The organism is Streptomyces candidus (assembly GCF_014207445.1).
Lineage (GTDB): Bacteria > Actinomycetota > Actinomycetes > Streptomycetales > Streptomycetaceae > Streptomyces > Streptomyces candidus.
The window spans coordinates 228,072-277,665 of sequence record NZ_JACHEM010000013.1; the positions used below are offsets into that span (position 1 = coordinate 228,072).

Below are 49,594 nucleotides of genomic sequence, written 5' to 3' on the forward strand. Positions count from 1 at the left end.
CGCAAGGACAAGAACGAAGACGTGAACGACGAGAAGGAAGAGGAGGCGTAGCCGTGGACATCGACATGAGCGCCCTGCGGGGTTTGGTACGGGAGAAGGAGATCTCCTTCGAGGTACTGGTCGAGGCGATCGAGCAGGCCCTCCTCATCGCGTACCACCGCACCGACGGCAGCTTCCGCCGCGCCCGGGTGAAGCTCGACCGTGAGAGCGGCAAGATCACGGTGTGGGCGAAGGAGGACCCGGCGGACCTCGAAGAGGGCCAGGAGCCCAAGGAGTTCGACGACACCCCGGACGACTTCGGCCGCATCGCCGCCAGCACCGCCAAGCAGGTCATCCTCCAGCGGCTGCGCGACGCCGAGGACGACCAGACCTTCGGCGAGTACGCCGGCATCGAGGGCGAGGTCGTCGTCGGCCTCGTGCAGCAGGGCAAGGACCCCAAGAACGTCCTGGTCGACATCGGCAAGCTGGAGGCCATCCTGCCGGTGCAGGAACAGGTCCCCGGCGAGGAGTACACGCACGGCCTGCGCCTGCGCGCCTTCGTCGTCCGGGTCGCCAAGGGCGTCCGCGGTCCGTCCGTGACGCTCTCGCGCACCCACCCCAACCTGGTGAAGAAGCTGTTCGCGCTGGAGGTTCCGGAGATCGCCGACGGTTCGGTGGTCATCGAGGCCATCGCCCGCGAGGCCGGCCACCGCACCAAGATCGCGGTCCGCTCGACGCGCTCCGGCATCAACCCCAAGGGCGCCTGCATCGGCCCGATGGGCAGCCGTGTGCGCAATGTCATGGCCGAACTGCACGGCGAGAAGATCGACATCGTCGACTGGTCCGACGACCCGGCCGAGATGGTCGCCAACGCGCTGTCCCCGGCCCGTGTCTCCAAGGTCGAGGTGGTCGACATGTCGACCCGTTCGGCCCGGGTGACCGTGCCGGACTACCAGCTCTCGCTGGCGATCGGCAAGGAGGGCCAGAACGCCCGTCTGGCCGCCCGCCTCACGGGATGGCGCATCGACATCCGCCCGGACACCGAGGAACTCGCCGAAGGTGAGGAGCCCGGTGAGTACCGCCGTGACAACGGTGACGGCCGTGACCGCCGGGACGACCGGGGCTGAGAGGCACGGACGTCGCGATGTGGGCCCGGGTGAGACCCGGGCCACATCTTTTTTGACGAACAGCTTGTCGATCCTTGCCCCCAAGGGGTGAGGTCGGTGCGGGGAGGTAGACTTAGTCGTGTCTGGCCAAACGCAGACCGGCGCATGCCCTGAGCGAACCTGTGTGGGTTGCCGGGAGCGAGCGGCCAAGAGCGATTTGCTGCGCATCGTGGTGATCGAGGGTGAGTGTGTCCCCGATCCTCGCGGTACGCTGCCCGGCCGGGGTGCTTACGTACACCCCGCCTCCGCCTGTTACGACCTGGCGGTCCGCCGCCGGGCGTTCCCCCGGGCCTTTCGGGGCCAGGGACCGCTCGACACCGCGCCACTGGAGAAATACGTGGCGCGCGACGTCGGGCAGGCGACACCGTAAGACGCAACAAACGAACGGCACGGGTCCCCGTGCGGTCAGGTACCTCGCGAGTTGGAAGTAGGTCGAGATTGCGATGAGCACTCGATGAGTACGCGATGAGTACGCCCATGAAGTAGCGACGGTCCGGCGTTCAACCCGGACCTAAAAGGAGCGAAGTGGCTAAGGTCCGGGTATACGAACTCGCCAAGGAGTTCGGTGTGGAGAGCAAGGTCGTCATGGCCAAACTCCAAGAACTTGGTGAATTCGTACGTTCGGCGTCCTCGACGATCGAGGCGCCAGTGGTACGCAAGTTGACTGACGCACTGCAGGGCCCCGGCGGCAACGCCGGCAAGTCCGCAGCGAAGCCCGGCGCGCCCCGCAAGGCGACGCCTGCCAAGCCCGCGGCACCGTCCGCGGACACCCCGGCACCGGCGGCTCCCCGCCCCGGTGCCCCCAAGCCCGGCGCACCGGCCCCCAAGCCGGCCGCCGCCGAGGCCCCCAAGAGCGAGCCCACGGCCCCCGCCGCGTCCCCGGCCAGCGCCGGTCCGCGTCCGGGTCCCAAGCCCGCCGCGGCCAAGCCGGCCCCGGTCACCCCGGTGCCGCAGGCCGAGTTCTCCGCGCCCGCACCGGCCCAGAACGCGCCGGCCCAGAACGCTGCCCCGGCAGCGCCGCAGGCCCCGCGTCCCGCCGGTGCCACCCCCGGACCGCGTCCGGCCCGTCCGGCCCCGGCCCAGCGTGACAGCGCCCCCCGTGAGGGCGGCCAGCGCGACAACCGCGGCGGCGAGCGCGGCGGAGACCGTCCCGCACGTCCGGCCGGTCAGGGCGCCCCGCGCCCCGGCGGCGCCCGTCCCTCGGGTCCCCGCCCCGGCAACAACCCCTTCACCTCCGGCGGTTCCACCGGCATGGCGCGCCCCCAGGCGCCCCGTCCCGGTGGCGCGCCCCGTCCCGGCGGTGCCGGTGCGCCCGGTGGCGCTCCGCGCCCGCAGGGCGGCCCCGGCGGCGCCCCGCGTCCGCAGGGTCAGGGCGGCGCAGGCCGTCCGAGCCCCGGTGGCATGCCCCGCCCGCAGGGCGGCGCACCGCGTCCCGGTGGCGGCGGTGGCGCTCCCTCCGGCAACCGCCCGAACCCGGGCATGATGCCGCAGCGTCCGGCTGCCGGTCCCCGTCCTGGTGGCGGTCCCGGTGGCGGCGGTCGCGGTCCCGGCACCGGCGGCGCGGGCCGTCCCGGTGGCGGCGGCGGTCGTCCCGGTGGCGGCGGCGGCTTCGCCGGTCGCCCGGGTGGCGGTGGCGGCGGCTTCGCAGGCCGTCCGGCCGGTCCCGGTGGCGGTGGCGGCGGCTTCGCCGGTCGTCCCGGTGGCGGCGGCGGTGGACGTCCCGGCTTCGCCGGCCGTCCCGGTGGTCCCAACGCACGTGGTGGTACGCAGGGCGCCTTCGGCCGTCCCGGCGGTCCCGCGCGCCGCGGTCGCAAGTCGAAGCGTCAGAGGCGCCAGGAGTACGAGGCCATGCAGGCCCCGTCCGTGGGCGGCGTGATGCTGCCTCGCGGCAACGGACAGACCGTCCGCCTGTCGCGCGGTGCCTCACTCACCGACTTCGCCGAGAAGATCAACGCCAACCCGGCGTCGCTCGTCGGCGTGATGATGAACCTCGGCGAGATGGTCACTGCCACGCAGTCCGTCTCCGACGAGACCCTCAGGCTGCTCGCGGACGAGATGAACTTCGTCCTGGAGATCGTCAGCCCGGAGGAGGAGGACCGCGAGCTGCTCGAGTCCTTCGACATCGAGTTCGGCGAGGACGAGGGCGGCGAGGACATGCTCGTCTCCCGTCCGCCGGTCGTCACCGTCATGGGTCACGTCGACCACGGCAAGACCCGCCTCCTCGACGCGATCCGCAAGACGAACGTCGTCGCGGGCGAGGCCGGTGGCATCACGCAGCACATCGGTGCGTACCAGGTCGCCACCGAGGTCAACGGTGAAGAGCGCGCCATCACCTTCATCGACACCCCCGGTCACGAGGCGTTCACCGCCATGCGTGCCCGTGGTGCGAAGTCCACCGACATCGCGATCCTCGTGGTCGCGGCCAACGACGGTGTGATGCCGCAGACGATCGAGGCGCTGAACCACGCCAAGGCGGCCGACGTGCCGATCGTGGTCGCGGTCAACAAGATCGACGTCGAGGGCGCCGACCCGACCAAGGTGCGCGGTCAGCTCACCGAGTTCGGTCTGGTGGCCGAGGAGTACGGCGGCGACACGATGTTCGTCGACATCTCCGCCAAGCAGGAGCTCAACATCGACTCCCTGCTGGAGGCCGTGGTCCTGACCGCGGACGCGTCGCTCGACCTTCGGGCGAACGCGGAGATGGACGCACAGGGCATCGCGATCGAGGCCCACCTCGACAAGGGCCGCGGCGCCGTCGCCACCGTCCTCGTCCAGCGCGGTACCCTCCGCGTCGGCGACACGATGGTCGCCGGCGACGCCTACGGCCGCGTGCGCGCCATGCTCGACGACCGTGGCAACAACGTGCAGGAAGCGGGTCCCTCGACCCCCGTCCTGGTGCTGGGTCTCACCAACGTCCCCGGTGCCGGCGACAACTTCCTCGTCGTCGAGGAGGACCGCACGGCCCGTCAGATCGCCGAGAAGCGTGCCGCTCGTGAGCGCAACGCGGCGTTCGCCCGCCGTGGCGTCCGGTTCTCCCTGGAGAACCTGGACGAGGCCCTCAAGGCCGGTCTGGTGCAGGACCTCAACATCATCATCAAGGGTGACGCGTCCGGTTCGGTGGAGGCCCTCGAGTCCTCGCTGCTCCAGCTCGACGTCTCCGACGAGGTCGACATCCGCGTCCTGCACCGTGGTGTGGGTGCGGTCACCGAGTCCGACATCGACCTGGCGACGGGTTCCGACGCCATCGTCATCGGATTCAACGTCCGTGCGGCCGGCCGTGCTCAGCAGATGGCCGAGCGCGAGGGCGTCGACGTCCGCTACTACTCGGTGATCTACCAGGCCATCGAGGAGATCGAAGCAGCGCTCAAGGGCATGCTCAAGCCGGAGTACGAGGAGGTCGAGCTCGGTACCGCGGAGATCCGCGAGATCTTCCGCTCGTCCAAGCTCGGCAACATCGCGGGTGTTCTCATCCGCTCCGGCGAGGTCAAGCGCAACACCAAGGCGCGCCTCATCCGCGACGGCAAGGTCGTCGCCGAGGACCTCAACATCCAGGGTCTGCGCCGCTTCAAGGACGACGTCACCGAGATCCGCGAAGGGTTCGAGGGCGGTATCAACCTCGGCAACTTCAACGACATCAAGATCGACGACGTCATCGCGACGTACGAGATGCGGGAGAAGCCGCGCGGCTGACAGCCACGCAGCGAGAACCGTGACCCGGGGCACAGCCCCTGATGTCAGCAGTGGTCGGGGCCGCTCGGCGGAGATTATTTCCGTCGAGCGGCCCCGGCCGTTGCGTGTACGGTTCTGGTGTCCCTGCCAAGCAGAGGCAGGGGTACACGACCCCGAACCGGCGGGACATCCGGACACACATGTATGTGGGGACTCTGTCCTTCGACCTCCTGCTCGGCGACGTACGGTCGCTGAAGGAGAAACGCTCCGTCGTCCGTCCGATCGTCGCCGAGCTGCACCGCAAGTTCGCGGTCAGCGTGGCGGAGGTCGGTGACCAGGACCTCCACCGCAGGGCCGAGATCGGCGTGGCGGTGGTGTCCGGCGACACGGGGCACCTCGCAGACGTACTGGACCGGTGCGAGCGCATGGTCGCCGCCCGGCCCGAGGTGGAGTTGCTGTCGGTACGACGGCGGCTGCACAGTGACGAAGACTGAGCACGTAATCAACAAGGAGAAGGACCAGTGGCCGACAACGCTCGGGCGAAGAAGCTGGCGGACCTCATTCAGGAGGTGGTCGCCCAGAAGCTGCTGCGCGGCATCAAGGACCCGCGGCTGGGAACGCACGTGACCATCACGGACACCCGCGTCACCGGTGACCTGCGGGAGGCCACGGTCTTCTACACGGTGTACGGCGACGACGAGGACCGCGCCAGCGCGGCCGCCGGCCTGCAGAGCGCCAAGGGCATCCTGCGCTCGGCGGTCGGGGCGGCGGCGGGCACGAAGTTCACGCCCACCCTCACGTTCGTCGCGGACGCCCTCCCGGAGAACGCCAAGACGATCGAGAGCCTGCTCGACAAGGCGCGGGCCAACGACGCCAAGGTGCGCGAGGTGTCCTCGGGCGCCATGTTCGCCGGCGACGCGGACCCGTACAAGAAGCCCGGTGACGACGACGAGGACGACGCCACCGCATGAGCGACACAGCAGTGAGCAGGACGCCGGACGGACTTGTCATCGTCGACAAGCCGTCCGGCTTCACTTCGCACGACGTCGTCGCCAAGATGCGCGGGATCGCCAGAACCCGCCGCGTCGGCCACGCCGGCACGCTCGACCCCATGGCCACCGGCGTCCTCGTCCTGGGCGTGGAGAAGGCCACCAAGCTGCTCGGCCACCTCGCGCTCACCGAGAAGGAGTACCTCGGCACCATCCGGCTCGGCCAGAACACCCTCACGGACGACGCCGAGGGCGACATCATCACCTCCACCGACGCCTCCGCGGTGACCCGTGAGGGCATCGACGCGGGCGTCGCCGAGCTGTCCGGCGACATCATGCAGGTGCCGTCCAAGGTCAGCGCCATCAAGATCGACGGCAAGCGGTCGTACAAGCGGGCCCGCGAGGGCGAGGACTTCGAGATCCCCGCCCGTCCGGTCACCGTCTCCTCCTTCCAGGTGTACGACGTGCGCCCGGCGGTCGCGGAGGACGGCACGCCCGTCGTGGACCTGGTCGTCTCCGTCGTCTGCTCGTCGGGCACGTACATCCGTGCCCTGGCCCGCGACCTCGGCGCCGGTCTCGGCGTCGGCGGGCACCTCACGGCGCTGCGCCGCACCCGGGTCGGCCCGTACGGTCTGGACGCGGCCCGCACCCTGGAGCAGCACCAGGAGGAGCTGGCCGTCATGCCGATCGCGGACGCCGCGGCGGCGGCGTTCCCACGCTGGGACGTGGACGAGAAGCGCGCCGGACTGATCATGAACGGTGTGCGCATCGACATGACCGCGCACCCGCGCAACCCGGTCGCCGTCTACGGGCCCGACGGGCGCCTGCTCGCCCTCGTCGAGGACCAGCGGGGCAAGGCCAAGAGCCTGGCGGTCTTCGGCTGACCCGCCCGCCGCGCGCGGGTCGGGCGAAACCGTGGAGCGGGCAGACGACGTGCTGCCCGCTCCACGATCCCCTCCCGCTCCCTCCCCCTGCTCCAGGGTCTGTCCGTTCCCGGCGTTTGATTCACCCCTTCGGGCGGGCGCTCGGAGTGAATGCGGGGAGTGACCGGGGGCGCTTTCGCCAGGCGTCCTTCTTTCGCTGATCATCCCCTGCCTACGGTCGTGGGCAGGGGGTGCTTCTTTATGGCGTCGGTTCCACCGGCCGGGCCCGCAGGACCGGCCGCACAGGCAGCGCCGGTCGCCCAGGCCGTGCTCGTACGGATCTGTGACCCGGCCGGACGTCCGCGCGGCACCGGCTTCGTCGCCGACCACCTGGGAACCGTCGTCACCAGCCACGAGGTCGTCGACGGCCTGAGCGGACTGCTGCTGCACGCCCCCGGCGACCGGACCTGCCGGGTCGGGGCGGACGCCCTCGTGCCGCTGCCGGAGGCGGGGCTCGCCCTGGTACGGACCGAGGGGCTCGGAGTGCGGCCGTTGCCGGTGACGGTGCGGGCCTCGGCGCCCCTCGGGTCGTACGTGCGGGTGGCCGCCGGGGGGTGGCGGCAAGCGCGGGTACTGGGGGCCGCGCCCGTCAGGCACACCGCCGCGGACCGCGTCCACCTCCTCGACCGGGCGATGGAACTGGCGATGGGCACGGCGGGCAGCGACGCGCTGCGGCCGGGCGGGGCGGCGGCCGGGGGGCCGGTGCTGGACGCGGAGACCGGGACGGTGCTGGCGGTGCTCGCGACGTCCCTGCTTCCGCACGCCCCCGGTTCCATGCGGGACGGGGAGGTCCCCGCCGTCCACCGCGCGGCGGGCTTCGCCGTACCGCTGACCGGCGGGCAGGGGCGGGGCGGTCCGCTCGGCGAACTGCTGCGGCGGAACGCGGCGACCGTGCCCGCGTACGGGAGGGACCTCAACCTGGCCGGGGCGCTCCAGCTCACCGCCACCTCGGTGGGATCGGCGGGTCCGGACACATGGCGGGAACCGGTGGAACGGTCCTGGCTCGTCGCGGAGTTCGAACGGTTCGAGGCGGCCCAGGCGTCTGTCCTCGGCCTGGTGGGGGTGCCCGGGACCGGGCGGACCACCGAACTGGCGGCGCTGGCCGGGCGGCGGGCGTGCGGGCCCGCGCCCGCCCCCACCGTATGGCTGCGCGGGGCCGACCTGCGCGACGGGGACGCGTCCGTCGCGGACGCGGTGGGGCGGGCCCTGGCGCAGGCCGGCCGGATCCTCGCCGCTTCCGGAACGCCGGGGGACATGGGGGTGGCCACACCGGAGCGGGTGGCCCGGCTGGCGCGGGACGCCGGGCGGCCGCTGCTCGTCCTCCTGGACGGGCCGGAGGAGATGCCGCCCGTGCTGGCGCACCGCACGGCCGAGTGGACGGCGGGGACGGCGGGCTGGCTGCGGGAGTGCGGGGCCCGGCTGGTGGTCGCCTGCCGTCCCGAGCACTGGGAGCAGGCGGGGGCCCTGTACCCGGCGGAGACGCTGCACCCGGGGGTGGCGGAGCGGTTGCCGCCTGCGGTGGCGCTGGGCGACCTGACCGAGCACGAGGCGGCGTGCGCGCGGGAGCGCTACGCGGTGCGGGAGGGGGCGTTGGGGGAGGCCGACGCACGGCATCCGCTGACGTTGCGGCTGCTCGCGGAGGTGCGGGCCGCGGTGCCCGGGGGAGCGGTCGAAGGGTGCCCGACGCGCGAGGAGGTGTTCGAGGCGCGCCTGGGCCTGATGTGTCTGCGGGTGGCGGTACGGGTGGCCGCCGCGCACCGCCCCGCCCTGCGAGGTACGGCGGTGCGCAGGCTGGCAGCGGAGGTCTCCGGGCGGGTGCACGAGGCGGCGCGGCGGTGCCTGGGACCGGGGCAGGGAGAGTTGGCACGGGAGGCGTTCGAGGAGATCTTCCCGTGGCGGACCGGGTGGGCGTCGGCGGTGCTGACGGAGGGCGTGCTGGTCCCGGCGGGCGGCGGTTACCGGTTCGCGCACGAGGAGGTGGCGGACTGGGTGCAGGGGGCGCACCTGGATCTGGGGGAGGCGGTGGAGCGGCTGGTGGGCGTCGGAGCCGGGGCGGCCGCGGGCCCGGGGCGGGTGCCCGCGCAGGCGGCGGAGCGGGGAGCGGCGGGAGGAGCGGATCCCGCCGCGCGCGGAGCCCCTGCACCCTCGCCTTCCTCCACGTGTGCGCCGCAGAACGGCCGGACGGCCGGCGCCGGGCGGGTGCTGCCCGTGCCCCGGCACCGGATCGGGCCCGTCGTCGAAGCGATGCTCCTGCTGGAACGCCACCACGGCGCCGGACAACTCGCGGCCCGGATGAGCGAGTTGATCCGCCGTCTCGAAGTGCTGGACTCGCCGGAGAGCGCCGACGCCCAGTGGTGGGCCGCCCACCTGATCAGCGACACCCTGGCCCGGGTGCCCGCCCTCGGCCCGTACAGCGGCGTCCTGCGGGAACTGGCGGAAGCGGTGACCGCCCGGTCGCTGCGGGCGGGCGGGCCGCAGGGGCTGGGCGACGGGCTGGGCACGTTCGGCCCCTGGTTCTGGGAGCGGCTCGGGGTCGACCAGGCCGAGCGGGTCGACCTGCTGCGGGTACTGGTGCTCGCCGACGGCGCGCCGGAGAGCGCGGCGGGGCGCAACGGGCGGCCCCCCGACCGGTACCTCGACGCCGTCGCACGGCTGCTGCGGGGGGACCTGCGACGGGTGCAGATACTGCTGTGCGGGTGGTTCGACGACGAGCGCGTCCTGCCCGGCGGGGCCGGAGCGACGGTCGCCGAAGTGGCGCAGGCCCTGCTGCACACGCATCGTCGGCCGGCCCTCGACGACCTCGTGGAGGCGCTGGTGGAAGCAGGACGTCCACGGGCCGACGAACTGTTGCGCGCGCTGGCGGCGGACGAACCCTCCGCGCTGTGCCGTGCCGTCGTCCGGTGGGCGCACGACGACCGGGTGGAACGGCGTGTGGCGGCTGCGTCGTACGGGCTGGTGGCCGCGCCGCACGCGACGGCGGAGGCGGACCGGGAACAGCTGCGGTGCGCGGCGCTGGCACTGCTGGGGCGGGGCGCGGACGTGAGCCTGCACGGGGCGGCGCTCGCCCTGCTCGTACGGGACCCCAGGACCCGGTCGCGGTACCTGCCGCGCGCGATGGCCGCCTTCGTGGTCGGCGAGCCCCGGGTCCCCGCCGCCGCACTGGTCACCGCGCTGGCCACCCACCCGGAGCCGGTGCTGGCGACGCTGCGGGCCGGGCTGTACGGCGTGGACGCACGGGCCCGGGAGGTGCTGCGGGCGCTCGCCACGGTGACCACGCCCGCCCTCGCGCGGCGGTCGGCCGCCCTGGTCGCCGAGTACGTGGCACGGCGCCCCGAGGGCGCGGTGCACGCCGCGGAGTTCGTCCAGGCCCGGCTGGAGAGCGGCCCGGCGGCGCGCGGGGTGCTGCTGCCGCTGGTGCGCGGGCTGCTGCGGGGGAGTCCCGCGGACACGCGCAGCGCGTTCGCGACCGTACTCGCCACGCCCGGCAGTCCGTCCTCCGCGCCGCTGCGGGCGGAGCTGCTCGACGTACTTGTCGAGTACGAGGAGTACGCGCGCCACGACGACGCCTCGGCCCGGGGCGCGGCCGTCCTGGACGCCGTGCTGCGGGCGGCGGCGCTTGGCTCAGGGCAGCGGCCGGACGCCCGGACCCGGGACCTGGTGCGGCGGACCGGCACGCTCCTCGTACGGACACCCGAGGGCGCGGCCCGCTTCGACCGGCGACTGGTGGCCCTGGCACGCGAGGTACCGGGCTTCGCGCGGCGCGTCGTGTGCTGGTCGGTGGAGGCGCCGCAGGACTGGGCGGCGCTTATCGGCCCGAGCGCCCGACGCGCGGTCGAAGCGCTGGCGGAGATTGAAGCGGGGCAGGAGAGGGCCGGCGGGCGGGGAGGGCCGGGCGACGGGCCGACCGGGCCGGCGGACGGGCCGCCCGGAAGCGGGGCGGCCGAGGCGGTGGCCGACCCGGAGAGCACGCGGGAGGGCGGCCGGCTCCGCGGCCGCTGGGCCGGGAGCGGGTCGGCAGCGCCCCCGTGAGCCGCGGGAGGCACCGGGGGACGGGACGGCCGGCGGGACGGGCGTGCCGACGGTCGGCGGGCGGCGCGGAGGCGGCCCGGTGAGGGGCACCGATGCGGGGGGCCGGGCGTGGGCATGGCAGTCTTAGACCTGCGTAAGAGCAGGCTTCGGGGTCCGTCCGGACCCGTGGGGCAGCCAACATCACGTACCAGAGACGTACAAGGAGCGGTCACAGTGCAGCGCTGGCGCGGCTTGGAGGAAATCCCCCAGGACTGGGGACGCAGCGTCGTCACCATCGGCTCCTACGACGGCGTGCACCGTGGGCACCAGCTCATCATCGGGCGGACGGTGGACCTCGCCCGCGAACTGGGCGTGCGGTCCGTCGTGGTGACCTTCGACCCGCACCCGAGCGAGGTCGTCCGCCCCGGCAGCCACCCGCCGCTGCTCGCCCCGCACCACCGGCGTGCGGAGCTGATGGAGGGCCTCGGCGTCGACGCCCTGCTGATCCTCCCCTTCACGAGCGAGTTCTCGAAGCTGTCACCGGCCGAGTTCGTGGTGAAGGTGCTGGTCGACAAGTTGCACGCACGCCTGGTGGTGGAGGGACCGAACTTCAGGTTCGGGCACAGGGCCGCCGGGAACGTGCAGTTCCTCGCGGAGCTGGGCCCCACGTACGACTACGACGTCGAGGTCATCGACCTGTTCGTGAGCGGCGAGGCGGGCGGCGGCGAACCGTTCTCCTCGACGCTGACGCGGCGGCTCGTCGCCGAGGGCGACGTGGCGGGCGCGGCCGAGATCCTGGGCCGTCCGCACCGCGTCGAGGGCGTGGTCGTACGCGGCGAACAGCGCGGCCGTGAGCTGGGCTACCCGACTGCGAACGTGGAGACCCTGCCGCACACCGCCATCCCCGCCGACGGGGTGTACGCGGGCTGGCTGACCGCCGACGGCGAGCGGATGCCCGCCGCGATCTCGGTCGGCACGAACCCCCAGTTCGAGGGCAAGAAGCGGACGGTCGAGGCGTACGCCATCGACCGGGTGGGACTCGATCTGTACGGGCTGCACGTCGCCGTCGAATTCCTGGCGTACGTACGCGGCATGGCCAAGTTCGAGTCGATCGACGCACTGCTCGAAGCGATCGCCGACGACGTGAAGCAGGCCCGGGTCCTCACGGCCGACGCCGAAACGGCCGACGCCGAAGCGGAATAGCAGTCGACCGGCCCGCCCCAACGTGCGGAACGATCCGAGCTGCGGCAACGTAGTCCCGGAACGCGTACCCCGGCGAAAGGCGGAACCCCGTGTCCGACAGCGAGAGCACGTTCGACAAGCTCAAGGGCAAGGCGAAGGAATTCGGCGGCAAGGCCACCGGTGACGATCGCATGGAGACCGAGGGCCAAACCGACCAGCTGAAGGCGAAGGCCGAGGGGCTGGGCGAGAAGGCCAAGGACAAGCTGGGCGGCGTCAAGGACTCCTTCTCCGGCAAGAAGGACGACAACGCCTGAGGCGGTTCTGCGCAGGCACAACGGTGGAGGGCCCCGGCGCGCCGGGGCCCTCCACCGTTGTGGTCACCGGCCCTCTCACCGCTGCCCCCGCTCCTCCCGTGTCCGCCGGGTGGCCCAGTGGCAGGCGACCCGGGGTTCCTCGCTACCCGCCGGGAGGACGGGCAGCTCGTCCGTACGGCACCTCTGGGCGACGCCCGCCGCTTCCGCCTCGCCCGAGGCGAGGATGTGGCAGCGGGCGTGGAAGCGGCAGCCGGACGGGATGCGGGAGGGGTCCGGGGGCTCGCCGCCGAGGACGACCGGCTCCCGGCCCGCGTCCGGGAGGACGGACAACAGGGCCTGGGTGTAAGGGTGCTGAGGCTTCGTCAGCACGTCTTCGACCGGCCCCGACTCGACGATGCGGCCCAGGTACATGACCGCGACGCGGTCGGCGATGTTCCACGCCAGGCCGAGGTCGTGGGTGACCACGAGTGCGGAGAGGCCCAACTCGTCGCGCAGACGCAGCAACAGCGCCAGGATCTCGCCGCGCACCGAGGCGTCGAGGGAGGCGACGGGCTCGTCCGCGACGACGAGTTCCGGGCCGAGAACCAGGGCGCCCGCGATGACGACGCGCTGGCGCTGGCCCCCGGAGAGCTCGTGCGGATAGCGCAGGAAGAAGCGCTCCGGCGGCCGCAGCCCGGCCCGCGAGAGGGCCTCGGCGACGGCGGCGCGCTCGTCCCCGTCGTACCGGTGGATGCGAAGCCCCTCGGCGACGGCGTCGTACACGGTGTGCCGGGGGTTCAGTGAGCCGCTCGGGTCCTGGAGGATCAGCTGGACGCGTCTGCGGTACGCCTTCAGGGCGCGCGAGCTGTAATCCAACGGGACGTCGGCGAAGGCCACTTCGCCGGAGGTGGGCCGGACCAGACCGAGCAGGGCGCGGGCGAGCGTCGTCTTCCCGCAGCCCGATTCGCCGACGAGGGCGAGGATCTCGCCCGGCGCGAGAGCGAGGTCGACTCCGTCCACGGCACGGGCCGGCGGAGCGTGGTGGCGCCCGGGGAACGTGATGTGCAGTGAGCTCGCCGTGAGCAGCGGGGCGGCGGGGGCGGGCCGTGCGGCGGCCGCCGGTGCGGTGGTCATGGGCGGGGCTCCCTTACGGGGTCGGACGGATGTCGAGCGGGCCGGGCCGGGTGTGTGGGGGCCGGACGGTGGGCGAGCGGCCCGAGCGACGGGGGGCAAGCGGGCCGGCGGTGAGAGGCGGTCGCGGGCCGGACGGTACCCGGGCGGGCAGGTCGCCGGGGCGTCGGGCGGAGCCGGGTGCGGCGCGCCGGGCGCGGCGAGCGGGCCGGCCCCGGGACCGGCGCGTCAGCCCGGTCCGGCGTGCGCGGACGTGCCCCGTGCCCCCACGTGCACGCAGGCGGCCCAGTGCCCCCGCCCCGCCTCCCTCAGCGCCTGGTCCTCCGTCGCGCACGCGTTCAGCGCCACCGGACACCGGGGGTGGAAGGTGCACCCGGACGGAAGCAGCGCCGGGTCCGGCGGATCGCCCGGCAGGCCTCGCGGCGCCCGCCGGGAAGCCGGGTCGCCGATGCGCGGGAACGCGGCGGAGAGGGCGAGCCCGTACGGATGCTGGGCCGCCGTGTGGACGGTGGACGCCGGCCCCTCCTCGACCACCCGCCCTGCATACATCACCGCGAGACGGTCGCAGGTGTCCGCGAGCACCGCGAGGTCGTGGCTGATCATGAGCAGCGAGATGCCCTTCTCGGCGACCAACTGTTCGATGAGCCGCAGGATCTGCGCCTGGATCATCACGTCCAGGGCCGTCGTCGGCTCGTCGGCGACGATCAGTTGCGGGTCGCAGGCCAGCGCCATCGCGATCATGACGCGCTGACGCTGGCCGCCGGAGAGCTCGTGCGGGTAGGCGTCGGCGCGCGCGGCGGGCAGACCGACCTGTTCGAGGAGGTCGGCGGTGCGCCGCCTGGCCGCGTCCGGGGTGGCCAGGCCGTGCACGAGGAGGGGTTCGGCGATCTGGTCGCCGACGCGGTGCACCGCGTTGAGGGAGTGCATCGCGCCCTGGAAGACCAGGGAGGCACCCGCCCAGCGGACGGCCCGGAGCCGGCCCCACTTCATGGTCAGGACATCCTCGCCGTCCAGCAGGATCTCCCCGGACAGCCGGGCGCTCGCGGGCAGCAGCCGCAGCAGGGCCAGCGCCAGGGTGGACTTGCCGCACCCGGACTCGCCGGCGACGCCGAGCTTCTGCCCGGCCGGGAGGGTGAGGCTGACCCCCCGTACGGCATGCACGTCCGTGCCGTACGTCACGTGCAGGTCCCGCAGTTCCAGGAGGGGCGGGGCGCCGGTGTTCGTCGCGGTGCTCAACGGGCCACTCCCAGCTTCGGGTTGAGCACGGACTCGATCGCCCGCCCGCACAGCGTGAACGCGAGGGCGACGACCGCGATGGCGATGCCGGGCGGCGCCAGGTACCACCAGTGCCCGGACGACACCGCACCCGTCTCGCGCGCGTCCTGCAGCATGCCGCCCCAGGAGACGACGTCGGGGTCGCCCAGCCCCAGGAAGGCGAGGGTGGCCTCGGTGAGGATGGCGCTGGAGATGCCGAGGGTCGTCTGGGCGAGGACCAGCGGCATCACGTTGGGCAGGACGTGCCGGGTCATGAGGTGCGCGTGGCCGCCGCCGAGGGCACGGGCGCGTTCGATGTACGGGCGGGACTCCACGGCGAGGGTCTGGGCCCGGACGAGACGGGCGGTGGTCGGCCAGGAGGCGACGCCGATGGCGAGGACGACCGTCCAGATGCTGTGGGACAGGACCGTGGCCAGGACGATCGCCAGGACCAGCGAGGGCATCACCAGGAACCAGTCGGTGACCCGCATCGAGACCGTGGCGAACCAGCCGCCGAAGTGCCCGGCCAGGATGCCGACGAGGGTGCCGATCGCCACCGACAGAGCCGCCGCCATCAGTCCGACGGCGAGCGAGACCCTCGTCCCCCAGAGCAGCAGCCCCAGCAGGTCGCGCCCGAACTGATCGGTTCCCAGGGGGAATCGGCCGCTCGGTGATTCGAGCGCCCCGCCGGGAGCGTCGGTGACGTTCTGCACGTCGTCGCCCACCAGAAGGGGTGCCGCCAGTGCCAGTGCGGCGATCAGCGCGAGCGCGGCGAGCCCGAACAGGCCCGACCGGTGCGCCCGGTACTGCTTCCAGAAGCGGGCGGCGGACCTGCGGCGGCGGGCCCGCGCGAGGGCCTTCGCGCTCCCCGGGGCCGGGAGGGGCGGGTCGGGAGCGTCCTGCGGGGGAGGCTTCGGCGCGGATTCGGTCGTCATCGGGCCACCCTGGGGTCGAGCAGCGGATAAAGGAGGTCCGCGAGCAGGTTCATCAGGATCATCGCGCCCGCGAACACCACGAACAGGCCCTGTACGAGCGGCAGATCGGGCACGCTGAGCGCCGCGTAGAAGAGTCCGCCGAGCCCCGGCCAGGAGAACACCGTCTCGACGAGGATCGAGCCGGCCGCCACGTGGCCCAGATTGATGAAGATCATGGTGACGGTGGGCAGCAGCGCGTTCGGTACGGCGTGCCTGCGCCGTACGAGGGCGTCCCGCAGCCCCTTCGCGCGTGCCGTCGTCAGGTAGTCGCTGCCCATCTCGTCCAGCAGCGAGGAGCGCATCACCAGGAGCGTCTGCGCGTAACCGACCGCGACGAGGGTGGTGACCGGCAGGACCATGTGGTGGGCGACGTCCAGCACGTGCGCGAGGCCCGTCTCGTTGCCCGATTCCATGCCGCCGGTCGGGAACAGGCCCGGAAGGGGGCCGATGCCCACCGAGAAGACAATGATCAGCAGCAGTCCGAGCCAGAAGGCCGGGATCGACCAGAGGGTCAGGGCCACCCCGGTGTTGACCCGGTCGCCGAGGCTGCCGTGCCGCCATGCCGAGCGGGTGCCCAGCCACAGACCGAGCGTCGAGTAGACCAGCACGGCGACGCCGGTGAGCAGCAGCGTCGCCGGGAACTTCGCGGCGATCAGCTCGCCCACCGGGGCGTGGAACTGGTACGAGGTGCCCAGGTCGCCGCCGAGCGCCTTGGCGCAGTACTCGGTGAACTGCTGCCACACCGGCAGGTCGAGCCCGAACTGCCGTCTCAGCGCCATGAGTTGCTCTGACGAGACCTGGCGGCCGTGCGTCATCGCGCGCACCGGGTCGCCCGGGATGATCCGGAACAGGAAGAAGCTGGTGACGAGCACGGCGAAGAGCGAGACGGCCGCACCGCCCAGCTTTCCCGCCCCGTAACGCAGATAGGCGGCCCGGGGCCCGGAGCCGCGGGAGCCGGTGGGCGACGGCGGGCCGGACCGCACGACGCCGCCGTCCGGCCCCCGCCCCTCGGCGGGAGAACGGGTGGTGCTCATGGACGTGGAGCCCATCGACACGGAGTCCATCGACTACTCGCGGTCCTCTGCGGTGGTGCGGCGGCGCATCGCGACGACGACGCCGACCGCGGCGAGCAGCAGTACGCCGATGCCGACGATGATCCAGAGGGTGGGGCCGGAGCCGCCGCCCTTGCCGCCGTCGTCCCCGGCGTCGCCGACGGCGGGTTCGGCGGACCACCAGCTCCAGTAGCCGTCCTGCCCCCAGATGTTGCCCGCCGCCTCCGGCATGGTCTTGATCGACTTGATCTGGTCGGTGCGGTACGCCTCCACCGCGTTCGGGTACACCATCACGTTCATGAAACCGGTGTCGTACAGCCGCGACTGCATCCGCTTGACGAGGCCGACGCGCTTCGCCTTGTCGTACTCGACGATCTGCCGCGCGTACAGGTCGTCGAACTGCTTGTCGCAGATGAAGTTGTCGGTCTGCCCGGTGGCACCGGGGCCGGAGGGCAGCGCCGCGCAGGTGTGGATGGACAGGACGTAGTCCGGGTCGGGGTTGACCGAGTAGCCGTCGAAGGCGAGGTCGTACTCGCCCGCCTGCCAGGGATCGGTGACGTTGTCCAGGCACTGCACCTTCAAGCCGATGCCCAGCGCGCCCCACCACTCCTGGAGGTACTTGCCGATCGCTTTGTCGTTCGGGTCGGTGGCGTGGCACAGGATGCGGAATTCGAGCGGCTTGCCGTCCTTGCCGACGCGCCTGCCCTCCGCGTTCTTCTTGTACCCGGCGCTGAGGAGGAGCTTTTCGGCGGCGGTCGGGTCGTAAACGATCTTCTGGGCGGCGGACGGCTGCCAGTGGTAGTCGGCGAAGCGCGGCGGGATGTAGCCCTGCCCCTCCACCGCGTGCCCCTGGTAGACCTTGTCCACGATCGCCTTGCGGTCGACGGCCGCGAACAGCGCCCTGCGGACGCGCGGGTCGAGGAGCGCCGGATGCCCGTCGCCGAACTTCCGGCCCGTCCTGTCCTGCGCGCCGGGGTTGACGGCGAGCGCGAAGAAGCGGCGGCCGGGCGCGTCGTTGACCTTGATGTCCGGCGCCGAGCTGAGGGACTTCGCCTGGGCGGGCGTCAGGTTCTGGACGAAGCCGACCTCGCCGGTACGGAGGGCGGCGACCGCCGCGTCGTTGTCCTTGTAGTACTTCAGGATCAGCTCGTCGAACTTGGGGGCGCCGCGCCAGAACGTCTCGTTGGCCCTGAGTTTCACGTACTGGTCGGGCTTGTACTCGGTGACGATGTACGGCCCGTTACCGACGATCGGGAACGCTTTGTCGTTGTTGAACTTCGAGAAGTCGCCGACCTTCTCCCACACGTGCTTGGGCACGATGGGCACGTCCAGCGCCGTCATCGTCGCCTGCGGCTTCTTCAGTTCGACGACGAGGGTCTCGGCGTCGGTGGCCGTGACCTTCTTGAAGTTGGCGGTGAAGCTCCCGTTGGCCGTGGCGGCGCCCTCGTCCGTCATCATCTTGTTGAACGTGAAGGCGGCGTCCTCCGCGGTGGCCTGCTTGCCGTCGGACCACGTCGAGTTCTTGCGGATCTTGTACGTCCACGTGAGTTTGTCCGGCGACGAGGTCCACTCGGTGGCGAGGGCGGGGACGGTGCGCGCGTCCTTGACGTCGTAGTTCGTCAGGTACTCGTAGACCAGGCGGTGGATCGTCGTACTGACGAGACGGCCGGCGAGGAACGGAGAGAGCGAGTCGACGCTCTGGGAGACGGCGACGGTGAGGGACCGGCTGCGGTCGGCAGCCGTGACCGGGGAACCGGCGGCTGCGGCCCGCCCCTCCTGCGATGCCTGCGCACCCTGCGGAGCTGCGGCCGTCGCCAGCAGGGCGAAGGCGCTGGCGCCGGTCGCCAGGAGGCGGCGCAACCGGGCGCGGGCGGGGCGGGGTGGGGCGGGCGGTGGAGCGTCGGTGGTGGTGCCCTTTGTGTCCATGGTCGGAGACCTCGCGTCGTCACTGGCTCGTCTGCCGGCTCGTCTGTCTGCTCGTACATGCCCATCAGGCGGGTGGATCATGGGTGGCCGATGTGATGTGGCGCAGGTCTACCAGCGGTCTTCCGAACGTGTCAACGGTCCGTCAACTCCCTTGCCGTGTACGGGAGAGGGTCGTTGGCAAGCGGTTTGGGGGGGAGGGCCGGGGCGCCATGGCGCATGCGTTCGGGAGTTCGCCGGTTCATTCGTTCGTGCGCACGTCCGGACATGCGGAAGCCCGCGTCACGGCCGTGGTGCGCCGTGCTGCGGGCCTCCAGTGGTCTGAACCCCTGACGCCTTACTGCTGAGGGGCTGGCGGCGGCTGCGGAGGCTGCTGCTGCGACCAGTCGCCCGGCGGCGGCACGGAGCCCTCCGGAGCGGCGGGATACGGGTCGCCGGGCTGCGCGGGAGGCATCGGCTGACCGTGCTGTCCTGACTGGGCGGGCTGCCCCGGCTGCCCCGGCCGGCCGGGATGTCCGGGTTGTGCAGGGAGCGGCTGACCGCCGGACTGCGGCTGAACGGGCGGGAGTTGACCCGGCGTGCCGGCGCGAGGCTGCGCTCCTGGTGCGGGCTGCCCCTGGGGAGAGGGATGGGCGTGGACCGCGGGCTGTCCCTGCGGTGCGGCTGCGCTCTGCGTGGCGAACTGTCCCTGGAGCGCGGGCTGCCCTTGCGGTGCCGGGCCCTGCTGCCAGCCACCGGGGGACTGAGGTTGCTGCGGGTGCGGGTGCGGGTGCTGGTCCGGGTAGGGCTGGGGGCTGCTGCCGGGGAACTGCTGCCCCGGCTGACCGGGCGTTCCCTGCGGCGCGGACTGTCCGGGGAGCACCTGTCCGGGCTGCTGCGGCCATGCCTGACCGGGCTGTACCTGCTGACCGGAGCGCCCCGGCTGCCCGGGGTGGGCGTGCTGCCCCGGCTGTACGTTCTGCCCCGGTTGTGCGTGCTGCGGCTGTCCCGGCTGTACGTGCTGCTGGGCGGCGTAAGGCTGCTGGACGGCGTACGGCTGCTGGTACTGGCCCGGGAGCTGTCCCTGGGCCTGCCCCTGTCCCGGCAACGGCGGTGCCAGGTGCGGGGGCGGGTTGCCGTCCGCCGTCCACAGGCCCTGCGCCTGCTGCGCCCGTACGAAGTCCTCCGCGACCAGCGCCGACAGGTGGAAGTACGCCTCGCGCGTCCTGGGCCGCATCATGTCGAGGTCCACCTCTGCGCCCGCGGACAGGTGCTCGTCGAACGGCACGACCACCACGCCACGGCAGCGCGTCTCGAAGTGCTGCACGATGTCGTCGACCTTGACCATCTTGCCGGTTTCGCGCACCCCGGAGATGACCGTCAGGGAACGCTGGACCAGCTCCCCGTACCCGTGCGCCGACAGCCAGTCCAGCGTCGTCGACGCACTGCTCGCGCCGTCCACGGACGGCGTCGAGACGATGATCAACTGGTCCGCGAGGTCCAGCACTCCGCGCATCGCGCTGTACAGCAGGCCGGTGCCCGAGTCCGTCAGGATGATCGGGTACTGCTTGCCGAGCACGTCGATCGCACGCCGGTAGTCCTCGTCGTTGAAGGCCGTCGAGACGGCCGGATCGACGTCGTTGGCGATGATCTCCAGACCGGACGGCGCCTGCGAGGTGAACCGCCGGATGTCCATGTAGGAGTTGAGGTACGGGATCGCCTGCACGAGGTCACGGATGGTGGCCCCGGTCTCGCGCCGTACGCGACGGCCCAGCGTGCCCGCGTCCGGATTGGCGTCGATCGCCAGGATCTTGTCCTGCCGCTCGGTGGCGAGGGTCGCGCCGAGCGCGGTCGTCGTGGTGGTCTTGCCGACGCCGCCCTTGAGGGAGATGACCGCGATGCGGTAGCAGGACAGCACCGGGGTGCGGATGAGTTCGAGCTTGCGCAGCCGCTCGGCCTCCTCCTTCTTCCCGCCGAACTTGAAGCGGGAGGCACCTGAGGGGTTCCGGCTGGACTTCGGCTTCTGCTTGTTGTTGCGCAGCAACCGCTCGGAGGACAGCTCGACTGCGGCGGTGTAGCCGAGTGGCGCGCCGGGGTGCGACTGCTGCCGCTCGTCGTGCGCGACGGGAGACGGCCAGGCGGCCCCGGTACGGGGGTCGACGGGGGCGCCCGGTGCTCCGGTGGCCCCCGGCTGCTGTGCGGGCAGGGGTTGCTGTTGCTGCGGGGGCATGGGCTGCTGGGTTACGGGGGCCGGCTGCGCGTCCGGCGCCTGGGCCGGCTTCTCCGCGGGCAGACCGCCGGGGGCCGCGGGATGCGGGAACCCGTAGCCGCCCTGCTGGTGGGCTTCGCCTGTCGTGCCGTACGCGGGGGCTTGGGGCTCTCCCGATCCGGCGGCGGAGGGGGCGTCCGGTACGAAGGACTGCTGGGGGAACCCGTACCCGCCCTGGGGTGCGCCGGGAACCGGCGGCTGCGGGAAGCCGCCAGGCGCCTCGTGGGGCGGGGCCCCGAACGACGGCTGCGGGACGCCTGGTTGGGCGCTGTGCGGGACGGCGGGCGCGCCCGCCGTGCCGGGCTGCGGCGGCTGTACGGGCCCGGGTGCACCGGCGGCCGCGTGCGGCCACCCGCCCTGCCCGGGGGGAACGGGGCCGGCCTGCTGCGGGAACCCGTACGCTCCCGGCTGACCGACGTCGGGCGCGGGCGGTTGTGGAGCGCCGGTCTGGGGAGCACCGGGCTGAGGTGCCGCGGCCTGAGCGGCGCTGGGCTCGGGGGCAGCGGGCTGGGCAGCCGCCTGGTCTGCTGCGGGCTGCTGCGGGAATCCGTAACCGTCCCGAGGCGCGCCGGGAGCCTGGGGCTGCGGGAGCCCGCCCTGCGGTACCGGGGGCTGCGGTGCGACGTGACCACCCTGCTGGGCGGGCGACCCAGGGGTGTGCGGGACCCCGGGCTGCTGCGGGTATCCGTAAGCGCCCGGCTGTTCCGCTGCGGGACTCTGCGGGAACCCGGGGGACCCCTGTGCCTGCTGTCCGGACGTCTCGCTCGACGGTGCGGGCACGGACCAGGACTGCGGAGCGGCGGGGGCGGGCCACTGCGGTGCGGTGGCGGGTGCCGCCGGCGGGAAGGACGGGGGGAGCGGCGGGAGGCTGCCCTGCGCCGGAGCAGGGGGAGTCCAGGACTGGCCGACGGGGGCCACGGGCGCGCCGGACGGCGGCGTGTCCCTCGGCTCGTCCTGGGGTTCGGCCGCGCCCTGGGGGATGGCGTCGCTTATCCCGTCGTACGGAAGGGCGTCTGCCGGGTCGGACGCCTGCGGGCCCGATGTGCCCGTGCCGGATGTGCCCGTGCCGGGCGTGCCCGTGTCCGCCGTATCCGGGACCGGCGTGCCCGTGTCCGGCGTGCCCGTGAGGACGTCGCGGGGCACGGAGTCGTTCGGCGCGAAGTCCTCGTCCGTCGACGTGCCGTCCGCCGGGCAGTAGCTCGGAACGGAGTCGCTCGGCTCGTCCTCGCTGCGCACGCCGTCGGTGCCGCGACCGGCTTCCGCTTCTTCGTCCGTGACGGAGTTCCGGGCGTCGCCGTCCGTGCTGCCGAGGCCACTTGTCCGGGCTGCGCTCACGTCGGGGCCGGTCTCGGGTCCCGGCGGCGACCAGCTGTCCTCGGCGGAGGCGTAGCCGTGACGTTCGGCAGGAACGGCGGCGTCTGCGGGGGTCTCGGCATAGTCGTCCGAGGCGGTCGCGGGCGTGCTGTCCGCGTCGTGGCCGAGTTCCGGAAGGGCGGCGGACCCGGCGTCGGAGCGGCGGTCGGCGTCCTGGACCACGAGCCCGGAGCCGTCGCCGGTACGGACCCTCTCGTCGGCTGCCGTCCCGGCGTCGGCCGGTTCGTTTGAGGTGGCGAAGCCGCCGGCAGAGGCCGCGGGGCTGTCCTCGTTGCCGCTGTGGCTTCGGCGGACGTCAGCCCCGGGGGCCGCGCCGGAAGCGTCCGCGTCCTCCGCGCCGGTCGGCCTTCCCGAGCCTGCGCCGGCAACTGCTCCGGTCTCTGCGACGTCCGCCAGATTCTCGAACTCCCGTCGCAGAGCGGCGGGCGAGAACCGCATGGTCGCCCCGCTCTCCAGGTCGCCGTTCCGGGCCGGTTCCGGCGCGGCGTCGGCAGCTTCCGGCGAGGGCGCCGGAACCGCGCCCGCGACGGCGTCGCCACCCGCCGGCCCCGACGGATCGGCCGCACTCGCACTGCCCGAGGGGCTCGCGTTCTGCGTGTACCAAGCGGGCGGCGTGTAGTCGATGGTGAACTCGCCCGTGCGGTCGGCCTCCGCGTCGGGCGTCTCGTCGACGGGCACGTTCCAGTCCTCGCGGATCTCGTCCCGCTCGCCGTTCACATTGCCTCCTGCTGTGGTCGAGCACCCTGGTGCCGTGCGTGGTGGGTGGGGTGACCGCTTCCGTCGTCCGATCCGCTCGGCACTTCCCCGTACTTCCCCGTCTCCTGCGTGCAACTACGGGGCGCAGGCCCGCTCGGCGGCTTGCGTGTGCCGCAGGTCTGCCGGAGTGCACCTGTCGCGCCCGGGCGTCAGCCTAGTCGTCAGCACCACCGGTACGGCAGGCCCGATCGTCCGGCGAACCGCGCATCCGCCGTCACCTGACGCCCACAAGCGGTCCTCCCGCGCCGCTTGTTGATGTACAAAACGGTCTTCACCTGACATCTCCGCACGGAATAACGGTCGTTCTCTTACCGAGGCGGGCCCACACACTCCGGCACTCAAGCACCACCGCCTGTGGCGAGCGTCATGAGGTCCCGCACTCCGGTCACGCGCGCACGACGGAGCGGCCCGCCCCTGTTGCACCGTCCCGGGGCGGGCCGCTCCGTCACCTGCGTACCGCCGCTTTGGAGCGGCCGTCAGCGGCCGGTCACGTGAGGTCGAACTCGCCGTCACGCGCGCCCAGCACGAAGGCCGTCCACTCCGCCTCGGTGTACCGGAGCACCGTTCCGGGGTCCGCCGACGACCGCATCGCCACCGCACCCTCCGGCAGGTACGCGATCTCCACCCGCTCCTCGGCATCCTCGGTGCCCGGCGCACCGAGCCACTCCACGTCCGAGATGTCGAGGGCGTACAGGGCGTCCTTCTCCTGCTGCGTTCCCATTCCGGTGTCCCTTCGCGTCCACTTGGTCCAGCTCTCCGACCATGGTGCCCGATGCGCCGGAGGGGGGTTGCGCGATCGCGTCGATCGTGGTGAGGGAGGAGTGCCCACCGCGCGGGTCCGGGAGGTGCCTGCCCCTGGCGTGGGCACTCGTCCTCGGGCGGTGTACCGGACCACGGGTTGGCGCCTGGAAGTGAGGGGGCGTCCGCGCCGCTTCGTGCTCCTGACGGCCTCGCGAGGGTGCTCCGTGCTTCCGGCCGCCTTGAGGGAGGAGTCCGTGCTCCCGGCGCCCCGGGAGGGTGCCCAATCCCCCACTCGCCCAGCGAAGGCACCCGTGCCTCCAGACCGGTCCAGCCGCCACCGTGCCGGTCCGGCGCTCCTCCGTCGCGTGCGCATCGGACGGGCTCGGCGCTGAGGTGATGCGGAATCCCCCGGCGCCCGTCGAGTCCGTGCCGAGCAGGCCATCGCTGCCGCTGCCGCTGCCGCTGACGCGTCGGTGTCCGGGCCGGCTCACGGCCGGGTGGCCGGCTCCATCCTGCGGGGCGGCCCCAGCAGCGCTTCCTCGTCCCCGACAGGTGCGGTCGCGGCCCACTGCCGGTCCCGTCCCGCGCACCACAGCGTCACCCCGTCGTCCAGCCCCGGCAGGGCCCCGGTCTCCTCGGCCGAGAGCCCCAGCAGCCGCCCGAGCCGGGCCGCCTCCTCCGGGGACACCTGCTGTACGCCGACAAGCGCCGACTCCCGGATCAACCGGGGCGCCACCGGGCTCAGGTACGGCAGCAGCGTCACCACCGTCTGCCACGGCGCCGGCCGTACCCGGCCCCTCGGCGGACGCATCCCGCAGTCCCGTACGACCAGTACGGGCCGTCCCTCGACGGCCCCCAGTACCGGCACCCGCCCGACCTCGAACAGTTCCACCCGGCCTGTCCCACCGCCCCCGCCCCAGCGGGCGTCCGCCGTACTCCCCGCCTGCGCGACCCCTGCCCAAGCCGGAGCCCTCGCGGTCTCCACCGCGACCCGAACTCCCGCACCCGCCCGTGCCGTACGCAGCGCCAGCACCTGCGCGGTCCACAACCCGCCGATCAGCAGCACGTCGTACGGAGCAGGCCGGTGCACCCCCAGAGAGAGCTGCTGTCCCTCCGCGTCGCTCCCGACGAAAATCCCGTCACCTCCTACGGGCAGACCGGCGGGGGAGGAACCGACGTCCGCTCCCGTCCCGGTGGACGCATCCGGAACATCCGCCCGGAACGCGCCCACAGTGCCGGCCTCCGAGCCCGGCCCGGCCGCCCCCGCCGAACCGTCCCGCGCGTCCGCATCACCCGGCCCGGTCGACACCCCCGAATCCCCCACCCTTCGCCCCGCCTCACGAACCCTCCGCATCCCCCTCACCGCGCCACGTCTCCCTGCGACAGCAGCCCCTGCCTCGGAATCCGAACCCACTCCACGTATCGCTCCCGGCCCGGCCCCTGCCCCAGCGGCAGCGTGGCGAGCATCCCCGGCAACTGTTCCCGGTCCAGCCGTACGAGGTCTACCCGCGACGCACGTGCCCGATGCTCCAACTCGTCACTGGTACACGTCAGTTGGCCTGCGCTCGACTCCGTGACACGAACGTGTGCGGCCATCTCCACCGTCCCCCGCTGTGCGCCGCGCCGCACGGTGAGCCCGACGGTGGCCGCCCGGCCGGGAAGTGCCCCGAGCAGGGCGTCGGCTCCGTCCCGCCACCCGTGCACCGCGTAGACGGTGTGCAGTCGGCTCCCGTAACGCCAGGTCCGCACGGACTCCACGCCGCAGTCCCCGTCAGCCCCCAACGCGCCCCGTGGCCCACTCGCGCCACCTGCTCCGTCCGCATCGCCCGCCCTGTCCGACCCGCCCGCACCGTCCGTCCCGTTCGCTCTGCTTGTCCCATCCCTACCGCCCGTCCCGCCCGCGTCGACTGCCCCACTCACACCGCCCATACCAGCCGTCCCCACCGCGGCCCCCTCCGGCTCCGCGCAAACAGCCGCGCGCAGCGCCGAGTTCACCCCCTCCTGGTCGAGCACCTCCGCCCGCAGCCCCGAGCCCGCGATCCGGCTCGCCACGTGATCGGCCACCCGCACCAGACAGCGCTGCGCCCCGCCCAAGCCGCCCCCGCGCGCCGCCACCGCCTCCGGACACATTTCCGGTTCCAGCCGCAACGCGACCCACGTCAGACGCACCGCAGGCGCAGCAACGCGGCCGGGAGGCCGGACCGGGCCACCGGACCGCCCCAGAGCCAGCCCGCCACCAGCAAGCCTGCCGCCGCACCCCCAACGAGCCCGCCCCGCGCCTCGGCCACCAAGCCAACCGCCGGACCGCCCCCCACCCCGACCGCCGGACCGGCCCCCGCGTCGCCCCTCACCCGGCCCTTCACCCGACCCCGCAACCCGCCCGTCACCACGCCCGCCCACCCCGTCGCCGACAGCCCCGTAGCCGCCCCGCACCTGCTGCACCCACTGCACCGAGGCCAAGGCGATGCCGTCCACCTCCAACGCGTCCGCCAGCAACGGCAACGGCAACTGCCGCGCCCCTCCCACTGCTTGCAGCCCTCCGCCGCCGCCGGCCCCGACGCGCACCACCGCCGTCAGGAACGTCCCGTCGCCGACCATCCCGACGACCCGCCGGTCCCGGCCCTCGTACGGGTACGGCCGAAGCCCCGGCATCCCGTAGAGCCCGTGTTCCACGCAGCCGCCGTAAGCGGAATGCGCCCGCCCCCCTGGGACCCGGCTCCGGCGCCGCACTCTCACCCGGTATCCGACCGTCACGGCCAGCCACTCCCACGCGGCTCTGCCCCGCCTGCGCGGCAGGGCGAGCGCCAGACCGGCAGCCGCGCACCCGAACGCCGGCGCGCGCCACGGCGAGCCACCCGCAACGCCCGCCACCGCCACCGCGACCGACACCTGACAGATGACCAACTCCCGCAAGCCGTAAGGGAAGTCGAACCCCCGTGTGCGCGTCCCCATCGCCGCCCCGCCTCCCGCGACCGTAACCCCCGCCCACCTGCGGAAGTTGACCGAGAGTGCACCCTATCCGAGCTGAGAGTGACGACTCGCACGGCCGGACCCGGACCGGCGAGGGTGGGAGAACGGGTGCCGGCAGCGGCGACAGGGGAGAGTGGCGGCGGTCCGATGGCCTCACGACGGGACGAACTCAATGCGTACACCTTCGCCAAGCGGAGGCTGGTCGCACAGTTCCTCCGGCCCAGCCCGAACGGCTCGGAGGAAGGCGCACCGCGACCGCTGCGCGCGGTGCTGCCGGGAGTGCTCGTCGGCGCGGTGACGCTCGCCGGTGCCGCGACGTGGGGACTGTGGCAACCGGCCGCACCGGAAGGCTGGGAGAAGCCGCGCCAGAACGTCATCGTCGCGAGCCGGTCCACCGCCCGCTACGTGGTGCTGGACCTCGACGGAACCACGCGGCTCCACCCCGTCCTGAACATGTCCTCGGCACGCCTGCTGCTGGAGGACGACGCGAAAGGCTTCGTCAAGGTCGACGACAGGGTCCTCGACGAGAGCGGCCTGGACCGCGGCCCCGCCGTCGGCATCCCGTACGCCCCCGACCGGCTGCCGGACCCGGGGGAGGCCGTCGGGAACAAGAGCTGGGCGGTGTGCGAGAGGCCCGGACCTCGCGCCGGGCGCTCCGTCCAGCGAGTGGTCTTCGTCCTCGCGGGGAACGAGCGCCGCGCCCTCGCCGACCAGGGGATGCTCAAGGACGGTGAACTTCTGTACGTCAGGGTCCCGGACGGGTCGCAGCATGTGGTCGACGTGACGGGCACCGCGTACCGCCTCGCGCCGGCCCGAGCCCCGGGGCGGGTCCGAGCCCCCGGCAACGCGACGCCGGCGGACCCGCAGGCCCCCGACCCCGGCCTCCTCAGTCAGGTCGTCGGTCCCCGCCGCGCACCGCAGCAGGTGTCCGCGCGCTGGCTGGAAACGCTGCCCAGGGGCGGCACGATCGGCTTCCCCGCGATCGGAGCGAAACCCGGCGTCCCCACCCGTGCCCCGCGCGTGCCTCCCCCTCACAACGAGGTCGGCAAGGTCGTCGTGGCCGGGGTCGCCGGCGGACGGCAGCAGCACTACCTCGTACTGCCCGACCGCATCGCCCCGGTCTCCGACCTCATGGCGAGGCTCCTGGTGACGAGCCCGGAACTGTCGCGGCTCCACCCCGGCGGCGCTCCGTTCCCCGCGAACGGCGGCTTCGCGCCCGGCGCCCCGTTCGAACCTCCCCGCGGCGCCAAGTGGCCTCAGCACACCCGTGCGTCCGTCAACTCGCCGAGCCCCGTGCCCGGGAGCCGCAACACCGTGTGCAGCGTCCTGCGGGGCGTCGACGGCACAGGGGCCGCGAGGCTCGGCGTGTGGGCCGGCGCGCACTTCCCCCAGGCACTGCCGGCCGGCGACGCCACCGTCTACGTCACCCCCGGATCCGGCCAGTACTTCCGCCAGTTCAAGGGCAAGCAGACCCGGGCCGGCACGGACTACCTGCTCACCGACACCGGCCTGCGCCACGCGCTGCAGAACAACGCGGACACGACGACGGGCCCGCCACGCCCGCCACGCAAGGACGCCGCCGCACCGTCCGGCCCTCCCATGACTGCCGCACAGCTTCTCGGGTACGGGGAGAAGCGTCCCGTACCGATCCCGGCCGCCTGGTCGGAACTGCTGCCGACGGGGCCGCGACTGTCCACAGGTGCGGCGCAGCAGCCGCAGGGTTCATGAGGAGCGGGGGACGGGTGTTCCGTACGAGGCGGGCGATCGGGCCCGGTGCGCGCCGTGGCCTCGCCCGCTGCATGGCGACCGTGGCCCTGGTCACCCTTTGCGCACCCGCCGCACAGGCCGAGGGCGAACCGACCGTGGACAGCGGCCCCTGCACCTTCCCGAACAAGCCGTACGCGGGCCGCCCCTGGCCCCTGCAACGTGTCCTGCTGGACGAACTCTGGGCGCAGGCCACCGGGAAAGGCGTCACGGTGGCCGTCATCGACTCCGGCGTCGACGTCACCCACCCGCAGCTCAGGACGGCGGTGAGCACCACGGGCGGACACAACTTCCTCGGCGCGGTCGGCAAGCGGAAGAACCCGACCCGCAACGGCACCGCCGACCCGGTCGGCCACGGCACCAAGGTCGCCGGCATCATCGCCGCCCGCCCGCACCCGGGTACCGGCTTCACCGGCCTCGCCCCTGGGGCCACCATCCTCCCCCTCGTCCAGAACGACGACGACAACAACGGCGACGCGGACACGCTCGCGAAGGCGATCAAGTACGCGGTCGACAGAAGAGCGCAGGTCATCAACATCTCGCAGAACGTGACGGCGTCCCAGCAGCCCACCCCCGAGCTGCGTCGGGCGCTCGACCTGGCCCTCGGCCGGAACGTGGTGGTCGTCGCCTCCGCCGGAAACGACGGAGCGGACGGGGCACCGAAGCCGGGCTACCCCGCCTCCCACCCCGGAGTCCTCGCCGTCGCCTCCTCCGACCGCAACAACGAGCGGGCGTACTTCTCCCAGTCCGGCGGCTTCGTCGGCATCGCCGCCCCCGGCACGGACATCGTCTCCACCGTCCCGCGCGGCGGCCACTGCACCGACAGCGGGACGAGCTTCTCCGCGCCGTACGTCGCCGCCGTCGCCGCCCTCCTCAAGGAGAAACACGGAGGGTGGAGCGGCAAGCAGATCGTCACCCACCTCCAGCAGACCGCCGAGCGTTCCGGCCCCGGCCCCGACCCGCTGACCGGCTGGGGAGTGATCGACCCGGTGCGCGCCCTGACGCAGGACGAACCGGAACCCGGCACCCGCCCGGTGCCCGACAGCGGCCCGCCGAAGCGGCGGGCCGCCCTCCTGACCCCCGCCCGGCAGGGCGAGACCCCGCAGGAACACGCCGCGCGCCTGGCCACCTACACCCTCCTCGGTACCGGAGCTGCGGTCGCGGCGCTGGTGGCCGGCGCGGTCGCCCTGCGCGACGCGAGGCGACGCGGACGACGTACGCCGGGGGACCGCCCGGCCTGACACCACCCGCCGAACGGGTGTCGGAAGGATGCCCCGTACACGCGGAAATCCCGGGCCATCACCGTCCCTGACCAGCCATTTGACCGGACCCGCCGGGCGGGGCCGATGGGACGCTCAGGTGATCCCACGGCGTACGGCCCTGTGTCGGCCGCGTACTTCGCACACCCGGCCACCCACGCGGGACGCACCGCCATGGCGGCACCGTGCGCGGCCGCTCGGCAGAACGACCCTCGGCAGAACGACCCACTCGGCAGGACACCCCCGCAGCAGGACGACCCGCACAAGGACGAAAGGAGCAGCACCGTGCCCGACGCAGGCGGCCCGCCCGGCGGCACCGGCGACCTCGAACGGGGCGTGGGCGCACTGAAGAAGTTCCGCTCCCGTGTGCACGCGATACTCGCCACCTTCGAGGACGGCGACGCCGGTACGAGGAAGGCCGCGACGCACACGCTCTCCCGCGCCCACTTCGGCGCGCCCGGCATCCCCTTCCCGGAAGCGGACGACCTGCACGCCCAGTACCGACGCGTGCACACCGGCCTCGTGCAGCTCTCCCGCTCCCTCACCGAGCAGATCGAGTGCCTGAGCATCGCCGTGCACGGCGCGGAGGTCGGCTTCGACAACCTGGAGGAAGACCTCCGGCGCCGCTTCTGGGCCATCCGCACCCGCACGGAAGCCGCGCGCACCCGCGCGGAGCACGAGCGCGACACGGACGAGAGCCGGAGGGCCCCAGGATGACCCGCTTCGAATCGTACGAACTCCCCACCATGGTCGACCTGGTGGCGGCCGGGAACCCGCAGGCCCTGGCACGGGCGGGCCGTGGCCTCACCGACATGAGGGCCGCGTTCCTCGACGCGTCCCGGGAACTGCGGGGTCACCTGGACGCGGTGGAGTGGCGGGGCGAGGCGGGCACCGAGTTCCGCAGGTTCGGCGGCCGCCTCGCGCTCCACGCGGAGGACCTCGGCACGTACGCGCACGTCGTCGGCGTGCAGCTCACGGAAGCGGCGACGGGACTGGCTTCGGTACGCAACTCCATGCCCCCGAAGAGCGCGGCCGGGACCGCCGACCCGGAGCCCGACCGGCAGGAGGCCATCAACCAGCTCAACCGCCTGGCCTCCTACTACACGACCACGGCGGCGGTCCTGAGGGAGCAGGACCCCCCGGCCTTCGACGCCGACCTGAAGGCCGCGGTGCCCCGCCCGACGACCCCCACGCCGACGGGAACCACTCCGGGGACACCCGACGCGCCGGGACCGCGCCCCGGCGCACCCAACTGGTCGGAGACCGCCCCCGCCCGCCCGACGGAAAGTCCCGCCACGCCCCCGGCGGCCGTCGACATCCCGGCAAGTACCACGCACAGGTGGGCGCCCCCGGGAGCGGACGAGCTGGGCCAGGGGCGGCTTCCGGCCGCGCCCCCGCCCTCCTCCCCGCAGCCCATGGCAGCCCCTCCCGCCATGGAACTCAGCAGCCTCAGCACCCCCTCCGCCACCACGCCTCTCCCCAGCACCCCGCCCGCACCCACCGCCGCCCCCGCCTCACTCTCCGCGTCGCTCCCGCCCCCGCTCCCCGGGATCGTCGGCGGTATCCCGGCCGGCCCGGCACCCCTGTCCAGGGCCCCGCTCACCTCTCCGTACGCTTCCCCGCCCAGCGCTGGGGGTGGCCGCCCGAGCCCCACGGCGACCGCACGCACCTACGGAGTGATCGGCGGCACCCCCACCTCCCTCAGCCCCCCGGCGCCCGCCCGAACAGCCCCCCTCGGCCCCGTCACCCCGGCCTCGACCCCTGCCTCCACCCGCGTCTTCACCCCGGGCGGCACAGGCCTGGTACGCCCGGGACCCCCGCCCCTGCACCAGCCCCCCACCACCCGCAGACCCACACGTGCTCAGCGCGGACAGCAGCACCCCAGGACCAACCGCCCGACGGAGGACGAGGAAACCTGGGCCACCACCCCCGGGCAGGCTCCGACGCCGCCCGTCATCACCCCGCCCCCGACGCCCGCCCCACCACTCCACTGAGGAGACCCACCCATGGCAATCCAGAAGGTCAACGGAGTAGCGCTCGCCCAGCTCCAGACCGAGCTCACCCACAACTTCCTCAGCGTCAAAGGCCAACTGACCCGGCTCCACGCCACGATCGACAACCTCGAAGGCCAGTGGCGGGGCATCGGAGCCGGCGCCTTCAACGCGAAGCAGACGCAGATCAACAACAACATGGTCGGCATCGGAAAGCTCCTGCTGAAGTTCCAGGAAGCGATCGAAGCGGCCCGCACGATCTCCGGGAACACGGAGGACGCGGTCAGCGCCGCCATGCGAGGAATCGACGTCGTCGACGGGTACGCGGGATCGTCCCCGCCGCCCCCCGCGGCCGCCCCCGCCTCCAAGCTCAGCAGCTACTAACAAGGAGTTCCGCCATGTCCCAGAACGACGGCACCATGCTGGTCACGTACGCCGCACTCGACGAGGCCGCCCGCACGATCCGGAGCCAGGCGAACGCGCTCGACGAAAGTCTGCGCGCGATCAAGACCAAGATCAGCTCGGTGTCCGAGCTGTGGTCGGGCGACGCCCGGGAGGCCTACAACATGGCGCAGGCGGACTGGGACCGCCAGGCCAAGGCCATCCACACGTCGCTCACGCAGATCGCCCGCGCGGTCCAGGAAGCGGCCCCGGCCTACCGCGCGGGAGACAAGAAGGCGGCCCAGGGCTTCATGTGACGGCCGAACGCAACGAGCGGGTGCGGTCCGCGGCCGGACGGCCGGGGACCGCACCGGATACCGACGCACCGCCCTCGCCTTCCTTGTCTTCGCCGCGCGGCGGTGCGGTCGGCGTCCGTCGGCCCGGAGGCCCGAGCCGCCGGATCTGCCGAGGTCCAGAAACTCCCGGGAGAGACGTCAGGCCTGGGGAGTCCGACGGGGCTGCGGAGGCCCGGGAGGCGTCAAGTGGGGGAGTCCGCAGGGGCTGCGGGGGCCGGGGATGCCACCGTCCCCGTCCGCCCGACCAGCCCCGTCTGCACCAACGTGGCCCCCCGCCTCCGCGACACCACCACGCCCCGTCCTGGCGGCATCGGACGCGGACGCACGCCGCCGAAGACGTCCCCCTCGTGCGGGTCGCCGGACAGCACCACGCCCTGCGCCCCCAGCTCCACCATTCGTTGCACGAAGGGTTCGTACGCGGCCCTGCCGGCTCCCGCCGTGTTGCGCGCCACCACGAACCGCACCCCCACGTCCCGGGCGAACGGCAGCAGTTCCGTCAGCGGGGCCAGCGGATTGCCGCTCGACGTCGACACCAGGTCGTAGTCGTCGACCACCACGAACACCGTCGGCCCCTGCCACCAACTCCGCTCCCGCAGCTCGCGTGCCGTCACGTCCGCCGGCGGGGTGCGCCGCCGCATGAGCTCGGCCAGCGCGGCCACGTGGTGCTCCATCGCGTGCGACATCGGCACGTACTCCGCCAGGTGCGTCGCCGGCGTCACGTCCAGCAGCCCGCGCCGGTTGTCGATGACGAAGAACTTGCACTCCTCACCCGCGTACCGTTCGCTCAACTGGGCGATCAATAGCCCCAACAAATTGGTCTTGCCGGACTCGCCCTCCCCGAACACGAGGAAGAACGGATCCCGCTCGAAGTCCACGAACACCGGCTCCAACCGGTCCTCGTCGAGCGCGAGCGCCACTCCCTCCGCGGGCCGCGACCCACCGGAGGGCAGCTCCTCGGCCAGCAACCGCCTCGGAAGCAGGCGCACTTGAGGCGCCGCATGCGGCCACCGTCCCGCGACCTCCCGTACCAGTGCCGCCGTCCCCTCCGACAGTCCGTCGCCCGATTCCACGCCGTCGGCCCTCGGCACCGCACCCATGAAGTGGAGCTTCTCGGGCGTCAGCCCCCGCCCCGGCACCCCGGCCGGTACCTGAGCGGCCGCCTTCCGGTCCAGTTCCGAGTCCATGACGTCGCCGAGCCGCAGCTCCAGCCGGTTCATCAGCAGGTCCTTGAGCTGCGCCCGCACCTCCATCGACCGCGAAGCCGTCAGCACGACGTGGATGCCGTAGCCGAGCCCCCGCGCCGCGAGGTCGGCCACCACCGACTCCAACGCCTCGTACTCCGTACGGAAGTTGCCCCACCCGTCGACCAGCAGGAAGACGTCCCCCCACGGCTGATCGGCCGCGGAGATCGCACCGCTCGCCCGCATCGCCCGGTACGTCGCCACCGAGTCGACGCCCGCCGCACGGAAGTACTCCTCGCGTTCCGCCAGCACGCCGTACACCTCGGCGACGGTACGGCGCACCTTCTCCGGGTCGAGCCGGGACGCCACTCCGCCCACGTGCGGCAGCCCGGCCACCGCGGACAGCCCGCCGCCCCCGAAGTCCAGCGCGTAGAACTGCACCTCCTGCGGGGAGTGCGTCAGCGCGAAGGCCGCCACCAGCGTCCGCAGCAGCGTCGACTTGCCGGACTGCGGACCGCCGACGATCTGCATGTGCCCGGCCGCTCCGGAGAAGTCCCGCCACAGGGTGTCCCGCCGCTGCTCGAACGGCCTGTCCACCAGCCCCAGCGGCACCGAGAGCCGTGCCGCGGGTCCGGCGGACGTCAGCAGGTCCAGCGACGGCGGGCTCTCCAGGGGCGGCAGCCACACGCGGTGCGCCTGCGGCCCCTGCCCCTCCAGCCGCCGCACGATGACGTCCAGTACGGAATCGGACAGCGCGGATTCCCCCGGTACGCACCCCACCGGTGCGGCGACCGCCCACGCGTCCTCCGCCGGTGCCGAAGCCGACGTCACGCTGTCGGCGGGCGCGGAAGAAGCGGACGTCCCCTCCCCGGCGTCCCGCGCCCCCGGCACGAAGGGCGACACCGGTGCCGGCACGTCCGGCTCCGCCCGTCGCACCTCCACCGGCGCCGCCGTGAACAGCACCGGCCGCCGCTCTGCCGCCGCCGTCCCCGCCGTGGCGCCGGCGGCCTCCCGTACCTCCGCGTCCCGGTACGGTCCCGACACGTACGCCGCCTTGAAACGCACCAACTCGTCGGTGCCGTGCTTCAGATAGCCCGAGCCCGGCACGTTCGGGAGCTGGTAGGCGTCCGGCACCCCCAGCGCCGCCCGCGACTCCGCCGCCGAGAAGGTCCGCAGCCCCACCCGGTAGGACAGGTACGTCTCCAGTCCGCGCAGCCGTCCCTCCTCCAACCGCTGCGAGGCCAGCAGCAGATGCACCCCCAACGACCGGCCGATCCGCCCGATCTGTACGAACATCTCGATGAAGTCCGGCATGGCGCTCAGCAGTTCACTGAACTCGTCGATCACCAGGACGAGTGACGGAACGGGGCGCAGCGCCACGCCATTCGCCCCCTTCGCCCCCGCCGCCCGCGCCCGCTCGTAGTCGTGCACGTTCGCGTAGTTCCCGGCGTCCCGCAGCAGCTCCTGCCGCCGGTTCAGCTCCCCCCGGATCGAGTCACCCATCCGGTCCACCAGCGACAGATCGTCGGCCAGGTTGGTGATCACCGCCGCCACGTGCGGCAACTGCGCCATCCCCGCGAACGTCGCCCCGCCCTTGAAGTCCGCCAGCACGAAGTTCAACGTCTCCGACGAATGCGTCACCGCCAGCCCCAGTACCAGCGTCCGCAGCAGCTCCGACTTCCCCGAGCCCGTCGCCCCCACGCACAGCCCATGCGGCCCCATCCCCTCCTGCGCGGCCTCCTTCAGATCCAGCAGTACGGGAGTGCCGTCCTCGCCCACCCCGATCGGCACCCGGAGCCGGTCCGCCCGCGCCCGGGGCCGCCAGGTCCGCGCGACCTCCACGCCGTCCGCGTCACCCAGCTCCAGCAGGTCCGTGAACTCCAGCTCGGCCAGCAGCGGTTCGCCCTCGTCCAATCCCGTGGCCGCCCGCAACGGCGCCAACTGCCGGGCCAGCGCCTCCGCCCCCGTCCGGCCCAGAGCGTCCGCCACCCCCTCGTACGCGATGCCGTCCCCCGTCTCCAGCAGCAGCACCCCGCCCTCCCGTACGACCACGCCCAGACCGCCGCGTACCTCCCCCTCACCCAGCTCACCCGGCACGACCTCGACGACCGTCACCCCCTGCACCCCCTCGGCAGCGGCCAGCGCCGCCCCCGCGGGGACGGTCACCCCGTCGAGCACCACCACCACGTGCGGCCGGTCGAGCACCGGGGGCCCGTCCGCCCGAAAGCGCGGCCGTCCCTCCAGCAACCCCCCGAGCAGACCTTCCAGCTCCCGCACCCCGCCCGCGAACAACCGCGGAGTCCCCGCCGCGTCCGGCAGGCCCGCCCCCTGCGCATGCGGCAGCCACTTCACCCAGTCCCACTCCGCCGCACTCCGCTCACCTGCGGCGACCGCGACCACCAGATCGGCCGGGGAGTGGAGCGCAGCCAACGACGCCACCATCGCCCGCGCCTCACCCCGTACACGGTCCGCGTCCCCGCTCACCACCACGTGGTAGAAGGCCCGCAGCGACACGGCGATCGGCAGCGCGGCCACCGTGCTGTGCGTCTCCAGGAACTGCCGCAGCGCCCCCGCCGCCAACGGCTCCAGCTCGTCCACCGGCGCGGTCTCCGGAGCCACCAGGGGAGTGGCGAGCCCCTGGCTCCCCAGCCCCACCCGCACCTGCCCGAAGTCCGCGTCCCCGGGCCGCCGCTCCCACACCCGGCTCCCCTCGGCGACCAACGCCCACAACTGCTCGGGCGCCGGATGCAGCCAGTACTGCACGTCCCGCTGCTGCCGGGCGGTCCGCAGCACCTTCCTCCGCACCGAGGCCAGATGTCTCAGGTAGTCCCGCCGCAGATCCGCCAACTGCCCCTGTGTACCCCGCCGGTGCCGGACGAACATCGCCACTGCCATGGCCACGGTCGACACGATCATCAACCCGCCCATGAACTTCATGAGCGGGTTGTTCCCCATGAACAGAAAGACGACCGAGCCACCCATCCCGAGCATCGGCAGGAGCTGCATCAGCACCCCCTCCTGCTGCTCCCGGGGCAGCTCCGGAGGCGGCGGCAACTGCACCGGCTCCCCTCCGTAAGCCGGCGGCACGACACGAGGCGGACGCTTTACGACGATCTGGCCCACGATCCCCAATTCCCCAACCGAACGGCCGTGTTACCCCCAAATCCCAACGATCCGGGCCCCGGCCGCCGCCGGATCCTACTGCCCCACCCGACCCTTCCCACCCGCGCGTCAACCCACGACCCCCACGCCACCCCCTGGACCCCCGCGGCCGCCTGCCTCCCACCCAGGGCTGCACCGGCCCCCTCGCACGGCGGACCGCACGCCCCCATCCGCTCCACCTCAGTCCCCACGCCCACCGCCGCACCCGCCACCTTCCCGTCCACCCCGCGTTTGACGAACAGCAACGGTTCGCGCCAACCACTCGAAGGAGTGCCCCACTTGACCCCCTGTCCAGCCACCCCACCCCTGGCCGCCCCACCCCCGGCCACCTCACTCTCCGCGCCCGCCCCCCTCACTTCCCACCCCACCGGCTTCCGCCGCCTCACCATCACCACCCCCCACTCCCGCATCGACGTAGCCCTCCCCGACGACCTGCCTCTCGCCGACCTCCATCCCGAAATCCTCCGCCTCTCCCGGCAGCACCCCGTCCGGCACGCCCCCGTCGGCCATCACCTCGTCCGCCGCGACGGCTCCGTCCTCGACAGTTCGCGCACCCTCGCCGCCCAGCGCGTCCTCGACGGCGAGATCCTGGCGATGCGTCCCTTCTCCGAGTCACTCGCCCCACCGGTCTTCGACGACGTCACGGATGCCGTCGCCTCCGCCGTGGTCCGCGACCGCTCCCTGTGGAGCGACCGACTCACCCGCAGCGCGGGCCTGTTCGCCGGGTCCGCACTCCTCGTGCTGCTCGCCTTCATCCTCTGGAGCGCCTCCGGCCACGGCACCCGCGGACTCCCCGGCGCGCTCGCCGCAACGGCCGCCCTTCTCCTCCTCGCGCTCGCCGCCGTCCGCACCCGCGTGTACGACGACCAGGGCTCCGCCGTCGCCCTCGGTGCCGCGGCCCTCGCGCACGCGGCCGTCGCCGGCACCGCGCTCGCGGCGACGTCACACGGAACAGGAGCGAGGCGGCTCCATCTGCTCTTCGCCTGCGCCGCCGTCCTCCTCTCCTCCGTCCTCCTCCTCATCACCTCCCGCCGAGGCGACACCGCCACCACCGCCTCGCACAGCAACCACCACAGCCCCTACAACCCCGCGGGCCCCGCCAACCCCCCAAGTCACTCGGTTCTCGACACCCCCATCAGCACCCCCACCGACGCCCCCTTCGTCGCCACCACCGTCGCCTCCGCCACCGGACTGCTCGTCACCTTCCTCGCGGCCGTCGCCGACCTCACGCCCTCCCGCGCCGCCGCCCTCTGCGCCCCGCTCGTGGCCGGGGCGCTCGCCTTCCTCCCCGGGCTGTCCGCCCGCTTCGCTCGGCTCCCGGTCGGCTTCGCCCCGCCACCCGCCCCGGCCGCCACCAGCTACGCGGTACACCCCGGCCCGGACCTCGACGCCGTAAACCCGCACCGCGACCCCATCGACCCGGTGCGCATCGCCGCCCGCACCCGCCGCGGTCACGAACTCCTCACCGGCCTCATCGGCGGATGCTCCCTCGTCGCCGTCGTGTCCGCTGCCGTACTCGGCTTCTCCGGCGGAGTCCGTGCCCAGCTGCTCGCCCTCGCCCTCGGCGTCGCCCTCCTGCTGCGCGCGCACCTCTTCCGCTACACGGCCCAGGCAGGCTGCGTACTCGCCGCCGGACTCGCGGCCCTCCTGCTGGCCGGTCTGGGCCCGGCCCTGCGCCCGCCGGCCGCCCCGATCGCCGGAGCCCTCACGTCCGGCCATCAGGACCTCCGTACGATCACGCTCACCGTGGCTGCCGTCCTCGCCGCCACCGTACTGACGGTCATCGGCCTGATCGTTCCGAACAAAGGGGTCACCCCCTTCTGGGGCCGCTTGCTGGAGCTCGCCGAGGCGTGCGTCCTGCTCACCCTCGTCCCGCTCTGCCTGGCCGTCTTCGACGTGTACCGTCTGGTCCGCACCGGCTTCCGGTAGTCCGCGCCGCATTCCCGCGCACGTCGCCCTCGCGCTCACCCTGCGAGGACCGAACCTCCGGCCTGGTACTCTGACCTACGGCCGTTTGTGTACGCGCCCATCGGAGACTCCCCGGAGCTCTGCGGGCTGCGCCCATCGGATCCCCGCCTCCCGAGTAACGGAAGCTCCCCTGAGAACGAGACCAGGGGCACTCGGTGGCAATCACTTCATTACGAGGAGCACGCATGGCGCTCGACGCCGCTGTCAAGAAGCAGATCATGTCCGAGTTCGGCCAGAAGGAGGGCGACACCGGCTCTCCCGAGGTCCAGGTCGCCATGCTTTCCCGTCGCATCTCGGACCTGACCGAGCACCTGAAGACGCACAAGCACGACCACCACTCCCGCCGGGGTCTGCTGATCCTGGTCGGCCAGCGTCGTCGCCTGCTCCAGTACCTGGCCAAGAAGGACATCCAGCGCTTCCGTGCGCTGGTCGACCGCCTCGGCATCCGCCGCGGTGCGGCCGGCGGCGCCAAGTAAGACGCCACGAAGGGAGCGGTTCCCGCCTACTGGGACCGCTCCCTTTGCCGTACGTGCAGAACTTGTACGTGCGGGACGTACCGGACCGCATTTAGTCTGGGACGCGTAGGACCCCGCTGCACGGGAAAGACGCAGCACCAGCTCGACGCTGCACGCACGACGTGACGCGCAGCGTGTACGGCGTACGGGACACCCCGCACGCCGTACGACAAGCACGACGCAGGAAACAAAACGAAGAGCGAGAAGCGGCGCGCCGCCCAGCCCGCCGGTCCTCGGTAGTGGCCCCCGGAGAAACACGACCCCGGGTGCTTCGATCGAAGACCGGCCCGCACCAAGTCGCAGCGCACGCTTCTCCGCCACCGTCCCACCGCCACACGGGCGGCTGGGGACGAAGACGAGGAGAAAACGCTAGTGGAGAACGAGACCCACTACGCCGAGGCCGTCATTGACAACGGCACTTTCGGCACCCGCACCATCCGCTTCGAGACGGGCCGTCTGGCCAAGCAGGCCGCCGGCTCCGCCGTCGCGTACCTGGACGACGACACCATGGTGATGTCGGCCACGACCGCGTCGAAGAAGCCCAAGGACCAGCTCGACTTCTTCCCCCTCACGGTGGACGTCGAAGAGCGCATGTACGCCGCCGGCAAGATCCCCGGCAGCTTCTTCCGCCGCGAGGGCCGGCCCTCCGAGGACGCGATCCTCACCTGCCGCCTGATCGACCGGCCGCTGCGCCCCTCCTTCAAGAAGGGCCTGCGCAACGAGATCCAGATCGTCGAGACGATCATGGCGCTCAACCCCGACCACCTGTACGACGTGGTCGCGATCAACGCCGCGTCCTGCTCCACGATCCTGGCGGGCCTGCCCTTCTCCGGCCCCATCGGCGCCACCCGCGTCGCCCTGATCAAGGGCCAGTGGGTCGCGTTCCCGACGCACACCGAGCTCGAGGACGCCGTCTTCGACATGGTCGTCGCCGGTCGCGTCCTGGAGGACGGCGACGTCGCGATCATGATGGTCGAGGCCGAGGCCACCGAGAAGACGATCCAGCTCGTCAAGGACGGCGCCGAGGCGCCGACCGAAGAGGTCGTCGCCGCCGGTCTCGAAGCGTCGAAGCCCTTCATCAAGAACCTCTGCAAGGCCCAGTCGGACCTCGCCGCCAAGGCCGCCAAGCCCACCGGCGAGTTCCCGGTCTTCCTCGACTACCAGGACGACGTCCTGGAAGCCCTCACCAAGGCCGTCAAGTCGGAGCTCTCCCAGGCCCTCACCATCGCGGGCAAGCAGGAGCGCGAGACCGAGCTGGACCGCATCAAGGAGATCGCCGCCGAGAAGCTCCTCCCGGCCTTCGAGGGCCGCGAGAAGGAGATCTCCGGTGCCTACCGCGCCCTGACGAAGAAGCTCGTCCGCGAGCGCGTCATCAAGGACAAGGTCCGCATCGACGGCCGCGGCGTCACGGACATCCGTACGCTGGCCGCCGAGGTCGAGGCCATCCCGCGCGTGCACGGCTCCGCCCTGTTCGAGCGTGGCGAGACCCAGATCCTGGGCGTCACCACCCTCAACATGCTGCGCATGGAGCAGATGCTGGACACCCTCTCCCCGGTGACCCGCAAGCGCTACATGCACAACTACAACTTCCCGCCGTACTCCGTCGGCGAGACGGGCCGCGTCGGCTCCCCCAAGCGCCGCGAGATCGGCCACGGCGCGCTCGCCGAGCGCGCGATCGTGCCGGTCCTGCCGACGCGCGAGGAGTTTCCCTACGCGATCCGCCAGGTCTCCGAGGCGCTGGGCTCCAACGGCTCCACCTCGATGGGCTCGGTCTGCGCCTCCACCATGTCGCTGCTGAACGCCGGTGTGCCGCTCAAGGCCCCCGTCGCCGGTATCGCCATGGGCCTCATCTCCGAGGAGATCGACGGCAAGACGCACTACGTCGCGCTCACCGACATCCTCGGCGCCGAGGACGCGTTCGGCGACATGGACTTCAAGGTCGCCGGTACGAAGACCTTCGTCACCGCGCTCCAGCTCGACACCAAGCTCGACGGCATCCCCGCCTCGGTCCTGGCCGCCGCGCTGAAGCAGGCCCGCGACGCACGCCTCCACATCCTCGACGTGATGAACGAGGCCATCGACGTCCCGGACGAGATGTCCCCGAACGCCCCCCGGATCATCACCGTCAAGATCCCGGTGGACAAGATCGGTGAGGTCATCGGCCCCAAGGGCAAGATGATCAACCAGATCCAGGAGGACACCGGCGCCGACATCACGATCGAGGACGACGGCACCATCTACATCGGTGCCGCCGACGGACCGGCCGCCGAGGCCGCCCGCGCCACGATCAACTCGATCGCCAACCCGACCATGCCGGAGGTCGGCGAGCGCTACCTGGGTACGGTCGTCAAGACCACCACCTTCGGTGCGTTCGTGTCGCTCATGCCGGGCAAGGACGGCCTGCTGCACATCTCGCAGATCCGCAAGCTCGCCGGTGGCAAGCGCGTGGAGAACGTCGAGGACGTGCTCGCGGTCGGCTCCAAGGTGCAGGTCGAGATCGCCGAGATCGACTCCCGCGGCAAGCTCTCCCTCATCCCCGTCATCGAGGGTGAAGAGAACGACGAAACGAAGGACGACGCCTAAAAGTGACGTCCCGTAGTTCCGAGACGACGGCCCGCCCCTCCTCGGAGGGGCGGGCCGTCGCCCGTACCCAAACGCTTCTCAAGGGGGAGAACGGAATCGGTACGGTACGCAGGACCACCCTCCCCGGCGGCCTGCGCATCGTCACCGAGACCCTCCCCTCCGTCCGCTCCGCCACCTTCGGGATCTGGGTGAACGTCGGCTCCCGCGACGAGACCCCCTCCCTCAACGGAGCCACCCACTACCTCGAACACCTCCTCTTCAAGGGCACCAGCAGTCGCAGTGCCCTCGACATCTCCTCCGCGATCGACGCGGTCGGCGGCGAGATGAACGCCTTCACGGCGAAGGAGTACACCTGCTACTACGCGCGGGTCCTCGACACCGACCTCCCCCTCGCCATCGACACGGTCTGCGACATGCTGACCGGTTCGCTGATCCGCCAGGAGGACGTCGACGCCGAGCGAGGAGTCATCCTCGAAGAGATCGCGATGACCGAGGACGACCCGGGCGACTGCGTGCACGACCTGTTCGCGCACACCATGCTCGGCGACACCCCCCTCGGCCGCCCGGTCCTCGGCACCGTCGACACCATCAACGCGCTCACCGCGGACCGCATCCGCCGCTTCTACAAGAAGCACTACGACCCCACCCACCTGGTGGTCGCGGCCGCGGGCAACGTCGACCACGCCACGGTCGTACGACAGGTGCGCCGCGCCTTCGAGAAGGCCGGCGCCCTCGGCAGCCCCGACGCCACGCCGGTCGCACCGCGCGCGGGCTCCCGCAAGCTCCGCACCGCGGGCCGGGTCGAACTCCTCGACCGCCAGACGGAACAGGCCCACGTCGTCCTCGGCATGCCCGGCCTCGCCCGTACCGACGAACGCCGCTGGGCGCTGAGCGTGCTCAGCACCGCACTCGGCGGCGGTATGTCCTCGCGCCTCTTCCAGGAGGTCAGGGAGAAGCGCGGCCTGGCCTACAGCGTGTACTCGTTCACCTCGGGCTTCGCCGACTGCGGCCTGTTCGGCGTGTACGCGGGCTGCCGTCCCAGCCAGGTCCACGACGTCCTGAAGATCTGCCGCGACGAACTCGACAAGGTCGCGGCCGACGGCCTCACCGACGACGAGATCACCCGCGCCGTCGGCCAGCTCTCCGGCTCCACCGTCCTCGGCCTGGAGGACACCGGAGCGATCATGACCCGGATCGGCAAGAGCGAACTCGCGTGGGGCGAGCACATGTCCGTCACCGACATGCTCACTCGCATCGCCGACGTCACCCCCGACGACGTGCGCGAGGTGGCCCGCGACATCCTGGGCAGCCGGCCGTCCCTCTCGGTGATCGGCCCGCTCAAGGCCAAGCAGGCCGCGCGTCTCGACGAAGCGGTCACGTAACTCCACTCCACCGAAGGAAGCAAAGAGCAATGAGCAAGCTGCGCGTGGCGGTCCTCGGCGCGAAGGGCCGCATCGGCTCCGAAGCCGTACGAGCCGTGGAAGCGGCCGAAGACCTGGAACTCGTCGCCGCCCTCGGCCGCGGCGACACGCTGGAGACCCTCAGGGACTCCGGCGCCCAGGTAGTCGTCGAACTGACCACCCCCGACTCGGTGATGGCCAACCTCGAATTCTGCGTGCGCAATGGAATGCACGCCGTCGTCGGCACCACCGGCTGGACCGACGACCGCCTCGCACAGCTGAACTCCTGGCTCGACGCCTCCCCCTCGACCGGTGTCCTGATCGCCCCCAACTTCTCCATCGGGGCGGTCCTGACCATGAAGTTCGCGCAGATCGCCGCGCCGTACTTCGAGTCCGCCGAGGTCATCGAGCTGCACCACCCGAACAAGGCCGACGCCCCCTCCGGCACGGCCTCCCGCACCGCCCAGCTCATCGCCGCCGCCCGCGCCGACGCGGGCAGCGCCCCCATGCCGGACGCCACGGCGACCGCCCTGGACGGCGCCCGCGGCGCGGACGTCGACGGCATCCCCGTCCACTCGGTCCGGCTGCGCGGCCTCCTCGCCCACCAGGAAGTCCTGCTGGGCGCCGAGGGGGAGACCCTGACCGTCCGCCACGACTCCCTGCACCACAGCAGCTTCATGCCGGGCATCCTGCTCGGCGCCCGCCGCGTGGTCACCGCTCCCGGCCTCACCTTCGGCCTGGAACACTTCCTCGACCTGAACTGACGGCGGCCCCCACACCCATGCGCGCAAAGATCACCTACCTCATCACGGCCGCCGTCCTGGTCGTCTTCTTCGTCCTGGTCGGCGGCCGTGCCGTCGCCATGATGAAGCTGGGCACCCCGCTCGGCATCGGCCTCGGCACCGCCGCCCTGATCATCCCGCTCATCGGGGTCTGGTTCCTCTGGAAGAACACCGAGTTCGTACGGAAGGCCAACAAGCTCGCCGCGACGCTCGACGCCGAAGGCGCCCTGCCCGTCGACGAACTGAGGCGCACCCCGGCCGGCCGCATCGACCGCGACTCCGCCGACGAGGTGTTCGCCAAGCGGCGCGTGGAGACCGAGGACAACCCGGACGACTGGCGGTCCTGGTTCCGCCTGGCCGTCGCCTACCAGGACGCCCGCGACACCCCGCGCGCCCGCAGGGCGATGCAGCGCGCCATCGCCCTGCACGACGGCAAACCCGTCCGCACGGACTGACCGGACCCGCACATGAGTAAGGGGCGACCTCCAGGAGGTCGCCCCTTACTCATGCTGTACACGCCCGGACTACCGCCGGTACTCGGCGCCCCACGCCTCGACGGTGTCGGCCGCCCGGTCGAACGCCTCGGGACGGGACAGGAAGTCCGCGTTGTGGTCGGTCAGCAGCGGCGGCAACGGCGACCCGCCCCGCCGCTCCATGACCAGCGCCTGCCCCTGCACGGCCCGCGGCAGCCCGAGCCAGCGAACCGGCTGCTGGACGGTCCGTACGACCTGGGTCTGCTCCCACGGCACCGTGACGGTGCTCAGGAAACCCACCCGGCGCATGCCCGCCCCGCTGACCCAGACCCCCATCCGCAGGAGCCGCAGGGCACAGGCGACCGTGGCCACCCCGATGCCGAGCACGATCAGACCGGAGGTCAGCTCCGCGGCGAACACGATGATCGTCGCCGACAGCAGTACGAACGACGCCAGCAGCAGCAACAGCGCGGCGCCCCCGACCCGATAAGGCCCGGGGCGGTACGGCCGCCGCCACTGGTCGTGGTCGTCGTACGGCAGCGCGATGTCGTCCGCGTCGGCTTCAAAAGCGCGGTCGGCCGTCAAGAAGGGCAGGGGCACGACTGGTCCTCACTCACAAGCACGCTCGATTGGGCTGTGCCCGGTGAGGCTACCGAGCGGTGTTCCGCCGAGCCACCTCAGGGGGCCCGGAAGAGACCTGACGTGTCGTGAGCTACCCGAATGCCCGAAAGGTCAACGTCCCTGAGCGGCTTCGGACTGCTGCGCCTTGCCCGGTGAGTTCTGCGGATCAAGGGCGGGCAGCCCGAACAGCAGGGAGCCGACCAGGCCGGCGACCACGGTCAGACCGACGAGCGAACGCCCGAAGATCTGCGACGGACTCGGACGTTCCGGTGGGGGCGGGGTGACATTACTGCGGAAGCGGTCGGCCTCGGCCACGAAGGCGAACGGGACGGCTTCTCGCCGGCGAAACATGGGTGTCGCTCCTCTGTTTTTTTCGAATGTCGGCGCATCGGTGATGCCTCTACAGAGACAGACGAACAAGGCTGTCACTTGGTGCCCTGTTTCCCTGATTACCTCGAAGAATGTCCTGACGGTCCGTTCGTCCCGGCGAAGCGCTCCCGGCCCGTAGAGTGGACGCCGCCCAGAGCGACGCAAGTGGAAGGACCGCCGGTGACCGTGACCCCGGACAGCACCCCCGAAGAGACCCAGAAGCCCAGCTTCCGCAGTGAAGTCACTGTCGAGCTGGTCAAGCACGCCGCGCAGGACTCGGACGTCCTGTGGGCCGCCCGAGTCTCGACGGCCGGCGAGCAGTCCCTGGACGAGCTCACCAAGGACCCCGAGCGCTCCAAGGGCCTCATCAACTACCTGATGCGCGACCGCCACGGCAGCCCCTTCGAGCACAACTCGATGACCTTCTTCATCAGCGCCCCGATTTTCGTGTTCCGCGAATTCATGCGGCACCGCGTCGGCTGGTCGTACAACGAGGAATCGGGCCGCTACCGCCGCCTCGACCCGGTCTTCTACGTTCCCGGCGCGGACCGCAAGCTCGTCCAGGAGGGCCGCCCGGGCAAGTACGTGTTCGTCGAGGGCACCGAGGCCCAGCAGGAACTCACCTCCCGCGTCATGGAGGACTCCTACCGTCAGTCCTACGAGGCGTACCAGGAGATGCTCGCGGCCGGCGTCGCCCGCGAGGTCGCCCGCGCCACCCTCCCCGTCGGCCTGTACTCCTCCATGTACGCCACCTGCAACGCGCGCTCGCTGATGCACTTCCTCGGTTTGCGCACCCAGCACGAGCTGGCGAAGGTCCCGTCCTTCCCCCAGCGGGAGATCGAGATGGTCGGCGAGCAGATGGAATCGCACTGGGCGCAGCTCATGCCGCTCACCCACGCCGCCTTCAACAAGAACGGCCGGGTCGCCCCGTAACGCCTCCACAGGCACCTTGCGGGCACAGATGTACGGATGGGCCGCACGAGGTGTCCGTATTGCGGCGTTTCAAGAAGTTCATCTAGGCTGATCAAACGGACCCGGCACTGCTTGAACCCCCGAGCAGGCAGTGCCGGTGTCCTCTTCCCCCGCCGTACACTGTGCCCCCGAGGGGACACCCCGCGCTGAGCAGCGAGTAGCGTGTTACCCATGGCTCCGATCTCCACTCCGCAGACCCCCTTCGGGCGGGTCCTCACCGCGATGGTCACGCCCTTCACGGCGGACGGCGCACTCGATCTCGACGGCGCTCAGCGGCTCGCCGCCCATCTGGTGGACGCAGGCAACGACGGCCTGGTCGTCAACGGCACCACCGGCGAGTCCCCGACCACCAGCGACGCGGAGAAAAACGAGCTGGTACGGGCGGTACTGGAAGCGGTCGGCGACCGGGCCCACGTCATCGCCGGAGTCGGCACCAACGACACCCGTCACAGCCTTGAGCTGGCCCGCGCCGCCGAAAAGACCGGCGCCCACGGCCTCCTCGCGGTGACGCCGTACTACAACAAGCCCCCGCAAGAGGGCCTGTTCCGGCACTTCTCCGCCATCGCCGACGCCACCGGGCTCCCGGTGATGCTGTACGACATCCCGGGCCGCAGCGGCGTCCCCATCAACACCGAAACGATCGTCCGACTGGCCGAGCACCCGCGGATCGTCGCCAACAAGGACGCCAAGGGCGACCTCGGCCGCGCCAGCTGGGCGATCGCGCGCTCCGGCCTCGCCTGGTACTCGGGCGACGACATGCTCAACCTCCCGCTCCTCTCCGTGGGAGCGTGCGGCTTCGTCTCCGTCGTCGGCCACGTCGTCACACCGGAACTCCGTGCCCTGCTGGACGCCTACCTCTCCGGTGACGTGCGGAAGGCCACCGAGCTCCACCTGCGGCTCCTCCCGGTCTTCACCGGCATGTTCCGCACCCAGGGCGTGATCACCACGAAGGCGGCCCTGGCCCTCCAGAACCTGCCGGCCGGACCCCTGCGCATGCCGCTCGTCGAGCTGTCCGCGGACGAAACCCACCAGCTCAAGATCGATCTCGCCGCAGGCGGGGTACACCTCTAAACACTGACTTCACAACTGAACAAGCGCTACCGAGCAACACCCCCACACAGACAACAGCAGCCCGTGCAGCCACTGCACGCACACGACATGCCCGCCACGATCCCCGAGATCCACGGCGGGCGTGGTGAGGAGAGTCTTTTGAGTCATCCGCATCCCGAACTGGGCGCCCCGCCGAAACTCGCCAAGGGCGGCCTCCGCGTCACTCCGCTCGGCGGTCTCGGCGAGATCGGCCGCAACATGACGGTCTTCGAGTTCGACGGCCGTCTGCTGATCGTCGACTGCGGCGTCCTCTTCCCCGAGGAGGAGCAGCCCGGCATCGACCTGATCCTGCCGGACTTCACCTCGATCAAGGACCGCCTCGACGACATCGAGGGCATCGTCCTGACCCACGGCCACGAGGACCACATCGGAGGAGTCCCCTACCTCCTCCGCCTCAAGCCGGACATCCCCCTCATCGGCTCCAAGCTGACCCTCGCCCTGATCGAGGCCAAGCTCCAGGAGCACCGAATCCGTCCCTACACCCTTGAGGTCGTCGAGGGCGACACCGAGCGTCTCGGTCCCTTCGAGTGCGAGTTCATCGCGGTCAACCACTCCATCCCGGACGCACTGGCCGTCGCCATCCGCACCCCGGCGGGCCTGGTCGTGTGCACCGGCGACTTCAAGATGGACCAGCTCCCGCTGGACGGCCGCCTCACCGACCTGCACGCGTTCGCCCGTCTGAGCGAGGAAGGCATCGACCTCCTCCTCTCGGACTCCACGAACGCCGAAGTCCCGGGCTTTGTTGCGCCCGAGCGCGACATCTCCAACGTGCTGCGCAACGTCTTCGCGAGCGCGGAGAAGCGCATCATCGTCGCGAGCTTCGCCAGCCATGTGCACCGCATCCAGCAGATCCTGGACGCCGCCCACGAGTACGGCCGCCGTGTCGCCTTCGTCGGCCGCTCGATGGTCCGCAACATGGGCATCGCCCGCGACCTCGGCTATCTGAAGGTCCCGGGCGGCCTCGTCGTCGACGTGAAGACCCTCGACGACCTCCCGGACGAGGAGGTGGTGCTGGTCTGCACCGGTTCGCAGGGCGAGCCGATGGCCGCGCTCTCCCGGATGGCCAACCGCGATCACCAGATCCGCATCGTCCCCGGCGACACGGTCATCCTCGCGTCGTCCCTCATCCCGGGCAACGAGAACGCGGTCTACCGTGTCATCAACGGCCTGACCCGCTGGGGCGCGAACGTCGTCCACAAGGGCAATGCCAAGGTCCACGTCTCGGGACACGCCTCGGCCGGCGAGCTGTTGTACTTCTACAACATCTGCAGGCCGAAGAACCTGATGCCGGTCCACGGCGAATGGCGCCACCTGCGCGCCAACGCGGAGCTGGGCGCCCTCACCGGCGTCCGCAAGGACCACATCGTCATTGCCGAAGACGGCGTCGTCGTCGACCTGGTCGACGGCCGCGCCAAGATCGTCGGCAAGGTCCAGGCCGGCTACGTGTACGTCGACGGCCTGTCGGTCGGCGACGTGACGGAGAGCCACCTCAAGGACCGTCGCATCCTCGGCGACGAGGGCTTCATTTCGGTCTTCGTCGTGGTCGACAGCACCTCCGGCAAGATCGTCGGAGGCCCGACGTTCCACGCCCGGGGCTCCGGCATCGACGACGCGGCGTTCAACGCCGTGACCCCGAAGATCGAGGAAGCTCTCGCCCGCTCGGCGGCCGACGGAGTGATGGAAGCGCACCAGATCCAGCAGCTCATCCGCCGCTCGGTCGGCAAGTGGGTGTCCGACAGCTACCGGCGCCGCCCGATGATCCTTCCGGTCGTCGTCGAGGTCTGATCAAGGCCCCACTACCTCATCGCCCGGAGCGGGGCACCTCGATTTGCATCGAGGTGCCCCGCTCCAGTAGGTTTACATCTCCACCCAGCGGGAACCCGAACACCTCAGCGTGCTCTGGCTGTTCTCGCGGAGGAGTGGAATTTCCGACTCAGAACTTCTGATAAAGTCGGGACCGCCGGAAAGGGAAAACGCGAGAGCGGGAAACCTGGAAAGCACCGAGGAAATCGGCACTGGAAACGGTCTGATAGAGTCGGAAACGCAACAACACAAAAGAAACACCGAACGAAAAC

At 72.0% G+C, this 49,594-nt stretch carries 37 protein-coding genes (1 of these 37 running past the window's edge); 25 read left to right on the top strand and 12 right to left on the bottom strand.

The features are described 5' to 3' along the window. The 10 genes from rimP to HNQ79_RS24340 form a co-directional block, all read left to right on the top strand. Positions 1-51: the final stretch of a ribosome maturation factor RimP gene (gene rimP / locus HNQ79_RS24295; protein ID WP_185034509.1), read on the top strand. The gene continues 468 nt to the left of window position 1, outside the view; the window shows 51 of its 519 coding nt (coding positions 469-519); its start codon lies off the left edge, out of view; it ends in the stop codon at positions 49-51. A 2-nt stretch (positions 52-53) separates the two neighbouring features. Continuing rightward, a complete protein-coding gene (gene nusA / locus HNQ79_RS24300) occupies positions 54-1,106 on the top strand; it encodes a transcription termination factor NusA (protein ID WP_185034510.1) in 1,053 nt (350 codons plus the stop codon). A gap of 118 nt (positions 1,107-1,224) precedes the next feature. Continuing rightward, entirely contained in the window at positions 1,225-1,515 is a 291-nt protein-coding gene (locus HNQ79_RS24305) for a YlxR family protein (RefSeq protein ID WP_185034511.1), read from the top strand. A gap of 155 nt (positions 1,516-1,670) precedes the next feature. After that, positions 1,671-4,835 (top strand): translation initiation factor IF-2, encoded by a 3,165-nt coding sequence (gene infB / locus HNQ79_RS34580; protein WP_185034512.1) that lies wholly within the window; start codon positions 1,671-1,673, stop codon positions 4,833-4,835. A 179-nt stretch (positions 4,836-5,014) separates the two neighbouring features. Continuing rightward, positions 5,015-5,308: a DUF503 domain-containing protein gene (locus HNQ79_RS24315; protein WP_185034513.1), complete on the top strand. Its 294-nt coding sequence runs from the start codon at positions 5,015-5,017 to the stop codon at positions 5,306-5,308. A 27-nt stretch (positions 5,309-5,335) separates the two neighbouring features. After that, on the top strand, positions 5,336-5,785 hold the full coding sequence (gene rbfA, locus HNQ79_RS24320) for a 30S ribosome-binding factor RbfA (RefSeq protein ID WP_185034514.1): 450 nt from the start codon (positions 5,336-5,338) through the stop codon (positions 5,783-5,785). Next, positions 5,782-6,687, top strand: a complete 906-nt coding sequence (truB, locus tag HNQ79_RS24325) for a tRNA pseudouridine(55) synthase TruB (protein WP_185034515.1) — start codon at positions 5,782-5,784, stop codon at positions 6,685-6,687. The genes rbfA and truB overlap by 4 nt, the downstream gene beginning before the upstream one ends. 240 nt (positions 6,688-6,927) lie before the next feature. Beyond that, positions 6,928-10,755, top strand: coding sequence for a S1 family serine peptidase (locus tag HNQ79_RS24330; RefSeq protein WP_185034516.1), 3,828 nt, complete (start codon positions 6,928-6,930; stop codon positions 10,753-10,755). Positions 10,756-10,968: 213 nt separating this feature from the next. Further along, positions 10,969-11,937: a bifunctional riboflavin kinase/FAD synthetase gene (locus tag HNQ79_RS24335; protein WP_185034518.1), complete on the top strand. Its 969-nt coding sequence runs from the start codon at positions 10,969-10,971 to the stop codon at positions 11,935-11,937. A gap of 89 nt (positions 11,938-12,026) precedes the next feature. After that, entirely contained in the window at positions 12,027-12,230 is a 204-nt protein-coding gene (locus HNQ79_RS24340; protein ID WP_185034520.1) for a CsbD family protein, read from the top strand. Positions 12,231-12,305: 75 nt separating this feature from the next. Here HNQ79_RS24340 and HNQ79_RS24345 read toward each other — a convergent pair whose 3' ends face one another. The 9 genes from HNQ79_RS24345 to HNQ79_RS34800 all read right to left on the bottom strand — a co-directional run bounded on the left by HNQ79_RS24345 (position 12,306) and on the right by HNQ79_RS34800 (position 26,614). Next, complete coding sequence (locus HNQ79_RS24345; protein ID WP_185034522.1) at positions 12,306-13,343, bottom strand: ABC transporter ATP-binding protein; 1,038 nt, start codon at positions 13,341-13,343, stop codon at positions 12,306-12,308. 225 nt (positions 13,344-13,568) lie between these two features. Beyond that, on the bottom strand, positions 13,569-14,576 hold the full coding sequence (locus HNQ79_RS24350) for an ABC transporter ATP-binding protein (protein WP_229923651.1): 1,008 nt from the start codon (positions 14,574-14,576) through the stop codon (positions 13,569-13,571). Next, complete coding sequence (locus tag HNQ79_RS24355) at positions 14,573-15,529, bottom strand: ABC transporter permease (RefSeq protein ID WP_185034526.1); 957 nt, start codon at positions 15,527-15,529, stop codon at positions 14,573-14,575. The genes HNQ79_RS24350 and HNQ79_RS24355 overlap by 4 nt, the downstream gene beginning before the upstream one ends. Then, positions 15,526-16,602: an ABC transporter permease gene (locus HNQ79_RS24360; RefSeq protein ID WP_185034528.1), complete on the bottom strand. Its 1,077-nt coding sequence runs from the start codon at positions 16,600-16,602 to the stop codon at positions 15,526-15,528. The genes HNQ79_RS24355 and HNQ79_RS24360 overlap by 4 nt, the downstream gene beginning before the upstream one ends. Before the next feature lie 33 nt (positions 16,603-16,635). Next, entirely contained in the window at positions 16,636-18,546 is a 1,911-nt protein-coding gene (locus HNQ79_RS24365; RefSeq protein ID WP_185034531.1) for an ABC transporter substrate-binding protein, read from the bottom strand. Between the two features lie 334 nt (positions 18,547-18,880). After that, positions 18,881-22,882 (bottom strand): SCO5717 family growth-regulating ATPase, encoded by a 4,002-nt coding sequence (locus HNQ79_RS24370; protein ID WP_229923652.1) that lies wholly within the window; start codon positions 22,880-22,882, stop codon positions 18,881-18,883. 526 nt (positions 22,883-23,408) lie between these two features. Further along, complete coding sequence (locus HNQ79_RS24375; protein ID WP_185034533.1) at positions 23,409-23,642, bottom strand: DUF397 domain-containing protein; 234 nt, start codon at positions 23,640-23,642, stop codon at positions 23,409-23,411. Positions 23,643-24,149: 507 nt separating this feature from the next. After that, entirely contained in the window at positions 24,150-24,971 is an 822-nt protein-coding gene (locus tag HNQ79_RS24380) for a hypothetical protein (RefSeq protein WP_229923653.1), read from the bottom strand. 50 nt (positions 24,972-25,021) lie between these two features. Continuing rightward, positions 25,022-26,614 carry a type VII secretion protein EccE gene (locus HNQ79_RS34800; RefSeq protein ID WP_373312608.1) on the bottom strand — a complete coding sequence of 531 codons (1,593 nt, stop codon included), beginning with the start codon at positions 26,612-26,614 and terminating at the stop codon, positions 25,022-25,024. A gap of 165 nt (positions 26,615-26,779) precedes the next feature. On the opposite strand from HNQ79_RS34800, the gene HNQ79_RS24390 reads away from it, so the two are divergent. The 6 genes from HNQ79_RS24390 (at position 26,780) to HNQ79_RS24415 (ending at position 32,344) form a co-directional block, all read left to right on the top strand. Next, positions 26,780-28,360 (top strand): type VII secretion protein EccB, encoded by a 1,581-nt coding sequence (locus HNQ79_RS24390; protein ID WP_185034537.1) that lies wholly within the window; start codon positions 26,780-26,782, stop codon positions 28,358-28,360. Beyond that, positions 28,357-29,637, top strand: coding sequence for a type VII secretion-associated serine protease mycosin (gene mycP, locus HNQ79_RS24395; RefSeq protein ID WP_373312609.1), 1,281 nt, complete (start codon positions 28,357-28,359; stop codon positions 29,635-29,637). The genes HNQ79_RS24390 and mycP overlap by 4 nt, the downstream gene beginning before the upstream one ends. A gap of 303 nt (positions 29,638-29,940) precedes the next feature. Then, the gene (locus HNQ79_RS24400; protein ID WP_185034539.1) at positions 29,941-30,372 is read left to right on the top strand and encodes a DUF2563 family protein; all 432 of its coding nucleotides are present in this window, start codon (positions 29,941-29,943) and stop codon (positions 30,370-30,372) included. Next, positions 30,369-31,649 (top strand): hypothetical protein, encoded by a 1,281-nt coding sequence (locus HNQ79_RS24405; protein ID WP_185034541.1) that lies wholly within the window; start codon positions 30,369-30,371, stop codon positions 31,647-31,649. Before HNQ79_RS24400 ends, HNQ79_RS24405 begins: the two co-directional genes overlap by 4 nt. A 12-nt stretch (positions 31,650-31,661) precedes the next feature. Continuing rightward, the gene (locus HNQ79_RS24410) at positions 31,662-32,030 is read left to right on the top strand and encodes a WXG100 family type VII secretion target (protein WP_185034543.1); all 369 of its coding nucleotides are present in this window, start codon (positions 31,662-31,664) and stop codon (positions 32,028-32,030) included. Positions 32,031-32,044: 14 nt separating this feature from the next. Beyond that, the gene (locus HNQ79_RS24415) at positions 32,045-32,344 is read left to right on the top strand and encodes a WXG100 family type VII secretion target (RefSeq protein ID WP_185034545.1); all 300 of its coding nucleotides are present in this window, start codon (positions 32,045-32,047) and stop codon (positions 32,342-32,344) included. A gap of 221 nt (positions 32,345-32,565) precedes the next feature. Here HNQ79_RS24415 and eccCa read toward each other — a convergent pair whose 3' ends face one another. Next, entirely contained in the window at positions 32,566-36,687 is a 4,122-nt protein-coding gene (eccCa, locus tag HNQ79_RS24420; RefSeq protein ID WP_185034547.1) for a type VII secretion protein EccCa, read from the bottom strand. Between the two features lie 345 nt (positions 36,688-37,032). On the opposite strand from eccCa, the gene eccD reads away from it, so the two are divergent. The 6 genes from eccD to HNQ79_RS24450 all read left to right on the top strand — a co-directional run bounded on the left by eccD (position 37,033) and on the right by HNQ79_RS24450 (position 44,429). Then, a complete protein-coding gene (eccD, locus tag HNQ79_RS24425; protein WP_185034608.1) occupies positions 37,033-38,655 on the top strand; it encodes a type VII secretion integral membrane protein EccD in 1,623 nt (540 codons plus the stop codon). A 224-nt stretch (positions 38,656-38,879) separates the two neighbouring features. Beyond that, positions 38,880-39,170 carry a 30S ribosomal protein S15 gene (gene rpsO / locus HNQ79_RS24430; RefSeq protein WP_185034549.1) on the top strand — a complete coding sequence of 97 codons (291 nt, stop codon included), beginning with the start codon at positions 38,880-38,882 and terminating at the stop codon, positions 39,168-39,170. Between the two features lie 411 nt (positions 39,171-39,581). Beyond that, complete coding sequence (locus HNQ79_RS24435) at positions 39,582-41,792, top strand: polyribonucleotide nucleotidyltransferase (RefSeq protein WP_185034551.1); 2,211 nt, start codon at positions 39,582-39,584, stop codon at positions 41,790-41,792. A 2-nt stretch (positions 41,793-41,794) separates the two neighbouring features. Beyond that, positions 41,795-43,174, top strand: a complete 1,380-nt coding sequence (locus HNQ79_RS24440) for a M16 family metallopeptidase (protein ID WP_185034553.1) — start codon at positions 41,795-41,797, stop codon at positions 43,172-43,174. Positions 43,175-43,203: 29 nt separating this feature from the next. Then, positions 43,204-43,956 carry a 4-hydroxy-tetrahydrodipicolinate reductase gene (gene dapB / locus HNQ79_RS24445; protein WP_185034555.1) on the top strand — a complete coding sequence of 251 codons (753 nt, stop codon included), beginning with the start codon at positions 43,204-43,206 and terminating at the stop codon, positions 43,954-43,956. Between the two features lie 17 nt (positions 43,957-43,973). Beyond that, positions 43,974-44,429: a tetratricopeptide repeat protein gene (locus tag HNQ79_RS24450; protein ID WP_185034557.1), complete on the top strand. Its 456-nt coding sequence runs from the start codon at positions 43,974-43,976 to the stop codon at positions 44,427-44,429. 69 nt (positions 44,430-44,498) lie between these two features. On the opposite strand, the gene HNQ79_RS24455 is transcribed toward HNQ79_RS24450, so the two are convergent. Together HNQ79_RS24455 and HNQ79_RS24460 are read right to left on the bottom strand one after the other, a co-directional pair. Then, positions 44,499-45,047: an SCO5741 family PH domain-containing membrane protein gene (locus HNQ79_RS24455; protein WP_185034559.1), complete on the bottom strand. Its 549-nt coding sequence runs from the start codon at positions 45,045-45,047 to the stop codon at positions 44,499-44,501. A 132-nt stretch (positions 45,048-45,179) separates the two neighbouring features. Beyond that, the gene (locus tag HNQ79_RS24460) at positions 45,180-45,419 is read right to left on the bottom strand and encodes a hypothetical protein (protein WP_185034561.1); all 240 of its coding nucleotides are present in this window, start codon (positions 45,417-45,419) and stop codon (positions 45,180-45,182) included. A gap of 198 nt (positions 45,420-45,617) precedes the next feature. Here HNQ79_RS24460 and thyX point away from each other — a divergent pair, with 198 nt between their 5' ends. The 3 genes from thyX to HNQ79_RS24475 all read left to right on the top strand — a co-directional run bounded on the left by thyX (position 45,618) and on the right by HNQ79_RS24475 (position 49,304). Next, complete coding sequence (thyX, locus tag HNQ79_RS24465; RefSeq protein ID WP_185034562.1) at positions 45,618-46,370, top strand: FAD-dependent thymidylate synthase; 753 nt, start codon at positions 45,618-45,620, stop codon at positions 46,368-46,370. 210 nt (positions 46,371-46,580) lie between these two features. Further along, positions 46,581-47,480 (top strand): 4-hydroxy-tetrahydrodipicolinate synthase, encoded by a 900-nt coding sequence (gene dapA, locus HNQ79_RS24470; RefSeq protein WP_185034564.1) that lies wholly within the window; start codon positions 46,581-46,583, stop codon positions 47,478-47,480. Between the two features lie 138 nt (positions 47,481-47,618). Continuing rightward, a complete protein-coding gene (locus HNQ79_RS24475) occupies positions 47,619-49,304 on the top strand; it encodes a ribonuclease J (protein WP_185034609.1) in 1,686 nt (561 codons plus the stop codon). Positions 49,305-49,594 lie beyond the last annotated feature (290 nt).

Bases quoted from the DNA above. Each gene is read 5' to 3' on its own strand.
- HNQ79_RS24315 (WP_185034513.1), top strand. From the start codon at position 5,015: ATGTATGTGGGGACTCTGTCCTTCGACCTCCTGCTCGGCGACGTACGG.
- truB (WP_185034515.1), top strand. From the start codon at position 5,782: ATGAGCGACACAGCAGTGAGCAGGACGCCGGACGGACTTGTCATCGTC.
- HNQ79_RS24330 (WP_185034516.1), top strand. From the start codon at position 6,928: ATGGCGTCGGTTCCACCGGCCGGGCCCGCAGGACCGGCCGCACAGGCA.
- HNQ79_RS24345 (WP_185034522.1), bottom strand. From the start codon at position 13,343: ATGACCACCGCACCGGCGGCCGCCGCACGGCCCGCCCCCGCCGCCCCG.
- HNQ79_RS24355 (WP_185034526.1), bottom strand. From the start codon at position 15,529: ATGACGACCGAATCCGCGCCGAAGCCTCCCCCGCAGGACGCTCCCGAC.
- HNQ79_RS24360 (WP_185034528.1), bottom strand. From the start codon at position 16,602: ATGAGCACCACCCGTTCTCCCGCCGAGGGGCGGGGGCCGGACGGCGGC.
- HNQ79_RS24365 (WP_185034531.1), bottom strand. From the start codon at position 18,546: ATGGACACAAAGGGCACCACCACCGACGCTCCACCGCCCGCCCCACCC.
- HNQ79_RS24375 (WP_185034533.1), bottom strand. From the start codon at position 23,642: ATGGGAACGCAGCAGGAGAAGGACGCCCTGTACGCCCTCGACATCTCG.
- HNQ79_RS34800 (WP_373312608.1), bottom strand. From the start codon at position 26,614: ATGGGGACGCGCACACGGGGGTTCGACTTCCCTTACGGCTTGCGGGAG.
- HNQ79_RS24390 (WP_185034537.1), top strand. From the start codon at position 26,780: ATGGCCTCACGACGGGACGAACTCAATGCGTACACCTTCGCCAAGCGG.
- mycP (WP_373312609.1), top strand. From the start codon at position 28,357: ATGAGGAGCGGGGGACGGGTGTTCCGTACGAGGCGGGCGATCGGGCCC.
- HNQ79_RS24405 (WP_185034541.1), top strand. From the start codon at position 30,369: ATGACCCGCTTCGAATCGTACGAACTCCCCACCATGGTCGACCTGGTG.
- HNQ79_RS24410 (WP_185034543.1), top strand. From the start codon at position 31,662: ATGGCAATCCAGAAGGTCAACGGAGTAGCGCTCGCCCAGCTCCAGACC.
- HNQ79_RS24415 (WP_185034545.1), top strand. From the start codon at position 32,045: ATGTCCCAGAACGACGGCACCATGCTGGTCACGTACGCCGCACTCGAC.
- rpsO (WP_185034549.1), top strand. From the start codon at position 38,880: ATGGCGCTCGACGCCGCTGTCAAGAAGCAGATCATGTCCGAGTTCGGC.
- dapB (WP_185034555.1), top strand. From the start codon at position 43,204: ATGAGCAAGCTGCGCGTGGCGGTCCTCGGCGCGAAGGGCCGCATCGGC.
- HNQ79_RS24450 (WP_185034557.1), top strand. From the start codon at position 43,974: ATGCGCGCAAAGATCACCTACCTCATCACGGCCGCCGTCCTGGTCGTC.
- HNQ79_RS24460 (WP_185034561.1), bottom strand. From the start codon at position 45,419: ATGTTTCGCCGGCGAGAAGCCGTCCCGTTCGCCTTCGTGGCCGAGGCC.
- dapA (WP_185034564.1), top strand. From the start codon at position 46,581: ATGGCTCCGATCTCCACTCCGCAGACCCCCTTCGGGCGGGTCCTCACC.